Raw genomic sequence first — 57,671 nt, 5'->3', positions numbered from 1 at the left:
CAATCCGCGCCGGGCTCGAGGAGGTCGTCGCCCTGGCGGCCCGCGCCGCCGACGACCTCCTGCCCCGCGAGCAGCTCTTCCTCGCCCCCGTCTCACTGCGGCAGACCTCGGTGGAGGCGTACTCCGGTGCCGCCGTCGCCGCGGACCGGGAGGGTCTGCGGCTGTACACCCACATCGCGGAGACGGCCGAGGAGGTCGACCGGTGCGTCGCCGAGCACGGCGTGCGGCCGGTGGAGCTCCTCCACCGGGTCGGGTTCCTCCGGCCGGGGACCGTCCTCGTCCACTGCCTCCACCTCACCGACGCGGAGATCGAGCTCCTCGCCGCCACCGGCACCCAGGTGGCGTACTGCCCCACCAACCACCTGCGCTTCGCCAAGGGCTTCGCCCGCGTCGTCGACCTCCTCGAGGCAGGCGTGCTCGTGGGGCTCGGGGTCGACGGCATGGAGAGCGTCCTGCACGAGATGCGCCAGGCGGTCTACGCGCAGGGACAGGCCCAGCAGGACACCGCGGCCCTCGGCTCCGACGCCGCCTTCGCCATGGCCACGACCCAGGGCGCGCGCGCCCTGGACGTCCCGGGGGTGAGCGGACGGATCTCCGACGCCCCCGACCTGGTTCGCCTCGACACCTCACGAAGCGCGACCCAGCCCCTGGTCGACCCGGTGTGGACGCTCGTCCACCGCGCGGGCCCCCAGGACGTCACGGACGTCGTCATCGACGGCCGGACCGTCGTCCGCGACCGCACCCTGGTCACCATCGACGAGGACGCGCTCGTCGACCAGGCCACCCTCCACACCCGCCGGCTCGCCGAGCGAGCCGGCTCCCTGGTGACCGACGACTGGAAGCTCCACCCGACCGCCCTGGCACCCGCCGGGCACGACTGAAAGGGACATGCAATGACGCACCCACTACCGCGCAGTCTCCGCGCCACCCCCACCCGCCGGCGTGCCGTGCGCTCGGGCATCGCCGTCCTCGCCGCGACGACCCTCGTCGCCTGCTCCGGCGGCAGCGCCGAGGAGGGGGAGGAACCGGGAGAGGAGCCCGCCGAGAGCCAGACCCTCACCCTGTGGGCGAACACCGCCATCGCCGGTGACTCCGACTCCCCGCTCCAGGAGGCCGCCCGTGCCTTCGGCGAGGCGAACGACGTCACCGTCGAGATCCAGGGGATCGCCACCACCGAGCTCGTGCCGAACCTCACCACGGCCGTCACCGGCGGCGGGGGGCCCGACGTCGCGATCGTCGACTCCTCCTCCATCCCGCAGCTTGCGGCGTCGGAGGTGCTCACCGACATCAGCTCGCAGGCCGAGGCGGTCTCCGGGGACTTCCACGAGGGCGCCTGGCAGTACTCCCAGTACGACGGCAAGCAGTACGGCGTGCCCTTCGACTCCTCGAACACGGCGCTCTTCTACAACGTCGCCATGCTCGAGGACGCCGGGGTCGAGGTGCCGACGACGTGGGAGGAGCTGCGCGAGGCCGCGCTCGAGCTCACGGACGGCGAGGTGTACGGCTACATGCTCGGCGCGGCCGGGTACGGCTCGTTCTCCTTCTGGCCGTGGCTGTGGCAGAACGGCGGGCAGATCGCCAGCGAGGACGTCAGCTCGATCGAGTTCAACAGCCCCGAGGGCCACGAGGCCTTCGAGTTCTACGCCAACCTCTACCTCGAGGACGAGGTCGTCCCGCCGGACTTCCTCACCGTGACCTCCAGCTGGGACGAGTACATCGCCCCCTTCGTCCAGGAGCGGGTCGCGATGATGGCGGTCGGTCCGTGGGTCATCGAGTCGATCCGCGAGGGCAACCCCGAGCTCGACTTCGCCGTCGCGCCGCTGCCGGAGGGCGAGGAGGCCGCGACGATCCTCGGCGGGGCAAGCCTCGGTGTGGCCGCCAGCGCGGAGAACCCCGAGCTCGCCTGGGAGTTCATCGAGTGGTTCACCGCGGCCGACCAGATGCACTACACCCAGGACATGGGCCGCATCCCCGGCCGGGTCGACGTCATCGAGTCCGACTGGGCCCAGGAGGACCCGATCCGTCAGGTCTTCATCGAGCAGATGCCCGACGCGCGGGCCCGCCCGGCGCACCCCCTGTGGGGTGACGTCGAGTGGGGCATCTTCGCCACCGCGTGGGACTCGGTGATCCAGGGACAGAAGACGCCCGCCGAGGCGCTCGACGACGCTGCCGAAGAGGCCGAAGCAACCCTCACCGAGAACTAGCTGGTTCGTGGTCCTGGCCGCCCTCCCCGGGCGGCCAGGACCGCGATCGAGAGCAAGGACGTCAATGCCAACTCTGACCGCGGACCCGTTACGCACCGTCTCGCCGGACGCGGACCGGCAACGCAGCCGCCGCCGGCGACGCAAGGCCGTCGAGCCGCTCCTCTACCTGGCGCCGGCCTTCATCGTGCTGGCACTCATCATCGGCTACCCCCTGCTCGACGTGGTGCGGACGAGCTTCATGAGCTCCTCCCTCATCCGCCCGGGGCAGGACCGGTTCACCGGGCTCGACAACTTCGCCACCCTCTTCAGCGACCCCACGTTCTGGACGGTGACCGCACGCACCGCGGTCTGGGCGGTCTCGGCGTGGCTGCTCCAGATCACCCTCGGGCTCGGGATCGCCCACGTCCTGGCGAAGAAAATCTTTGCCCGCGGCTTCGTCCGCACGACGATGATCCTGCCCTGGGTGGTGCCCGGCGTCCTCGCCGCCCTCATCTGGCGTTTCATGCTCGACCCGGTCCAGGGGCCGGTCAACGAGCTGCTCAAGGCCACCGGGCTGCTCGACAACCCGCCCCTGTGGCTGGCGAACACCTCCACGGTGCTGCCGGTGCTCATCCTCATCGGGGCGTGGAAGTGGACACCCTTCACGGTCGTCATCCTCCTCGCCGGCCTGCAGCAGATCCCGCACGAGCAGCACGAGGCGGCGATGATGGACGGCGCCAGCCCGTGGCAGCGGCTGTGGCACGTGACGATCCCGGGGCTGCGCACGTCCCTCGCGCTGTGCTCGCTCACCGCGATCTCCGGTGCGATCAACAACTTCAACGGCATCTGGCTCTTCACCCAGGGCGGGCCCGCCGGGGCGTCGGAGATCCTCACGACCTACGCCTACCGGACGGCGTTCGTCGGCTTCGACTTCGGTGCCGCGGGTGCCATCTCCATGGTGATCTTCGCCGTCATGATGGTGCTGGCGACCGTGTACTTCTACGTCGTCGAGGGGCGGAAGCGATGAGGAAGAGCAAGACGTACGCGAGCGGCAAGGCCCATGTCATGGCCGCCTTCCTCATGGTGGTCACGGTGCTGCCCATCGTGTGGATGGTCCTGTCCTCCTTCAAGACGACGCCGGAGCTCACCGGGGTCGACCAGCGCCTGCTCCCCTCGGGGCTGTACCTCGGGCACTACGAGAAGGTCGCGGAGACGAACTTCCTCACCTACTTCCTCAACTCGGTCATGGTGGCGGCGGGGACGACAACGATCGCGCTCGTCGTCGCCGTCCTGGCCGGCTACGGGTTCTCGCGCTTCACCTTCGTCGGCAACCGCGGGATGCTCCTCATCGTCATCGCGTGCCAGATGTTTCCCGCGGTGCTGCTCGCCATGCCGCTGTACAAGACCGTGCGCACCCTCGGTCTGCTCGACTCCCTCATCGGGCTGACGCTCGTCTACGTCTCCTTCACCCTGCCGCTGTGCATCTGGCTCATGCGCAACTACTTCATGGGGATCCCGGTGGAGATGGAGGAGGCCGCCATGATCGACGGCTGCAGCCGGTTCACCGCCCTGTGGCGGGTGCTGCTGCCGCCCGCCCTGCCGGGCGTCATGGCCGCGGCGGTGTTCTGCCTCATCCAGGTGTGGGAGGAGTTCCTCTACGCGAACACCTTCATCGACTCGGACCGCAAGCGCACCCTGTCGGTGGGCCTGCACTCCCTCATGGGGGAGTTCACCACGGACTGGGGGCAGCTCCTCGCCGCGGGCGTGCTCATGCTCATCCCGATCGTCCTCGTCTTCGCCTACCTGCAGCGCTACGTCACCCACATCGCGTCGGGCGGGGTGAAGGGCTGAATGGGTCTCACGGTCCTGCGCCGCGCCCGGCTGGTCGACGGCGCCGCCCTGGTCGACGTCCACGTCTCGGACGGCGTCGTGACAGCGGTCGAGCCGGCGGCCGAGGGGTCGGGTCTCGACCTGGAGGGCCGGCTGCTGCTGCCGGCACTCGTCGAGCCGCACGCCCACCTCGACAAGGTGTTCACCCTCGACCGGGCCGCGAACCCGGAGGGGACGCTGGCCGGCGCGATGACCGGCTACGCCGACGTCGTCCGTCACTTCACGGTCGAGGACATCGCCGCCCGGGCCCACCGGGCGCTGCGGGTGCTCGTCTCCCGCGGCGTGACGGCGGTCCGGACGCACGTCGGCTGCGGCCGGCTGCTCGGGACCCGGGGGGTCGAGGCACTCGTGCAGGTGCGCGCGGAGCTCGACGGTCTGCTGGACCTCCAGGTGGTCGCGCACGTGGGCGGGCCGGAGGAGGGGGTGCGGTGGGCGGAGCACGTGGGGATCCTGCGTCGCGCGCTCGAGCTCGGTGCCGACGCCGTCGGCGGGAGCCCGGCGGCCGAGCAGGACCCCGTCGCCGCGCTGGACGCGTGCTTCGCCGTGGCGGCCGAGGCCGGGGTGCCGGTCGACTTCCACGTCGACGAGACCACCGACCCCCGCGTGCGCACCCTGGAGCACCTCGTCCGCCTCGCCGAGACGGCCGCGATCCCGGTGGTGGCCAGCCACTGCGTCTCCCTCGGCGCGATGAGCCCGCCGGAGGCGGCCGACCTCGCGGCCCGCGCCGCCGCGGCCGGCGTCGCCGTGGTCACCCTGCCGGCGACGAACCTCTACCTCCAGGGCCGGGGGAGCCACCCCGTCGCCCGGGGGATCACGGCCCTGGACGCGCTCACCGACGCGGGCGTGGCCGTGGCCGCCGGTGGGGACAACGTCTGCGACCCGTTCAACCCGGTGGGCAGGCTCGACCCGCTCGAGACCGCGGCGCTCGCCGTCGTCGCGGGCCACCGCACCCCTGAGGAGGCTCGCGAGATGGTGACGACGACGGCGCGTGGCGTCCTCGGGCTCCCACCCGCCGGCCCGTGGGTGGGGGCGCGCGCGGACCTCGTCGCGGTGCGGGCGGACAGCTGGGGCGAGGCCCTCGCGCTCGCCCCCGAGGAGCGCCTCGTCCTGCGCGGGGGCACGGTCGTGAGCGAGACGACGGTCAGCCGGTCCGGGCCGGTCCACGAGGGGCGGCCGGGCGAGTGACGACGACGGCGCGGCCCGGCTCGCTGTGGCGGGTCCCCGGCATCCGGGCGATGTTCCTCGCCAACATCGCGGGGTTCCTCAGCTTCTTCCTCACCCTCGGGGCGCTTCCGGCGTGGGCGGCGGCCAACGGGCACCCGCGCACGGTGGTCGGCACCGTCTCGACCGCCATGCTGCTCGCCACCCTCGCCACCCAGGCGAGCGCACCGGCACTCATGCGTGCCGTGCGGACCCGGACGCTCGTCATCGCCGGGCTGCTCCTCCTCGGCGTTCCCTCGCCGCTCTACCTGGTGGCCACCGAGCTCTGGTCGCTCTACGGGCTGTCGGTCGTCCGCGGGGTCGGCTTCGGGCTGCTCACCGTCATCGGTGCGGTGGTGATCCCGCAGGCCGCCCCGCGCGAACGGCAGGGTGAGGCCATCGGCATCTACGGCCTGGCCGCCGCGGTGCCGAACATGTTCGCGGTGTCGCTCGGGGCGGCGCTGACCCTGTCGGGCAGCTTCGTCTGGGTGGCAGGGCTCGCGGCCGTGCCGGTCCTCGCCCTCCTCGGGTGCGGCGGTGTGACGGCAGGGCGGCAGCAGACCGAGCCCGGGCTGCTCCGCCGGCTGCCGGGGGTGGTGCGGCGGCTGCTGCTGCCGTCGACGCTGCTCTTCCTCGTCACGCTGTCCGGCGGCGGCCTCGTCACCGTGCTGCCGCTCGAGCTGCCCGAGGGGAGCGTCGCCGCGCTGACCCTGCTGCTCTTCGGGGCGACCGGGACGGTCGCGCGCTGGAGGGTGGGCAGGGTGACGGACCGGATCGGACACCGTGTGGTGGAACCCGTGCTCACGACCCTCGGTGTCCTCGGCCTCGGCCTCCTGGCGGTCGGTCTCCACACGGGCAGCACGGCAGCTCTCATGGTGGGGGCCGCCCTGTTCGGCGTCGCGTTCGGGGCGCTGCAGAGCGTCACCCTCGACGTGTCGATGCGGCGCGCACCGGGGGACCCCGCCACGGTGAGCGCCGTGTGGAACGCGGCCTTCGACGGTGGGACGGCGGTGGGCGCGGCCGTCATCGGCTACCTCGCAGGGACGGCCCTCGGGGCGGCCTGGGCGATGGGTCTGGGTGCGCTCGGGCTCGCCGTCGTGCTTGCCGTGGTGATCAGCCGGCTCCGTGCGCGTGGTGAGGATGCGCCGTCCGCTCTCGCCCGGCGCACGACGTGACGTCCGGGGTGCTCCTCGCCGCGGGGGCGGGACGACGCTACGGGCTGCCGAAAATCCTCGTCCCCGGCTGGCTCGTGGGCGCCGTGACGACGCTCCGTGACGGTGGCTGTGACGACGTCGTCGTGGTCACCGGGGCTGCCCGGCCCGCCCTGCCGACCGGCTGCCGGGAGGTCCACTGCCCGACGTGGGAACTCGGTATGGGTGCGTCACTCCGGGCTGGCCTGGAGGCGACCGCGACCGCGGACCGGGTGGTCATTCACCTCGTCGACCTCCCGGACGTCGGCGCCGACGTCGTCCGGCGGGTGCTCGGGCGGTCCACAGAGGGTCCGGCGCGGGCGGTCTACGGAGGTCGTCCCGGACATCCCGTCGCGCTGCCACACCACCACGTGGCGCTCCTGCTCGCGGAGCTCGAGCCCGCGACCGGGGCGGCCGGCTTCCTCCGGAGGCAGGACGTGGTGGAGGTCGAGTGCGGGGATCTCGTCACGGGGGAGGACGTGGACAGCCGCCCGGACGGGGGACCCGTCGGACACGGGCGGTAGGTGTCACCCGCGAGGGGGACGATCCCCCCGCGGTCAGGGTGCCGACCGTGACCGGCACGAGGACGATGAGCGCGCCGCCGAGCTGGGAGGAGGGGCGGCACCCTGACAGGTACGGTGGCGGGAGCTCAGGACCCGTCACCTGTCGATCGGACAACAGATGCCCGCCCCGTCGTCTGCCATCGCGCCCGTACTCGGCCACGTCGGGCTCTGGCGCGCCGGACGGCTCCTCACGCCGGAGCTGGCGGCCGCCGCGGAGCGGCTCGGGTTCGGGGCGGTCTGGATCGGCGGCTCGCCTCCCGCCGACCTCGCGATCGCGGAGCAGCTCCTCGACGCGACCGAGGGCATCACGATCGCGACCGGCATCGTCAACATCTGGACGGCGCCGGCGGCCGAGGTCGCCGCGTCGTTCCACCGACTCGAGCAGACCCATCCCGGCCGGTTCGTGCTCGGTGTCGGGATCGGTCACCCGGAGGCGATCGGTGAGCAGTACCGCAGGCCGTACTCGGCGCTGGTCTCCTACCTCGACACCCTGGACGCCGAGGGCGTACCGGCGCACTGCCGGGTGATCTCGGCGCTCGGCCCGCGCACCCTCAAGCTCGCGACCGAGCGCGCGGCCGGTACCCACCCGTACCTCACCACGCCCCAGCACACGCGCTTCGCCCGCGACGTCGTCGGCCCCGGAACGCTCATCGCACCCGAGCAGCGTCTCGTGCCGACCACCGACACCGCGGCCGCCCGGGAGGCGGGCCGTGAGTTCCTCGAGGGCTACCTGCGACTCTCGAACTACCGCCGCACGCTCGAGACCCACGGCTTCACCGCCGCCGACCTCGACGACGGCGCCACCGACGCCGCCGTCGACGCGCTCACTCCCCACGGCACCCCCGCCGAGCTGGCCGCCGTCGTGCGAGGGCACCTCGACGCCGGAGCCGACCACGTCTGTGTCCAGGTGCTGCCCGGCCGGCAGGACCCGCTGCCCGCGCTGGAGTCGCTCGCGGCTCAACTCGGGCTGCGCTGACCCAGCTACGGCCGGCTGAGCGCCTCCGCGATCGGCGTGTCGCCGTCGGCGAACTCGATCATCCGCCTGACGGTCGCGGGCTCGTCGAGGGCGGCCGCGACGACGCGGGCGACGTTCGCGCGCGAGGTCTCGTGCGCGCCGTCGTCGCCGGGCGTGACGAGGTCGATCGCGCCGCTGGGCTCCTCCAGGGTGAGGGTGCCCGGCGCGACGATCGTCCAGTCGAGACCGGAGGCGCGCAGGTGGTCGTCCGCGTCGGCCTTCGCCTGGGCGTAGGGGTAGAAGGAGTGGTCCTCGGGCACGCCGTGGTCCTGCCCGGCGCCGACGTAGGACACCATGACGAAGCGGCGGACCCCCGCCTGCTCGGCGGCGTCGATGGTCCGGACGGCCGCGTCACGGTCCACGGCCCACGTCCGCTCCGGGCTCCCGCCGCCCGCACCGGCGCTCCAGACGACCACGTCGCTGCCACCGACCAGCTCGGCGAGCTCGTCGACCGACATCGTCTCGACGTCGGCGACGACGGTGCCCGCGCCCGTCTGCGCGACCTCGTCGGTGTGGTCGGGGTTGCGGAACACGCTGGTCACGGTGTCCCCGCGCTCGACGAGGAGAGGCGCCAGCAGGAGCGCGACCTTGCCGTGGCCGCCGATGATGGTCACGTTCGACATGTGCTTCTCCCGTCGTAGGGGTGGATGGTCCGCCCTCGACGCTAGGTGCCGGCCCCCGGCCGCGCACACCGGCGCGGTCGGCCGAGAGCGTGGCGGTGCGGGACGGGCGTGGTGGTGCCCCACGCGGCGACGTGCCCGGTGCTTTGAGGTCCACGACTCCTCCGGGAGGTCGAGAGGCGCGGCGAAGTCCGGAAGGGACGCGGCGGACGGGTGGTGCCTCCGCGGTGCCGCCCCGGTGTTCGTCCCGCTACCGGCGTCAGCTCAGCGGCGTGAGCTCGGAGAAGAGGTCCCCAGCCTCCGCGAGCTCGCCGACGGCACGCGATGACGAGTCGACCGGTGCTCGTGCCCACGAGGTCATCGTTCTCGTGGACGCCGCCAGTGTCCAGGGCGCCCGCGGACGTCGTCGGCGGAGGTGCGGGCCCTCAGGCGTCGCCGAGCACGTCGGGTGACAGCAGCGACGCCCCGACCACGCCGCTCATGAGCATCGGGTCGATGCGCTCGCCGCGCCGCAGCACGCTGACCGCGCCGGTCGGCTCGAAGATCACGGCCGCGACCTCGCCCGGGTGGCGGATCCCCGCCATCCGCAGGCGTGACTGGAGCTCGCCCGGCTGCACGTGGCAGCGCCGCATGTGCTGCTCGATGACCTGGCTGCCGGCCATGAGCAGGACCGGGTGGCTGGCCACTGCGAGCGCACCCCAGCGCAGCCGTCGCACCACCCCGACGACACCCTGCAGCGCGAGCAGCGTGGCCAGCGCGACGACGCCGGCCGCCAGCCGGGGCGTCTCGCCGAGGGCGGCACGGCCGATGACCGAACCGAACGCGATGACAGCGACGAGGTCGAAGCTCGACATCCCCGACAGCACCCGCGGCCCCAGGACACGGACGAAGATGAGCATCGCCAGGTACATGCCGATCGTGGCCAGCACGACGGCAAGGGCTTCGGTCGGGGAGATCCACAGGAGCTCGCGCATGACACCCGTCTACCACAGCGGAGGAGGCGGCGAGTGGTGCGGAAGCAGGGCGGGTGGGATGCAGGCGCACCGTCCCCCGCATAGGTTCGAGAACCGGGCGCAGCGTCAGCCGAACGCGGGCCGCGGCACCCCGTCACCGTCACGACCAGGACTGAGGCACATGACCACCATCCCCACGGCCACCCGCCAGATCGTCCTCGCCTCCCGGCCGCACGGCGCGCCGACGGCCGAGAACTTCCGCATCGAGACCGTCGAGCTGCCCGCGCCGGCAGCGGGGCAGGTCCTCGTGCGGAACACGGTCATGTCCGTCGACCCGTACATGCGGGGGCGGATGAACGACACGAAGTCCTATGTCGCCCCCTTCCAGATCGACGCCCCGCTCGACGGCGGTGCCGTGGGTGCGGTCGTCGCCTCCCGGTCCGACGCGGTCCCGGTGGGCGCGCACGTGCTGCACGGCCTGGGGTGGCGTGAGCACGCCGTCCTGCCCGCCGAGAACGTCACCGTCATCGACACCGACGCGGCCCCCGCCTCGGCCTACCTCGGCGTGCTGGGCATGACGGGCCTGACGGCCTACGTCGGGCTGACCGCGGTGGCCGAGCTGCGCGCGGGGGAGACCGTCTTCGTCTCCGGTGCGGCCGGCGCCGTCGGTCAGGTGGTGGGGCAGGTGGCCAAGGCGCTCGGTGCTGGGCGCGTCGTCGGCTCGGCCGGCTCCGCGGCGAAGGTCGAGCGCCTGCGCGAGCTCGGGTACGACGGTGCCTTCAACTACAGGGAGACGTCCGTGCGTAAGGGCCTGAGCGAGCTGGTGCCGGACGGTATCGACGTGTACTTCGACAACGTCGGTGGGGACCACCTGGAGGCCGCGATCGGCCACCTCAACCGCTTCGGTCGCGTGGCGATGTGCGGCGCCGTCTCGCAGTACAACAAGACCGAGCCGACGCCCGGCCCGCGCAACCTCGCCCTGGCCATCGGCAAGGGACTGACCCTGCGCGGCTTCCTCGTCGGGCACTTCCCCGACCTGGCCGAGGAGTACCGGACGAGGGCCACGGCCTGGCTCGCCGACGGCCGGCTGCAGGGCGACGAGACCTTCCGGGAGGGGCTCGACGGCGCACCGCAGGCCTTCATCGACCTCCTCGAGGGCGCCAACACCGGCAAGATGCTCGTCCGGCTCTGACGCAGACCGTCTGTGCGTGCCACGACCGGAGGAGGGGTGGCGGATGAGCTGGGTGGCCCGACGAGCGTGCCGTCGGCCCAGGACGTCACGGCAGCGCCGCGATGGGACCATTCGTCGATGACCACATCTGAGCCGGACCGTTCCCCTCGTCGCGTCGTCCTCATCGGCAGCGGCGACCTCGGCATCCGCGTCGGCACCGCACTCGCCGGCGCCGGGGACGACGTCACCGGTGTCCGGCGCACCATCGCTGCGCTGCCCGAGCAGATCAGGGGCGTGGGCGTCGACCTTGCCGTCGACGACGTCCCGGACCTACCGGCCGACCTGCTCGTCATCGCCCTGGCACCCGACCAGCGCGACGAGGAGGGCTACCGGCGGACCTACCTGGAGGCGATGCGCCGCGGGGTCGACGCCGTCCTGCGGAGCAGTACCCCCGGCCGATCGGTCCTCGTCTCGTCGACGGGCGTCTACGGCGACCTGCAGGGCGACCTCGACGAGGAGACCGTGCCCGAGCCGGACAGCACCCGTGCGGAGATCCTCCTCGAGGCCGAGCGACGCTTCCACGACGCGCTGCCCTCGGGGGTGGTGCTGCGGCTCAGCGGCCTCTACGGCCCCCCCGGGGGCCGGCTGGTCGACCAGGTCCGTCGCGGGGAGAACCCAGACCCCGGCCGATGGACCAACCGGATGCACCGCGACGACGCCGCGGCGGCCATCGTGCACCTCCTCACCCGGCCCGCCGCACCCGAGCGGCTGTACATCGGCACCGACGACGAGCCGAGCCCAGCGGGTGCGGTGCGCGACTTCGTCGCCGACGAGCTGGGTCTGGAACGACCTGCGCCGACCGGCACGACCGAGCCGAGCGGGCGACGGATGCTCAACGCGCGCCTGCGGGGGAGCGGCTTCCAGCTGCGGTATCCCACGTTCCGTGAGGGCTACCGCGCGCTCCTTCGCGAGGAGCCGCGCCGGCGCTGACGGAGCGGACGCTCTGCCTCCTCGACTTCCCCGTACGATGTGCTCACCACGACCCACCACAAGGCGGGGCGTGGCGCGATGAGCGACGGGATCGCGAGATGCGGCCAGCAGACGACGACGCGGCCACCGCCTCGAGCTCCAGCAGGTTTCTCCCGCTGGCAAAGGCGGCGCTGTTCGCCGCGGCCAAGGGCGGGGTCGAGGTCGCGCTGTCGGCCGTGCTGCCGGGTGTCGGGACCGTCATCGCCAAGGCGCTGGAGCCGGTGTTCGCGCGGCTCGAGGCAAGACTGGGCTTCGACCCGACGGCGTCCGAGGCGAACGCGCAGCAGGCGGCCCGCGTCCTCGAGCAGGACGGTGCGCTGCAGGTGCTGGTCGAGCAGAGCCTGGCCCCCGCCCTTGCACCGTTGCTCGACGGGCAGGCGCAGCTGAGCGAGGGTGTCCAACGGATCCTGCTGGTCCTCCAGGGCAACGACGACGCCGTCGCGGCGCTCGCCGCTGAGTTGCAGGTGACCACCGAGACGCTCACCCGTGGGGTGGACCTGTCCGAGCGGAGCCACGAGCGACTGGCCGGTGACATCGCCACCCGTGTCATCGTCGAGCTCGACCGGCGCGGTGAGGCCGACGCCGCGCGCAGGCAGGAGCGCAACCGCCGTTTCCGGGAGCACGTCTCGCGGACCCAGGCGCGCGCCGTCGAGCTGCTCACCGAGCAGCGGTTCGACCGTGCCTCGGACGAGTTGCGCGCGGGCCTGGAGCTGCTGGAGGCGCTCATCGAGGAGGACCCCGGCGACACGCAGCTGACCGTCCAGCTCGGGTACTTCTTCAAGTCCTTGGCCCAGGACTTCATCCGGCAGGGCGACCCCGCGACGGGCGAGGAGTACAACGACCGGGCGCTGGAGATCTTCGGGTTCGTCGCCTACCAGCTTCCCCACGAGGCGAAAAGCGTGCGGGAGTACACGGACGCGGTCAACGGTCTCGGCAACATCCACTATGCGCGGGGCCGGTACCGCGTCGCCGCCGACTACCACCGCCTGGCGACGACGATCGACCCGTTCTACACCTATGCCTGGCACGACCTGTTCGCCGCGCTGTACGAGCAGGCGCGATCCGGTGAGGAGGTCGACGCCGCCGGCATGCGGCACGCCCTGGACATGACCCGGCGCACCGGCGCAGGGCAACCGGGGCTGAGCTCCTCGTACCTGGACGACCTTGCCCGGCGGGTGGACGTGCTCGTCGGGCCCGTGGCGCCGCGAGCACGACCACCGACCGACGCCGCCGACGAGAGCGGGGACGAGGGACCGGACGTCGTGCTCCTGAGTGCCCGTCGTGCCGTCGAACGCTCCCCGGACGACGCCGACACGCGCCTGCGTGCCGCCCGGGTTCTCCTCGAGCGCGGACGCGCGGAGGAGGCGCTGGAGTCCTACGAAGCGGCGGCGCAGCTGAGGCCCGAGTCGTTCGAGGCGGCGGCCGGCCGCGGTGCCACATTGGTGGGACTGGGCCGGGCCACCGAGGGGCTCGCCGAGCTCGACCGGGCACTGATGCTACGGCCACGCGATGCGGAGGCGCTCTACAACCGCGCCTGCGCCAGGTCAGTGCTGGGTGACCTCGCCGGTGCGTTGCGGGATCTGGCGGAGGCGGTGATCGGTGCTCGGGGGTTCGCGGCGGTCGCGGTCACTGACCCCGATCTCGCGGCCCTCCGGGAGCACCCGGACTTCCGCCGCCGTTTCCGTGAGGTGACCGACCATCCCGGCTGACGGTCGCGGCGTGGGATGGGGAGACGGCGTCGGAGAGGCTCGCCATCGGTCGGCCGCACCTCCTCGCGCCGCATTAGCTTCCCCCTGGTCTTCCGGGAGGGCTCGACGGACACGGAAAGTCGGACCAGGACCACCGCCAGGCGGTGCAGAGCTTCTCTCGACGGCCCGTCAGAAGGGTGGGTCGGAGTCCCAGAGTGGTGGGGCGGTGGCGTAGGTGGATGGACGGATCGGGAGGGATTCTCGGCGGGTGGCCACGGTGGGTGCGGGCAGTTTCGACGGTGGCGGTGGCCGCTGGATGTTCCATGGTGCGGGTGGTGGCTGGGGCAGCGGTTCCTGGGTGCAGGGTCCGGTCTCCGGCTCGACGTCCGATCGGGCGTCGAGCCCGTCGCCGGGGGTCTCGGGTGTCGGTTGCGGTGGCCCGGCCGGTCCTGCTGGGAGTTGCGGGAGTGCCGGCGGGTGTGGGAGCCGGGTGTGGGTGGGGTGGCGCGTCGGGTGGTGCCGATGTGGGTGCCGTCGGGCAGGTGGAAGTCGAAGCCGTCGGGGAGCACGGTGATCTGCACGTTGTGTTCGTGGATGAGGTGGTGGTGGAAGGTGCAGTCGGTGATTCCTTCGTCGATGGAGGTGACCCCGCCGCGGGAGAACCAGGTGATGTGGTGGATTTCGCACCAGGAGGCGCGCAGTGTGCAGCCGGGCCACTGGCAGTGGCGGTCGCGGGTGGTGATGGCCCGGCGCAGCTCCTTGGTGTAGGTGCGCTGGGTGCGTCCGACGTCGAGTGGGACGCCGTCGGCGCTCATCACCATTCGGGTGACCTCGCTGTCGCACATGATCCGCTCGAGCTCCCGGAGCGGCACGAGGGTGCCGTCCTCGAGCTCGGCGGGTGGTACGTCCGGCAGTGGTGGGCGGTCGGTGGGGCAGGACTCGTAGCGCCGCCGCCAGGCCAGCACACCGGTCCAGGTCTCCTCGGTGACCAGGAGGGCAAGGTGGGGGCGGACCTGGGCTCCGTTGAGGTCCGAGCCGACCTGCAGGGTGCGCCCGGCCATGGTGGACAGGGCGTCGGCCATGCGTTGCTCGCGGGTGCGGTCGTCCGCGGCCGCGGGCCGGCCGGTGATGGCGTCGAGCGCGGTGCGCAGCTCCTGTCCGGCGACGGGGTCGAGGAAGAACTCACCCTTGACGCCGCCGGCGTGGTTGCGCATGGACAGCGACCGGCGTCGCCTCACGGCGTCGAACCCTTCCTGCGCGGCCTGGGCGTCGAACTGAGCGGCCCAGGCCCGGGCCTGCTTGCCCAGCTCGGGGGCGGTGAGCTTGTCGCGTGCCGCGTGCTTGACCAGCTCGTCCAGGGCACCGGCGTCGATGGCGCCCTGCACCTGCGGTGAGGCGCCGCGGCGCACCCGGTCCAGGGTCTTGGCGTGCTCGAGGTTGAGCTCGCCGCTGTCCACGGCCTGCGCGACGGCGGGCATCTGTGCCAGCCCCTCAGCCAGCTGCAGCTCGCCCAGGGCCGGGCCGCGACCGGCCCCGGTCTCCCGGGAGCGGTAGTCGGCGAAGTCGCGGTCGCGCACCGAGCCCCAGTGCCCGTCGGCGCGCTGGGCCAGCAGCACCTGGCCGCGGTAGACGGTCAGCTCATGGATGACCGCGTCCAGCCCGGCGACCACCTCCTCGCGCACCTCACGCGCCCACCCGCCGGCACCGGTCCCGGGCGTGGACTCCCTCAGCGCCAGCACGCTGCGGCGGACCTCACCGAGGAGACTGCTCGCGCGGGAGGGGGACTGCGGTGTCATGACCCCTCCCTCCTGGTCGAACGCTTGTACTAAGCGTAGCGAACGGGACCGACATCCCGCGGGGCCCTGTGGACAGCTACCCCGGCAAGGCCCCCGACACCGACTCCAGCACAGCAGGCAGCACCGTCAGCAGCACCGGCGACGCCGTGAAGACGTCACCGTCGCGTTCCACGATCCCCACGTCCTCCAGGACGAGGAGGTCGGCCCGGACGTTCTGTCGCAGCGGCTCGAACTCGTCCGGCTCCGCCACCGTCTCGGGCAGGTGCAGGCCACCGGGGCCGCAGACCGTCATCAGCGCGATGGCGGTGAAGGGTGGGGCCAGTGCGGTGGACCCCTCGTCGGTCTCCTCGAGGAATGCACCGAGCGTCGTCGCGTGGAGGACGCGGCCCGCGCTGGTGCGCTCCTCCGGTGGTGCGTCCGGCCACGCCCACGGGGCCACCATCGCTGCCGGGCGGATCTCCCCTCCCGAGACCTCGAGGTAGCCGCCTCCCGCCAGCCCCGCCACCAGGACGCTGACGGGCATGGCATCCCACGTCGTCGCGATGTCGTCGGTCGCGTGCCCGAACTGCTCCATCAGGGACACGGTGGCCTCGCCGCCCAGCCCTTCGTCCTCGGTGAACGGGTGCGCCTCGCCGATGTGCCGGAGCACGCGGTCCGCTCGCTGCATGAGCGTCGCGTCGACGAAGTAGGCGTGCTCGTCCACCGTGGCCAGGTGCGCCTCGAGTGCGTCGTCGTCGGCGGGGGTGCCGAGGAAAGCGGGGAAGGCCCCCTCGAGCTCGTCGTCGTCGATCCAGTCCTCGTCGGCCCACTCCTCGTCGTCGAGGTCGTCGCGCCACTCGCCGTCGCTGATCTCCACCCGCACGTCATGGGGCAGGTTGTTGTAGAACGTCATGAAGGCGTCGAGCGCGGCGGGGTCGGTGACGTCCACGCCCTGACTCACGGCGTAGCCGATGATGTTGTCACTCATCGACGGCTCTCCGGTCGCCCTCGCGCGCGGCGCCCGCTGGCGATGGTTCACCGGCTTACGCGGACGGCGCTTCTTCTTCGGCATGGTCATCCTCCCTGCGTCTCAGTTTTGCAGTGCACCAGGACGCGCCGGGTGGCGTATCCACAGGCACGCCGAGCCGAGTCGGAACACTCAGTGGCCTGCGAGGAACGCCGCCACCCGGTCCTTCGGGCGACCGATGATCGCGCGGTCGCCGCGCACGAGGACGGGACGCTGCATGAGCCGCGGGTGCGCGACGAGCAGGTCGGCCACCTGCTCCGGCGTCGTGTAGTCCGTGGCGGACAGGCCCTGCTCGGTGAAGAACGCGTCCTTACGAACGAGCGCGGCGGGCGGGTCCTCGAGCTTGGCGATGAGGTCGAGCAGCTGCGTGCGCTCCAGCGGCGTCCTGAGGTACTGCACGACCTCCGCGTCGACACCAGCTTCCGTGACGACGTCGACGGCGTGACGAGACGTCGAGCACCGCGGGTTGTGGAGGACGGTCAGCTCGGCCATGGCACCGAGACTACGCACCGACGATCAACGGAGTCAGCACCAGCTCACTGGGGACCGCCTGAACGCTGCACAGCAGAAGCCCTTGTGGACTCTTGCGGCCCGTCTGCCCGGCGAGGATGCTCATTGACGTGAGACCCATCGAGTTCGAGATCGAGCGCACGATACGGGCGCCGATCGAGCGGGTGTTCGCCCGCCTGGTCGACATCGAGGGGCACAACGACTGGCTGGCCGGCACGGGAAGCATGCTGAAGCGCACCCGGCAGACCACTCCCGGCGAGCCCCGGGTCGGGACGACGTTCGTCGACGAGACGAGCCAGGGCACCGTGCTGGGCGAGATCGTGGAGATGGAGGCGCCGCACACCGTCGTCTTCCACTGGTGGGACAAGTCGAGGTCGGGCCGGCTCAAGTTCGAGGGCTGGCCGAGCTACCGCCTCGAGCCCATCGGGGACGACGAGACGCTGGTCCGCCATCGCGGCAAGCTGGAGTCCTACGGCGTGTGGCGCCTGGGCACACCCGTCTGGCGGCGGTTCGCCGTCAAGGAACGCACCACCACGGTCGACGCTCTCAAGGCCTCCTTCGAGCAGGCTCCCCACCCCTAGTCGTGAGCTCCTCGTCGGCCGGCGGGCAGGACGCCGTCGGCATGGCCTCTCGTGCCGACGTCACCGGTGCTGTGGGAAGGTCGGGGCCATGACGCACAGGATCGTGGTGGTCGGCGCCGACGCTGCCGGGATGTCGGCGGCGCACCAGGCACTGCGGGCAGCGCGGCGGGCCGGCCGGGACGTGTCGGTGGTGGCCTTCGAGGCGACGTCGCACACCTCGTACAGCGCGTGCGGGCTGCCCTACTGGGCGGCCGGGCACGTGGACTCGCAGGACGCCCTCGTCGCACGGACTCCCGAGCAACACCGTGCAGCCGGCATCGACCTGCGGATGGGGACCCGGGTGACCGCCGTCGACCTCGATGCGCGGACCGTGACGGCGGAGGGCCCCGACGGCGTCGAGGAGCTCGGCTACGACGACCTCGTCATCGCCACGGGCGCTGCACCGGTCGTGCCGGAGTGGGCCCGGGGACAGGACGGCACCCCGCTGCCGGGGACCGGGCCGGTGTCCACGCTCGACGACGGGTGCAGGTGGGTGGACCGCTTGGCGACGGGCGCTGACGTGGTCGTGGCCGGCGGCGGCTACATCGGCCTGGAGATGGTCGAGGCGGCGCTGGCGCGCGGGCACCGGTGCACGCTCCTGACCCGGGGCCGGTTCATGCACACGCTCGACCCCGAGATGGCGCAGCGGATCGTCGATGCCATGCGCGCGGCAGGGGTCGACGTCCGTGAGGGAGCCGAGGTCGTCGGACTGGACGTCGAGGCCGGACGTGTCACCGGAGCGCGGACCGCCGACGGGCGGCACGTGTCGGGTGACCTGGTGGTGCTCGCGTTGGGCCTCTCGCCCCGTACCGAGCTGGTCTCCGGGCAGCTGGCACTGGGCCGGCACCGTGGTTTGCTGCCGGACGCCCGCGGCCGGGTCGATGCCGCGCGTGGTGTGTGGGCCGCCGGCGACTGCTGCGAGGTGCACCACCGCCTGCTGGACGAGCCGCGCTTCCTGCCGCTCGGCACGCACGCCAACAAGCTCGGTCGCGCGCTGGGGGACAACCTCGGCGACCCGGACAGCCGGCTCACCTTCGACGGCGCCCTCGGCACCGCGATCACCCGCTTCGTCGGGGGTGACCAGTACCTCGAGATCGCGATGACCGGCCTCACCGAGGAGGTCGCGGTCGAGGCGGGGCTGGACGTGCTCGCCGCCACCCTCGAGGGCACCACGGCCTCGGGCTACATGCCCGAGGCCGAGCCGGTCGCCATCAAGGTCGTCGCCGAACGCGGCACACGGCGCTTGCTCGGCGTGCAGATCGTGGGAGGCCACGGTGCGGGCAAGCGCATCGACGCGGCCGCCGCCACGCTCTGGTTCGGTGGGACCGTCGACGACCTCGCGTGGATGGACCTCGCCTACGCGCCCCCGTTCGCCACCGCGTGGGAGGTCCTCTCGGTCGCCGCCCGGCGCGTCGCCGAGCGCCGGTGAGACGCTGGGCTCGACCGGCAGTGGTCGCGGCAGCCGGGAGTCGGAGTCACAGGGGCAGCTGTCGCCCCAGGGCGACGACGACCTCCTCGTCGGTGAACCCCAGGCCCCGGGCGCGGGCGACGAACTCCTCCGCCATGCCCGCGAGCAGCTGACGCCGGTCCGTGGCCGGTGTGCGTCCGCTCGCGGCCACGCGGGTCCCTCCGCCGCGTCGGGAGGTGAGCAGCCCGTCCTGCTCGAGCTCGCGGTACGTGCGCGCGACCGTCCCGACGGCGACCCCCAGGTCACCGGCGAGCTGGCGCAGGGGAGGGAGGCGGTCGCCCGGGCCGAGCCGGCCCGCCGCGATGAGGTCCGCCAGCTGGCGCCGCAGCTGCGCGTACGGCGGGGTGGGGTCGTCCGGGTCGAGGGCGAGGACAAGGGTCACCGTGACCCCGCCGGCAGCGCGGGTGAGGAGGCCCGGAGCGCTCCGGGGGCGACGACGCGCCCCAGGAACCAGCCGAGCAGGACGAGGGCAACGGGCACGGTCGCCACGAGCGCCCAGCCGACGGGGTCCATCCAGGGGCGTTGGCAGTCCATCCGGAGCAACGCCGTACCGGCGAAGAAGGCGATGCCCAGGTGGCTGGCGGCCACTGCTGCGCCGGCCGCGGCCAGGATGCGCGTCGATGACCGGCGGCGAAGGACGTCGTCCCCCACGTCGTCGGGGGCGAAACCGCGGGGCCGACGGGCGACGGCCACGAGTGCCGCCACGGTGGCCAGCCCGATGACCAGGAGCAGCAGCGTGAGTGGGACGGAGTAGAAGCTGCCCGGGTACGGGCCGGCGCCGCTGCTGGTGTCGCCACAGTGCGCGGCGATCTGCCGGCCGGTGCGTCCCATGTCGTCGGGGGAGGCTGTCGCCGTGGTCAGCCCCAGGGTGGCGAGGTGCACCACCGCGATCACGGCGACGGCGGTGGTCAGGGTGCGCGGCAGGTAGTCGGCCACCCGCCGGGGTGCGAGCGAGGCTGTCCGGGCGCCGGTCGGCCGCTGCGGTCGCACCACGGTCTCGGCGAGTCCCACCCCCGCGACGACGAACAGACCGAGCACCGCGGGCACCAGCATCGTGCCCCGGCCGAGGTCGAGACCGGCGTCGACCAGCCACGCCGCCACGACGCCGACGACGAGGGCCGCACCCCACGTCACGCGCACCCACCACCACTCGTGGCGCGTGTCGACGCGCCCGCGGGTGAAGGACTGTGCGGCGAGCGCCACCACCGTGAGCAGCAGCGGTCCACCGACCAGGACGAGAAGGACGGGCAGCGCCATGGGGACCCCACATCGTTTGTGTCACACAGTTGTGACAAGACGAGGGTGGCCCATGTCGTCTCTTGTGTCAAGTACATGGTACAAGCGGCATCCGGTGGCGACCGGGCGGCCCCTCGATCGGTCCGTCACCGGGAGAGCGTCCTTGATCGCTCCCGCGTCACTGTCGAGGAGCGACCGCTCGCGCTCCGACGTGTCGGGCACGGTGGCCGACCGAGGAACAGCGCGCTCGGGCGTGCCGGACCCGGCGACGAACCCGGTGGTTTCACCGGCGCGATCGAGGGCGGTCGCGGAGGAGTCTCGGTGGCGTACCAACCACCCAGGGAGAGCGACCCACCGATGATGCGCGACACGCCCCGCACGTTCGTCGGGACCACCAGCTTCCGGGTGGGCGGGATGACCGGCCAGGACTCCGCCGACGCGATGGCCGCCGTCATCGCCGGCCTGCCCGGAATCGCCGGCGTCTCCTTCGACCCGGGCGCCGGGAGCGTCGTCATCACCACCGACCGTCCCCTCGAGCGAGGCGACGTCGCCGCCGCACTCGAGGGAGCCGGCCTCACCCTGCACGACTAGCACCGAGGACACCGCCATGTACACCTGGCTCGACCTGCACCACCAGGACGCCCGCGAGCTCATGGAGCGCGCCGGGACCGACCGCGCCCGCCGGGTTGCCGCCCGTCGCCCCCGCACCTCGTCCATCTACCGCCCGACCCGCCGAGAGGAACACCGATGAGCACCCTGACAAGGCCCGACGTCGTCCGCACAGCCGTGGCCGTCGAGGCCCGCGCCGTCGTCAAGACCTACGGGCACGGCGCGACCGAGGTCCGCGCCCTCGACGCCGCTGACGTCACCATCCCCGCAGGCCGGTTCACCGCCGTCATGGGACCGTCCGGTTCCGGAAAGTCCACCCTGATGCACGCTCTCGCCGGGCTCGACACCATCGACTCCGGCCAGGTCCTCCTCGGCGGCACCGACCTCACCACGCTCAGCGAGGAGCAGCGCACCGTGCTGCGTCGGGAGCGGATCGGCTTCGTGTTCCAGGCCTTCAACCTGGTCCCGTCCCTGACCGCCGCGGAGAACATCGCCCTGCCCCTCACGCTCGCCGGCCGGAAGCCGGACCCGGAGTGGATGGCCAAGCTGGTCGACGTCGTCGGGCTCGCCGACCGCCTCACCCACCGGCCCGCCGAGCTCTCCGGCGGGCAGCAGCAGCGCGTCGCCGTCGCCCGGGCGCTGATCGCCAGGCCGGACATCGTCTTCGCGGACGAGCCCACCGGTAACCTCGACTCGAGGGCAGGCGAGGCGGTGCTCGGCTTCCTGGGCTACGCCGCCCGGGACCTCAGGCAGACGGTCGTCATGGTCACCCACGACCCCTCCGCCGCCGCCCACGCCGACCGCGTCGTCTTCCTCGCCGACGGCCGCATCGTCGAGGAGCTCAGCGAGCCGACCACCGCCGCCGTCCTCGCCACGATGGCGCGCCTGACCACCGGGGAGGTCTGACCGACATGTGGCACCTGACCCTTGCCCAGATCCGCGCCCACCGCTCCCGGTTCGCGCTCACGCTCATCGCCGTCGTCCTCGGCGTCACCTTCGTCGCCGGCAGCCTCGTGCTGACCGACACCTCCCAGAAGCTCTTCGAGGACCAGTTCCGCACCGCCTCGGCGGGTGTCGACCTCACCGTCCGGGACGCCGCAGCCTTCGACTCCGCGATGGGCGTCGAGGTCGAGCGCGACCCGCTGCCGGGCGACCTGGTCGAGCGCGTCCGTGCTGTCGACGGGGTGGCCGAGGCCGCTGCCTCCGCTGCCGGGAGGGGCCTGCTGGAGCTCGACGGTGAGCCGCTCGTCCCGGCCGGGTCCTCGCTCCTGTCCTCCTGGTCACCGGCGCCGTTCGGTGCCTTCGAGATTCGCGACGGTCGCGAGCCGACGGCGGACGGAGAGGTCGTCCTCGATGTCGCCACCGCCGAGACCTATGGCATCGGCATCGGCGACGAGGTCACCGTCAAGGCCGACACCACCGGGACCTTCACCGTGGTCGGCCTCGCGGGGTTCGGCAGCGAGGACGGGCTGGCCGACACCACCATGGCGCTCGTCCCCCTGCCCACCGCCCAGCGGCTGCTGGACCTGGGCGACCAGGTCACCCAGGTCCAGGCCGTCGCGGCCGACGGGGTGACGCCCACCGAGCTGCAGAGCGTGGTGGGGGAGGAGCTCGGAGCCGAGTACGACGTCGCCACGTCCCAGGACACGGTGGCCGCCGGCGCAGCGGCCGCCGCGTCGAAGCTGTCGATGATCCGCGTGATGCTCCTGTCGATGGCGGGGGCTGCGCTGCTGGTCGGCGGTTTCCTCATCGCCAACACCTTCGCGATCGTCATCTCCCAGCGCTCGCGCGAGCTGGCCCTGCTGCGGGCCGCCGGCGCCACCGCCCGGCAGCTGCGCCGCTCCGTCCTGGGGGAGGCAGCCGTGGTCGGTGCCGTCGGTGCTCTGCTCGGCACCGGGGTCGGGGTCATCGCCGGGTACGGCCTGCGCGGCGTGGCCCGGACCTTCGGGGTCGCCCTGCCCGACGGCGGCCTGGTCGTCTCGCCACGGACCCTGCTGGTCTCCCTCGGTATCGGCGTGGTCGTGACCGTGCTGTCCGCGGCCGGGCCGGCCCGCAAGGCCGCCCGGGTCGCTCCGGTGGAGGCCATGCGGGAGATCGGCGCCGTCCCGCCGTCCCGCCGCCGCACCGTGCTGGGCTGGCTCGCGGCCGTGGTCGCCGTCGGCGCCGTCGGGTCCGCCGTCGTCGGTGCGGATGTGCTGGTCGTGGCGACCGGTGCGGTGGCCGCGCTCGTCGCGCTGACGCTCCTGGGGCCGGTGCTGGCGCCCCGGCTGGTCCGGCTGCTCGGTCGCCCGCTCGACGCGGCCGGCATGACCGGCCGCCTGGCCCGGGAGTCCGCCGCCCGTGCCCCGCGCCGCACCGCGGCGACGATGACGGCGCTGGCGATCGGGCTGACGCTCATCACTTTCATGACGATCCTCGGCCAGTCCGTGAAGGCCATGACGGCCACCAGCTACCAGGAGGTCATCACCGCCGACCTCGTGGTCGAGAGCGCTCGCGCCGAGATGCTGGGCGGGCTGTCGCACGACGTCCACCACGCCGTCGAGGACGTGCCGGAGGTCGCCGTCGTCTCCCGGGTGCGGTACGGCCACTGGAAGGACGCCGGCGCCACGAGCGCCCTGACGGCCATCGACCCGGCCACCATCGGGCAGGTCGCCGACCTTGACATGGTCACTGGGTCGCTCGACGCCCTCACCGACGGCGGCATCGTCGTCGGTGCGGAGAAGGCCGCCGAGCGCGGGATCGGTGTCGGTGACACCCTCACCGCGACCTTCTCCCGGACCGGCGACCAGGACCTCGAGGTCGTCGGGCTGGTCGATGACGGGGACGTCCAGGCGTTGGCCACCGGGTACCTCATCTCGATGGACACCTACGCCGAGCACTTCACCGAGGACGTCGACGCCTCCCTCCTCGTCGGGCTGGCGGAGGGCGTGGACGCCGCGACCGGTGAGGCGGCCGTGGCGGAGGCGGTCGCGGAGTTCCAGACCGCTGCCGTGCGCGACCTGTCCGCCGCCGTCGCGGCCCGGGCGGGCGCGGTCGACCAGGTCCTCGGGATGGTCACGGTCCTGCTGCTGCTCGCCGTCGCGATCGCGCTCCTCGGCATCACCAACACCCTGGCGCTCTCGATCGTCGAGCGGACCCGGGAGATCGGGCTGCTGCGCGCGGTCGGCATGACCCGCGCGCAGGTGCGCTGGATGGTCCGCTGGGAGGCCGCGCTCGTGGCGGCACTGGCCGTCCTCGTCGGCGTCGGGCTCGGCGCGGGCCTCGGGGCCGCGACAGTCCGAGCGCTGTCCGGGGCCGAGCCGGTGCCGGTGGAGCTGCCGGTGGACCGGCTGCTGCTGATGGTCGCGCTGACCACGGTGGCCGGGCTGCTCGCGGGGATGCTGCCCGCGCGACGGGCCGCGCGGCTCGACGTGCTGCAGGCGGTGGCGGCCCGGTAGGGCAGTGCGGACGGCCGGGCGCCCAGCACGGCGCCCGGCCGTCCGCGCGCGTCCGCCACTCGTTCTTGCCGGGGTCGTACCCGGTGGTTTCACCGGCGCAAACGCGCGAGCGGCCGCGGCACGCTGCGTTCCACCAACCAGACAAGGAGCCCGTCATGACCAGCACCCCTGCTCGACCCGACACCCCGCCGGCAGCGGTCCGCCAGAGCCCGGTGGCGCCCACCCGGCGGACCGCTCCCGGCGGTGCCCGGCGCCGCCGCGCCGCCCTCGCCCTCCTCGTGTCGGCGCAGTTCGTCGTCATGCTCGACACCTCGATCGTCAACGTCGCCCTCCCCTCGATCCAGGACGAGCTCGGCCTGAGCCCGGCCGGCCTGTCCTGGGTGGTCAACGCATACGTCCTGGCGTTCGGGAGTCTGCTGCTGCTCGCCGGGCGGGCGGCCGACGTCGTCGGACGGCGCCGGATGTTCGTCGTCGGGGCGGCCGTCTTCACACTCGGCACCCTCCTGGCCGGCACCGCCGGGAACGAGGGTGTGCTCGTCACGGCGCGCGTGGTCCAGGGAGCTGGAGCCGCTGCCCTCAGCCCCGCCGCCATGTCCCTCCTGCTGGCCATGTCCCCGGGGCCCGCACGCGCCCGGGCGATGAGCGCCTGGGGTGCCGCGTCCACTCTCGGTGGCGCCACCGGCGTGCTGGCCGGCGGGCTGCTGACCGGGACGCTGGGCTGGACGTGGGTGTTCTTCGCGACCGTGCCGGTCTCCCTCGCCATGATCGGCGGGGCCCGTCGTCTGCTCGACGACGCGGGTGCCCGCCACCGCCGGCGCTTCGACGCGCTCGGCGCGGCCACGATCACCGCGGCCGTGCTCGTCCTCATCCACGCCGCGCTGGCCGTCCCGGAGCACGGGTGGGCCTCACCGTCCGTGCTCGGCGGCGCGGCCCTCGCCGGGCTGCTCCTCATCGCGTTCACCCGGGTGGAGCGCCGGGTCGCCGACCCGCTGGTCCCGCTGGACCTGTTCCGGGCCCGACGGGTCGGTGCGGGCGTCGCCCTGGCCGTGCTGGGCGGCGCGGCGCGTGCCTCCACGTTCGTGCTCATCGCGCTCTACCTCCAGCAGGCCCTGCACATGGCGCCGCAGACGGCCGGGTTGGCGATGGTGCCCACGTCGCTCGCCGGGTTCGTCGCCTCGGTGAGTCTCCTTCCGCGCGTGCTGCGGAGGTTCGGGCCGGAGCGCAGCATGGTGATCGGTCTGGTGGTCCTCGCGACGGGCCACCTGTGGATCGCCCGCGGCCCGTCCTCCGCGCTGTACCTTCTCGACGTCCTGCCCGGCCTGCTGCTCGTCGCCGTGGGCGTGGCGCTGAGCTTCACCCCCACGACCATGGTCGTCGTCGGCGCCATCCCGGCAGAACGGGCGGGACTGGCGTCGGGGTTGGCGAGCTCGAGCACGCAGGTCGGCGCTGCCGTCGGCGTTGCGGCGTTCACCGCCGTCGCCGCAGCCGTGAGCGGGGGCGCGGGCCACGTGGTGTCACACGACGGGTTCGCGGCAGCGTTCGTCGCGGCCGCCGTCGTCGCGGTCGCCACGGCTGCCCTGGGCGCGTGGACCCTCGTGCGACAGGGGTAAGAGGCACGACGCCGCCCGGGTGGTCACCACCGGGCCGGGCCTGGCGACGGCTGCGCAGCGAACGACCCCTGGTGAGGGCACCGGCGCCGTAGAGTACCGCCGTGATCGTCGCCCGGGACGCCGAGCGGGCCGCACTGCGAGCGGTGCTCGAGGCAGCGTGCCGCGGGGACGGCGGTGCCCTGGTGCTGACCGGTGAGCCGGGCGCCGGGAAGTCGGTGTTGCTCGCCGACGCCGTGGCGGCAGCTCCGCCCATGCGAGTGCTCCGCGTGCGGGGCGTCGAGTCCGAGTCACCGCTGGCGTTCGCCGCCCTCCACCGCCTGCTCCGCCCGCTGACGAGCCAGATCGAGACACTGCCGGCCCGGCAGGCGGCAGCACTGCGGGCGGCCCTCGGGCACGCCGACGACGCCGACGGCGGGGTGGACAGGTACCTCGTCTACCTCGCCGTCCTCACGCTGATCTCCGACGCCGCGGCCGCGTCCCCGACCGTCGTCGCGGTCGACGACGCACACTGGCTCGACGACGCCTCGCGGGAGGCCCTGCTGTTCGTCGCCCGGCGCACCGAGGGCGAGCACCTCGCCGTCGTGCTCGCGGTCCGCGACGACTCACCCGTCGACCCCGACCTGCCCACCCTGCCGGTCGGTGACCTGGACCCGGTCGGGACGCGCCTGCTGCTGACCGAGGCTGTCGGAGGGGACGTGCCGAGCGTTGTTGCGGCGGCACTGCACGCCCGAACGGGAGGCAACCCCCTCGCGCTTGCGGAGCTGGCCGGCGTCCTGCACCGCGACGTCCTGCTCGGCAGCATGCCGCTGCCGTCCGTGCTGCCGCTGACCGGAGGCGTCGAGGCGGCCTTCCTCGATCGCTACCGCAACCTGGGCGCGGCGGCACAGACCGTCGTGCTCGTCGCCGCGGCTGACGACACCGGGGAGCTGACGGTCGTGGAGACCGCCGCCCGCCGGCTCGGTTCCGGTGACCAGGCACTCGACGAGGCCGAGCGCTCCGGCCTGCTCGCCCGGCACGGCGGGCACGTGGAGCTGCGCCACCCGCTGGTCCGCTCCGCCGTCTACGGCGGAGCGACGACACCGCAGCGCCGGCAGGTGCACGCCGCACTGGCGCAGGCGTTGCTCGGGACGGCCTCCGTCGACCGTCGGGCGTGGCACCTGGCCGCAGCGGCCGACCAGCCCGACGAGACGATCGTCGGCGAGCTGGAAGCAGCGGCGCAGCGCTCGGCAGCCGTGGGCGGCCATGAGGCCGCGGCGGCGGCGTGGGAGCGGGCCGCGGAGCTCACGGTCGACGCGGACCACCGGGCCCGGTGCCTGCACAGCGCGGCAGCGGCGGCGTGGACTGCCGGCCGACCGGACCGGGCGGCCACTCTCGCGGACGCGGCACTCCTGTCCGCGGTCGACCCGGTCGTGCGCGCCGACGCCGCGTTGCTCCGCGCACGTGTCGAGTGGAACGCCGGTTCGGCGCAGCTCGCGCACCGGCGGCTGCTGCAGGAGGCCACCGCCGTATCGCCCCACGACCAGTCTAGGGCGAGGGAGATGGCGATGTTCGCCGCCTCCCTCGCCGCCACCGTGCCCGTCGAGGCGAACACCGACCCACTCTCGCTCGTCGGGACGCCGAGCACCGACCGGGAGCACTGCGTCGCAGACGTCCTTCGCGCGTTCGTCCACATCGCCCGGCACGAGTGGGCGGAGGCAGTGGTCGCGGTCCGGAGCGCGGAGTCGCACACCGACGACGCCGATCCGGGCCTGGACGGTCTGCAGGCGAACCTCGCGCTGGCGGCCATGCACGTCGGTCTCGACGACGTCGCCCTGCGCCTGCACGAACGGCTGCTCGGCAACGCGCGGGACGCGGGGTCTCTCGTCCTCGTCCTGTACGCGCTCACCCGCCGTGGCGGGCTCGACACCGTCCTGGGACGCTGGGACCAGCTCGCCGCAGGCGCGCAGGAGGCCCTCGGCCTCGCGGAGACCACGGGGCGACCCGACCTGACCGCGATGCCGCGTGCCTGGCTGGTGCTCGTCGCGGCGATGCGTGGGGAGCAGGACGCACCGGTGCACCTGGCGACGCTGGAGCGCACCGTCGCCGCGGGCCTCACGGGGACGACGTCGGCGTCGGTCGAGGACCAGCTCCGGTGGTCCCGCGCCCTCCTCGCAGACTCACCTGCCGATGCCCTGCACCACTACGAGGAGATGTCGCACGGGTTCGCCGAGCGGATGATCGCGGTCGACCGCATCGAGGTCGCCGTCCTCGCGGGTCGCCGCGACCTCGCCGAGCGCTGGCTGGACGAGATCGCCCACTTCGCCGAGGGCACCGGCTCCGCGTGGGCAGCGGCGGTCGCCGAGCACGGAACCGCGGTGCTCGCCGAAGGAGAGGACGTCGGCGTGCACCTGAGGCGGGCGCTCGAGCTGCACGTAGGCTCCGCGCGACGGGTCGACGAAGCGCGTACCCAGCTGGCCTACGGGGAGTGGCTGCGGCGCGAACGCCGCAGGGTGCACGCGCGCCCTCACCTGCGCACCGCGTTGAGGATCTTCGAGGACATCGGTGCCCGCCGATGGGCAGAGCGCGCGGCCCAGGAGCTGCGGGCCTCCGGTGAGCGGGCCAGGCGCCGGGACCCGGCACCGTCGGCGGCGCCATCGCTGACGCCCACGGAGAGCCAGGTGGCGGATCTCGTCGCTCGCGGCCTCGCGACACGGGAGGTCGCGGCGCAGCTCTACGTCAGCCCCCGCACGGTCGACTTCCACCTGCGCAACATCTTCGCCAAGCTCGGCGTGACCTCGCGGGCCGAGCTGGCGCACGTGCGGCTGGGATGAGAGCCGGGGACGCCCTCCATGCCCGGACGCAGCGGCGGGTCTCAGGAGCGCATCTCGGCCGGCGGCAGCCCCACCCGCACCGGCCCCGGCGTGGTGAGCGCGTCGACGGGCACGCCCTGCTGCGTCACCACGAGGATCCCCTCGTCGGCCAGCGCGCTCGCCACCGCACGGGCCACGGGCGTCAGCGCCTGACGCCGTTCCGGATCGACCGCTCCGGCCGCCTCGGATGGGCACAGCGTCTTGTCCGGCCCGCGCTCCTCGGCGATCCGCAGCAGCTCGGCGCGGAGCCGGTCCTGCAGCTCCTCGGTCGCCCCGAACGTCGCGACGGCGTCGTCCAGGCGCCGCAGGAAGCGGGCGAACCCGCGCCCGGCGCGGCCGTGCCGCCGGGAGGAGGTGATGACCCGGGTGCGGTCGGTGCTGGTCCACGGCAGCCCCGCCACGTCCCGCACGGCGTGCGCGAGCTGCACGTCCTCTCCGTCGTCGAGGTCGGCGAAGCCACCGGCGTCGTCGTAGGCGCTCAGCCGTACCCCGAGGTTGGCGCCGTGAATGCCCAGGTGCCCCTCGGCGAGGTGGTGCTGGGCGTGCCAGAGCCGGGCGGACTCGGAGCCGTCGTCGCGCGGCTCGACGGTGCCGAGCACCAGGTCCAGACCGCGGTCGGCGAGCGCCCGCTGCCCGGTGAGCCAGGTGGACGGCACGCGGGAGTCCGCGTCGGTGCTCCCCAGCCAGACGGTCGCGGGGGACAGGCCGCCTAGGACGTGGTGGGCGCGACCGGCGTCGACGCCGTCGCCACGTGCGCCGCCCAGGCTGTCGGCGTCGCTGTCCACGGTGACCCAGTGGACGCCCGGGTGGTTCCGGACAACCTCCGCCACCTCCTCGGCGGTGCGGTCCGTGCACCGGTGCAGGACGACCGCCACGACCACCGGGATGCCGATCTCACCGGCCGCGGCGCCGATGCTGCTCAGGCAGCCGGCGATCTCGTGCTCCTCGTCCCTCGCGGGCGCGACGACGAGAAGGCCCGAGAGGGCGGGGCGGTCCTCGGTCACGTCGCGGGGGAGCACGACGGCATCCTCACACCGCACCACGTGGTGAGCACGACGTCGTCCTCGACCAGGTGGCTGTGTCGCCGCAGACCCGCCGCGCTCAGCACCTCCTCGAGCACGCCGTGCACGTCGTCGCCGAGCAACGGCCAGCCGACGATCTCGTGGCGCCAGTGGCAGGCGAGCACGGTCGCTCGCGGCGCGCCGGAGACCAGCTCCGCGACCCGCCCGGCCAGGGCCCGCAGCCGGGCGGGGGAGAGGAAGTAGCCGACCTCGGAGAGCACGACGAGGTCCACGTCGCCGGGCATGTGCTCCTCGAGCAGCGCCCACTCCTCCGGCAGCGAGGCCCGCACCGTGCGCAGCCCGTCGGAGCCGTTGACGCGAGCCAGCGCGGCACTCGACTCGTCCACCGCCACGACCGTCCCGCACCGCGTGAGCAGGTCCTCGGCCAGCGCACCGACGGAGCAGCCGACCTCCACGCCGACGGCGTACCGCTCGTGGGGCAGCGCCGCCAGGGTGAGGGCGCGCTTGCGGTGTTCGTACCAGCTGGTGCGCACCTGCCACGGGTCCGCCTGGTCGGTGTGCAGCGGGTCGAAGGGGCTGGCCTCACCGGGCTCGGCGACCAGCAGCGTCTCCCACGGGCGGGCGAAGTGCGCCAGGACCTCGGCCGGCAGCAGCACCTCGTCCCCGGGCAGGTCGGAGAGCGGCGCGACCTGGGAGTGGTGGACTGCGAGGGCGCGTGCCTTGCGGTCGCGCTCCTCGGGGCCGAGATCCGCCCGTCGCACCGAGGCCCACGGCAGGACGTCGGGACCCTGCCAGTGCCACAGCCACACCGGGTACTCGAGCAGCCGGGTGTCGGTGCGCCACGCGGCGGCCGCCGCGGCCCGGGCGGCGGCCTCGTGGTCGGGGTGCTTGTCGTGGCGGTACGGCGCGACCAGCACGCTCTCGCCGGGCCGCACGAGCCGGACCAGCGCGGCGGTGAGCTCGTCCTGCTCGCCGGTGAGACCGCCGTCGGGCAGGCCGAGCAGGTGGAGGCGAGCGTGCGGGGCGAGCAGGCCGACGGCGTGCTCGGCCTCGCGTCGACGTGTCCGTGCGAGGTCGGCCGGGGTGTGGGTGGGGGAGTCCGGGTGGGAGGCGTCGCCGTCGGTGGCCACGACGATGTCGACGGCGACGTCGGTGGGCAAGCCGGCGAGCAGCCCGCCGAGGCCGAGGGTCTCGTCGTCGGGGTGCGCGGCGACCACGACGAGGTGGGCGATCTCGGTGAGGTCGAACGGCGCCGTGTCCTGCCACCGCGGGTCCTCGGCCCACCTGCTCTCGTCGGTCACCGGCTCGCCGAAGGGCGTCAGCTCCACGGCACCGGCATTCCGTCGACGAGGGCCTGCCCGACGACGGCGGCGTCCCGCTCGGCCTTGTGCTGCCGCAGGTAGAGCTGCAGGTCCGCCACCCGTGCGGCGTGCTGCTCCTCGCCCGCCAGTGGCCCGGGGCCGAGGGCGTGGGCGGCCAGCGCGAGCACGGCCTCGCAGGCGTCGTGGACGACGTGCCGGACGCGGACGCACCGCGCCCAGGCGTGCTCACCCTGCACGAGGCCGGCGTCGACGGCGGTGGCCGCGTCGGTGAGCACGGCGGCGGCAGCGGTGAGGTGCGTGTCGGCCTGGCCGAGGAGTGAGAGGGCGATCTGGTCGGGCGGCCGCTCGGTTGCGGCCTGCCGCATCCGGCGGGCCAGGCCGACTGCCCCGCCGAGCCAGCACGCGGCCACCCCGAGCCCGCCCCAGGCGAACCCGGGCCGCGAGAGGTACCACCCCGGCTCGCCGATGGGCACGGCCGGCACCTCGGTGAGCTGCAGCCCGGTGGACCGGACCGCGGAGAGGCCACGGGCGACCCACGGCTCGTCGACGAGCTCGACGCCGGGGTGGGACAGGTCGATCGCGGCCAGGATGCGACGGTCGTCGTCGACCCAGGCGGTGACCAGCGCGGAGTCGACGTGCTCGGCGAGGGAGCACCACGGCTTGCGCCCGGTGAGGAGCAGTCGGCCGGGTGCGGCTACCCGAGCCTCCAGCCGGGCGCCCGGCCCCTCGGCCGCGTAGACGCCCCAGGTACTGGCGGTGGGCGGCGTCGCGTGCCTCGCCTCGGCGGCCTGGGCGAGGATCGCGACGGCGTCCAGGTGCGGCTCGAGGGAGCGGGCGACGGTGATGTCGACCGCGGCCAGCTCGGCCAGGCCGCGCCAGAGCTCGGCGGTGCGCCCGCTGCCGGGGAGCGGGAGGACGACGGCTGCCTGGTCGGCGAGCGCGAGGGCGGCGACAGGGTCACCCCCGGCGGCGCGGGCGTCGTCGAGCAGTTGGGCGAGCCGGGGGTCGTGCGGTGACTGTGGGGTCCAGGGGGAGAGGCCGATCACCGCCCCATCGTGCCGTCTGCGCCGGGATGGTGCTGGGTGAGGCGCCCGGGACCGGCGGTGCGGGCGAGTGGTCGGCCCGGTGCTGCAGCCGACGAACGAGGACGTAGATCTGGCAACCCGGGCACCATCCGGTGGTCGCCCTGATCACGGCCCCTACTCCGGCGAGCGCGGTCATGGCGTAGCCCACGACGTCCACGTCGACGATCAACGCGACCAGCGCCACGGCGGTGAGCACGAAGCCGATGAACTGAGCGAAGCGCGCCGGGCGAGCATCCTCCAACGCGGTTACGGGCCCGATCCTTGGCCAGATGACACGGGCGAAGAGCTGCGCCCACACGGACCAGTGCATGCTCACGAACGCGGTGAACCCGTACATCGCGACCTGGGAGGCGAGCAGGCCCAGCGCCAGAGGTCGGACGGCGTCGATGGTGAGCAGCACGACGGCGAGAACGGCGGCCGTCGCTGCGGCGGTGAATCGCAGGGCGCGCGGATCGACCTGTCCGCGCAGTGGGCACGAGGTGATGCCGAGGCCGGCCACGATGACGCTCCTGACGGTGCGGACCGCTGGCGACTGGTGGCCCCCGCTCGGCGAGATGCCAGCGTCGCATCGCCGAGCACGCCTACGTCCATGGCTGCGTGATGTCTCAATCTAGCACCGGCGCCGCTCGCCGATCGGAGGTCGTCGACCTGCCTCCGCGATGGCAGGACGACGACGCGTGGGCGCCACCGTCGTCGTCCTCTGCCAGGAGGGTATGGCGGCACGGAAGGGCCAGACTGGAGGCCATGACGCACACGTGGGTGCCGCCGTCGTCGGGCCAAGGAACGACATGAAGCTGTCCGTCGAGGAGGCGCGCACCCGGCTGGCCGCGTACGACCACGGCGTCCTCGGGTCGGTCCACCCCGATCGGGGTGTGGACGCCGTGCCGGTTGCCTTCGCGGTCGACGAGGACGGCTTCGTCGGCGTGCCGGTCGACACCGTGAAAGCGAAGGTCGCGTTCCGGCTGCAGCGCGAACGCAACCTGGAGGCGGACCCGCGCGCTGTCCTGCTGGTCCACCACTGGGACCGCGACGACTGGTCGCAGCTCTGGTGGGTCCGGGCCGAGCTGACCTGGGAGCGAGACGCAACCCCGGGCCGGCAAGCGGCGCTCGCAGCACGCCTTGCTGGGCGCTACCCGCAGTACCGGGACCACCCCTTCGCCCGGGTGCTCGTGCTGCGGATCGTCGGGGTGACGGGGTGGGTGGCGGGGGAGTGAGCCTGCCGGAAAGGCCGTTGGGCGGCCGCCCCGGCCGAGTTGGCGGGTCCTGAGAGCCGGAGCAAGCAGGCGGGTCTTGACTTCGCGGGCACCGGCAGTGCAGGCTGTGCCCAAACGTTTAGCCCGAACGTTTTGGCACCGACCTCGAGCGACACTCAAAGGAGACCCGGCGATGATGCCAAGGCAGCGAAAGAACCCCTACCTCGCACTCCCTGCGGCAGGCGTCGCCCTGGCGCTCGGCCTGAGCGCGTGCGGTGCCGGCGACGCCTCGGCGCCCGCCGGTGAGGGCCTGACCGTGCTGGTGGAAGGCGGTGGGCGAGCGGTCCTCACCCCCATCGCGGAGGCGTTCGAGGCGGAGACCGGCACGTCGGTCACCTTCGTCGAGCTTCCCTACGAGTCCCTCTTCGATCGGCTGAACACCGAGCTCTCCGCAGGAAACGTCAGCTTCGACGTGGCAGCGCTCGACGCCATCTGGCTCAGCGCCTTCGGTCCTGGGATGGAACCGCTCGACGACATGTTCACGGACTCGGTGCAGGGCGACCTGTTCCCCGCTCTGATCGAGGAGGCACAGGTCGGCGGGCACTTCGTCGGCATGCCCGCGTGGACGAACGCCCAGATCCTCTACTACCGCACGGATCTCTTCTCCGATCCCGAGCAGCAGGAGGCCTTCAGCGCCGAGTACGGCCGCGAGCTCGCTCCGCCCACCACGTGGGAGGAGTACATGGAGGTTGCCGAGTTCTTCACCCAGGACACGGACGGTGACGGAACCACCGACCTGTACGGCGCCGACGTCAAGGGTGCGGTGGAGACCGAGTGGCTCTCCCTGGTGCTCCAGGCGGGCGCGGAGAACATGGTCCTCGACGCCGACGGGAACGTCATCGTCAACGACGCCGACCACAAGGCCGCGCTCGACGCCTACATCGCCCCGGTCGAGGCCGACATCGCGCCGGCGGGTGCCTCTCAGGTCGACTGGGCCACGGCACAGAACTCCTTCAACCAGGGCCAGCTCGCCATGACCCGGTTCTGGGCGCACGCGTACGCGCAGATCCCGGAGGACTCGCCCGTGCACGGCAACGTCGGGGTGACCACCATGCCGGCCGGACCCGGGGGTGAAGCGGCGGTCCCCGGTGCCTGGTATCTCTCGGTGCCGGAGGCAACGGCGAACCAGGAGCAGGCCAAGGAGTTCGTCCAGTTCGTGTTCGATCATAACGAGCTCGGTCTGGACACCGATCTCGGGCTTGCCGCCACGGTGTCCGCTCTCGAGTCCGGTGACGCATCCGAGCGGCCGAACCTGGCCGCGCTGATCGCCGCCCTCGACGCGCCTGGCACCACCCCTCGACCCGCCACGGAGCGCTGGCAGGAGATCGTCGACGCCGTCCTCATCCCGATGCTCCAGGAGGCGACGACGGGCGGCGCCGACACGCAGGCGCTGCTCGACCGCGCGGCGGAGCAGATCGAGGCCATCGTCAACTGACGGGTCGCCTGCTGGAGTCCCGGGGCCTCACGCCCCGTGCCTTCAGCAGGCACCGGAATCCGACGATCACTCACGGAAAGGACCCCTGTGCGAGCATCGGATCGTCGCTTTGCGTTGGCGCTCATCGCGCCCGCGACTCTCTTCCTCGTCGTCTTCGTCGCATGGCCGCTCGCCCGGCTGGTGTACGACAGCTTCTTCCAGATCTCCCCGATCGCGGGTGGGGCACGCGAGTTCATCGGCCTGGACAACTACGCGCAGATCTTCGCGAGCCCCACGTTCCAGGGTGCGGCCGGGCGAACCGTGGCGTACACGGCCATCGTCATCACCTTCGAGTTCGTGCTGGGGTTCGCGGTCGCCCTGCTCTTCACGGCGCTCGGGAGGAAGTCGGCGATCTTCCGCACGATCTTCCTCTACCCGCTGATGATCGCGCCCGTGGTCGCCGGTCTGCTCTGGCGGTTCCTGCTCATCGACAATCTCGGCATCGTCAACCACGTCCTGCACCGCGTGGGACTGCTCGACTCGCCGGGAGACATCGGGTGGCTGTCCGACCCGAGCATCGTGCTGTGGGCCGTGGCGATCCCGGACATCTGGCTGACCACGTCCTTCATGACCCTCATCATCTTCGCCGGGCTGCAGAACATCCCCGGCGACGTGCTCGAGGCGGCGCGCCTCGACGGTGCAGCGTTCCCCACCGTGCTCGTCCGGATCATCATCCCGCTGCTGCGGCCCGTCATCGCCGTCGCACTGATCGTGCGTGGGATCGACGCCGCCAAGGCGTTCGACATCATCCTCATCCAGACCGGAGGCGGCCCGCAGAACGCCTCCCAGACGCTGTCCCTCCTCATCCACCAGACGATGGTCCGATTCGGCGACCCTGGGCAGGCATCTGCGATGGGAACCGTGTACCTCCTGGCGATGATGATCGTCGCCGGGCTGGCCGTCTGGTTCATCTGGCGACCCGGAGCTAAGTCATGAACGGCCTGACCGTCCGCCGTCCCGCGACCAAGACCCTACTGTGGGTCCTGCTGGTTGTCGCCGTCGTGCTGTACGCGGCGCCGTTCCTCTACCTGTTGCTGACCAGCTTCAAGACGCCCTTCGAGACACTGGCAGTCCCGCCGCGGGTCCTGCCGTCCCGGTGGACGGCCGAGAACTACGTGACGGCGTTGGAGCGCACAGGCGTCATCGCGTCCTTCGTCAACAGCACGACGACGGCGATCATCTCCACCCTGATGTCGCTCGTGCTTGCGACGCCCGCCGCCTACGCCATCACCCGGTTCCGGACCCGCAGCGGCCAGCTGCTGACGATGACGGCGCTGATCACCCGGATGGTGCCACCCGTGGCCGTCGGCGTGCCGATGATGTCGATCGTCGCGTCGATGCGCTTGACCGACACTCCGACGGGGCTGGCGATCGCCCACACGACGATCTCGCTGCCGCTGTCCATCCTGCTCATGGCGAGCTTCTTCGAAGCCGTTCCCGTCGAGATCGAGGAGGCCGCGAAGATGGACGGCTGCGGTCGGCTGCGTGCCCTGTGGTCGGTGGTCATGCCGGTCGTCTCGGGTGGGGTGGCGGTCACCGCGATCTTTGCGTTCCTCGCCTCGTGGAACGAGTTCCTCTTCGCCACCCTGCTCACGTCGGTGCGGGCGCAGACCACGCCCATCATGATCGCGAACTTCCAGACCCAGTTCGGGCTCGACTGGGGCCCGATGACAGCGCTGGCGACCCTCTACTCGGTGCCCGTCATCGTGCTCACCATGATCCTGCAGCGTCACATCGTGGCCGGTCTGACCCTCGGCGCCGTCAAGGGTTGAGAACGCCTAGAAAAGGGAAGGAGAACCATGCCGAGCGACAACCACTACGACGTGACGACGTGGCCCGTCGGGGACCCGCACGAGGACATCGGCGAGGTCATCAACGCCATCATCGCCGACATCAAGGACCGGCAGGCTGCCACCGACGTGAACGAGGGTGGAAAGCCCGGTGCGGTCATCTACATCCCACCGGGTGACTATCGCCTCCGGACCCAGGTCGTCATCGACATCAGCTACCTCAGGATCCAGGGTTCGGGACACGGCTTCACGTCCTCGAGCATCCGGTTCAACGTTCCCGAGGAGGAGTGGCCGGACCTGCACGAGCTGTGGCCCGGAGGCAGTCGCGTCCTCGTCGACATTCCCCTCGCGGACGGGGACGGGGAGTCCGCGGGGGCCGCTTTCCACGTCGAGCGGAGCGGGAGCCCGCGCCTGAGCTCGGTGGAGTTCGTCGATTTCTGCATCGACGGTCTGCATTTCGCCGCGGATGGCTCCGGCCTGCACCCGGAGAACACCTACGTCAACGGCAAGACGGGTATCCACGTCGCAAGTGCCAACGACTCGTTCCGTGTCACGGGCATGGGCTTCGTCTATCTCGAGCACGCCCTGACGATCTACCACGCGGACGCCCTGTCCGTGCACGGCAATTTCATCGCTGAGTGCGGGAGCTGCGTGGAGCTGCGTGGGTGGGGGCAGGCGTCAAAGGTCACCGACAACTTGATCGGTGCGGGATTCAAGGGGCACTCGATCTACGCCGAGAACCATGGCGGCCTCCTCATCACCGCGAACAACGTCTTTCCGCGCGGTGCGAGCAGCGTGCACCTCGACGGCGTCACGCGTTCGAGTGTCACCAACAACCGCTTGCACTCGTTCTATCCTGGAATGATGGTTCTCTCGTCGAATAGTTCCGAGAACCTCATCGCGACGAATCACTTCTTGCGTGATCACGAGCCGTGGACTCCGTTCCTCGAAGTCGACAACGGGCTGGACGATCTCCACGGGCTTCTCCATGTGAGCGGCAGCAATAACTCGGTCATCGGCAACCACTTCTCCGAGGTCATCGACTCCCACCGCATCCGGCCGACAGGGGCGACCCCGGTCGTCGTCCGCCTGGCAGCGGGCGGCGGCAACTACATCTCGAGCAATCACGTGGTGGCGATGGACGTTGACACCACGTCGAGTGACTCCTGCTTCTCGGCTCAGGTGGATGCGCTCCTGACGACCGAGGCCTCGGACGCCCTTACGGTGACAACCGTCGTGGTCGGCCCGGAGTCGTCGCGGAACACCATCCTCGACTCTGGGACCGACGATCAGGTTGTCGCGGACAGGACCGTCAATGCGGTCAGGCCGACGCCCGCGGTCGGCATGTAGCGGCGCATGACTCCGCCGGCCCGGCATCCCGCTCCGGCCGGCGGTCCGGGATCGCGACTCATCGAGGACGACGCCGCACACAGGCGAAGAGAGCTGGAGAATGAAGAAGCAACGAGTGACGATACGACAGGTCGCAGCAGAGGCTGGGGTGTCGATCACGACCGTCTCCCACGTCCTCAACGACGTGCCCGGAGTGCGGGTCAACCCAGCGACGCGCCAGCGCATCAAGGAGACATCGGCCCGGCTGGGGTACGTCCCGAACCAGCTCGCGCAGTCGTTGCGCACCCAGCGGTCGAACACCATCGGGCTGATCGGCGACGAGATCGTCACGACGCCGTTCGCCGGAAAGCTCATCCTCGGCGCCCAGGAGGTGGCGCTGTCGCGCGACGCGGTGGTGTTCGTCGTGTCGACGGGATACCAGCGTGACGTCGAGGACCGCGAGATCGAGGAGCTCCTCCGTCGTCAGGTCGACGGAGTGCTCTACGCCTCGATGTTCCACCGCGAGGTCCAGCTGCCCCCGCAGCTCGCGTCGGTCCCCACGGTGCTGCTGAACGCGGAGAGTGCCACTGCGGGCGTGCCCTGGGTAGCGCCGGACGAGGTGGCCGGCGGGCACGACGCCGCAGAAGTCCTCCTGAGCGCCGGCCACCGGCGCCTAGGGTTCATCAACAACGTCGATGACATTCCCGCCTCCTCGGGCCGCCTCGAGGGGTTCCGGGCGCGCGTCGCGGAGTACGGCATGGCCGCTGACGACGTGGCCGTCGTGGCCGCTGAGACCGATCCCGCCGGGGGGTATCAGGCGGCCAAGGAGCTCCTCACCCGTGAACAGCCGCCCACGGCCATCTTCTGCTTCAACGACCGCCTCGCGATGGGCGCCTACCGGGCCGCCGCCGAGCTGGGGCTGCGCATCCCGCAGGACGTCTCTGTCGTCGGGTTCGACAACCAGGAGTTCGTCGCCGACGGCGTCTTCCCCGGCCTGACCACCGTCGAGCTCCCGCACTACGACATGGGCGTATGGGCCGCCGAACAGCTCTTCAGGCAGATCGACGGCGCAACCGGCGACGCGCCGACGGCGCGTCTACGCGGCCCCGTCATCCACCGCGAGTCCGTCGCGGCACCCGTCGACGCGCCGCCGCTCCCTCTCTAGCACCGACCCGAAAGGCCGCAATTTCATGTCGAACGTCCTGTCCGATGCCTGGACCTGGGACATGTGGTTCGCCGATGACGGCGAGCAGTACCACGCCTTCTACTTGAAGGCATCCCGCGCGTTGGGGAACCCCGATCGCCGCCACTTCTACGTCACCGTCGGCCACGCGGTCTCCGACGACCTGCACACCTGGCACGAGGTGGCCGATGCGCTGATCGCGTCGGACCAGCCCGCCTTCGACGACTACACCACGTGGACCGGGTCCATCGTCAGGGACACGGACGGCACCTGGCGCATGTTCTACACCGGGACCACGCGGGCCGAGAACGCGACCGTCCAGCGCGTGGGTGTCGCGACGTCACCAGACCTCTACACCTGGACCAAGCAAGGCAGCGACGCCCTGTGCGAGGCGGACGCACGGTGGTACGAGAAGTTCGACGGGCTGAGCTGGCCCGACGAGGCGTGGCGCGATCCGTGGGTGTTCGCCCACGGGGGGCAGTGGCACATGCTTATCACCGCCCGCTCCAACGGCGGCGCCCTCGACGATCGCGGCGTGATCGGCCACGCGACGTCGCCCGATCTCCACACGTGGACGGTGCAGCCGCCACGCTCGCAACCGGGCGCCGGGTTCGGCCACCTCGAGGTGCCGCAGGTTGCGACGGTCGACGGGCGTCACGTCCTCATCTTCTCCTCCCTGCACGGGGAGCTGACCGCTGCCCGGCGCGACGCCGGTGAACGCGGCGGCGTGTGGTCGGTCCCGATCGATTCCCCGGTCGGCCCCTACGACATCGCCGGAGCCACGCGGCTGACGGACGAGTCGCTCTACGCCGGCCGACTGCTCCGCGACCGCGACGGCTCCTGGTGGCTCTTCGCGTTCAACCATGTCGACGACGCGGGGGAGTTCATCGGCTCGCTGTCCGACCCGCTGCCCGTGGGCTGGGACCGCACCGGGCGGCTGCGGGTCACCGACGGCCGTTTCGGCGATCTCCGGTAGGGGAGGGCAGCCGTGGGAAGGCTCCTCATGATCGGTGAGGCACTGGTTGACATCGTCGAGAGCCCGGACGGTACGCGCACGCAGCACCCGGGTGGCAGCCCGGCCAACGTCGCCCTGACGGCGGCACGCCTCGGCAGTCGGGCAGAGCTGCTCACGTGGCTCGGCGACGACGAGCTGGGTCGAACCGTCACCGACCACCTGGCCGGGTCCGGCGTCGTCGTGCTCCCGCAGTCCTTGGGCGCGGCACGTACCCCGACCGCTCGTGCTCGGATCGATCACGACGGCGCAGCCACCTACGAGTTCGACCTAGCCTGGCAGCTCGCCCCCGTCGACATCGAGGACTCCTTCGCGGTCGTCCACACAGGATCCATCGCTGCCGTCGCGGCGACGGACCCTCCCGGCGCGCTCGGGACCCTGCTCGCTGAGGCCCGCGAGGTAGCGACGATCACCTACGACCCGAACCTCCGGCCCACGGTCATGGGACCCGCCGGGGCGGTCCGCGCCGACGTCGAGGCGCTCGTCGCTGCATCCGACGTCGTCAAGGTCTCCGACGAGGACCTCGCGTGGCTCCACCCCGGTGAGGACCCCGCGGAGGTCGTCGCTGACTGGGTCGCCGAGCACGGCCTCGCGCTGGGGATCGTCACGCGCGGCGCGGCCGGTCCACTCGCGCTGCTGCCCGGAGGGCAGCGTGTCGAGGTGGCAGCGCCGCGCGTCGCCGTCGTCGACACGGTCGGAGCCGGTGACTCCTTCATGGGCGCGCTCATTCACGATCTCGACGTTCGCGGACTCACTGGAGCGCGCAACCGCAGGCGGCTGCACGCAGTCTCAGTGCACGAGGCCACGGAGATCCTCGCCTTTGCGGCACAGGTCGCCGCCGTCACGGTGAGCCGGGCCGGCGCCAACCCGCCCAGCTCGGCGGAGGTGCGCGGCTCCCTCACCTGAGGCCCATAGTCAACACTGCGAGCGAGGCTCGCACCGCGGGTACTGCGGCGGTGATCTTTGCGGAACGACGGCTGGGTCTCCTCATCTTTTCCGTCCCTCAGGCGCCCGTCGTCCGAAACATGCTCCGGCAAGACGTCACCCGGCGATGCCGGTTCGCCTCCTTCTTCCCTGCTGATTCGCTCAAAAAGACGACAGGCCGCGCCGTAGAATTGAGTGCTCCGCGCTCACCGTCGTGCGCCGGAGCAACGACGCTTCCAGCCCCGAAGGGATCTTCGATGTCCGACGATGAGACGCGCACCGCTCAGATTGCCGACGAGAGTGTGCACGACAACGAGGTGGCGGCAGCCGAGGACGAGGTCTTGGAACTCGACTCTGAGGAGTCGAATATCGATCGCAATGCGGTACGGCGCGAACTAGCGCGAGTGAAGGACTTCGTGCAGCAACTCTCGCTCGAAGATATCCGTGACGGAGAGTGGTTTGCGCGGCTCCTGACCTTCTCGCTCGGGAAGTACGTGCGGGAGGTCGACGCCGCGTACTTCCGCGCGAAATATCCGGACTTGCCTCCTGACGCCGTGGTTGAGGCCCGGATCCGAATGGCGGCGCGCTACTCCAGCATCGAGGGAAGTCTCAGCGCAGCCGCGTACACCGGAGCGGTCGCCGCAACGATCGGCAGCGGCGGCGGGGCCTCACCGCTCACTCTGCCAGCCGGTGGCGCCAGCTTTGTTGCGGACCTGGTCTTCACCACCCAGATTCAATTGAGGCTGGCTTACGACATCTCGGTCCTCTACGGCGTGCAGCTCGACATGGACGATCCCGAGGACCTGTGGAAGCTCATCAGAGTCGCTTTCGTAGTTAAGGCGGGCGAAGCCGGCCGAGGCGCCTTCGCAAAGGGCGTCCCGGTGTTCGTTCGCCCCGTTCTGAAGAAGATCTTCCGTGGCGGTACTCTTTCGGCCGTCAAGAGCCTTCCGGTGGTGGGGAAGTACTTGCTTCAGCGAAACATTATAAAGTTCGGGATTCCAGCGGTCGGTGTGCCCGTATCTGCTGGAGTGAACTACTGGTCCACCAAGGTCGCCGGTGCGCACGCCAGGGCGGTTTTCCGCGAAGAGGCGCGTATCGCCGAGGCAGCACGCCGCATGACTGAACGCACGGCACACCACACCGAACTGCTGTGGACGATGTGGCTGGTGATCGTGGCAGATGGCGTGATTCACGAGAGCGAGAGCCTGCTGCTTGCCCACGTCACAAAGATGGTGGGCGAACGGGGCAGTGCTCTGCCGGCACTTGCCGAGCTGAGAGCAACCATCGACATCGATGAGGAGGAGGTCTGGTCGCTGCTCGCTACGGCTCCGCATAGTCTCCGCGAAATCTACGACGCCGGCGTCGTGACGGCGGCGATTGACGGCAAGATCCACGGTAGTGAGCTCGCGATACTGAAGAAGCTGGCCGAACACTGCTCGGCAGACTTCCACGAGGAATCGATTCGAGCGGCCGCGCGCTCTTAGCACTAACCGAAAGGCAAGGCATTCCCCCCCCTGCGTTGAGCTGACTTCCGGACGAATTCTGCATCCGTGCAATCCCGAGCCCGGTGAAGACGTTGTATCGGTAGTCGCCGTGACTGGCGTGCGATGCTGGCCGTTGAGCGGGGCCAGGCGAGTGCGGTCTCAACGGCGGGGCAGTGTGGCCGCTCTTCCCGCCCAGTGAAGCAAACCCCCGCAGAGGGTCGTCGAACTGCCGAAGTCACGGCTGACCGAGAAGAACTCGATAATCGTGTTCTGGTCTCCTTACGCCGTCGCGACCGCCGCGGTTCGGAAGACATCCATCGGCAACGGCCGGTGCAGGTGCCAGGTGATGGCAATGGGGCGCTCGCCGGTGTGGCTGACGTAGTCAGCGGCGCCCAAGAAGAGGTAGGGCGCGGTGCCCAGGGCGTCCTTCTTGTGCTCGCGGGTGAAGAGCAGCACGTGGCTGCCGCGCTCGCGGTGGTGGAGGTAGCGCTGGCCGGTCGGTGAGGCGACCGTGGTGCGCGACTGGGACTCCCAGTGGAACAGCTCGGGGCTGATCGCGTAGTCATTGTACATGGTGGTGGGGGAGTAGTCGCGCTCGGACTTGCGCAGGGTCACGAGGAAGACGTCGGCCTGCCACGGCTCGGAGAAGAGGACGCCCTCCCGGACGCTGTCTGCTCGCCGATCCGGCCCGGCGTGGTCGAGCGCGGCCACGATCTCATCGCGGCTGTAGCGCGCGTGGCTCTTGAGCCCCAGCTCTGCGAGCGGGCCGGCTACCTCCCCGGGCAGGTGCCGGATGCCGGCGCGGCCGAGCTCGACGATCTCGCTGAGCTCACGTCGCGCCGCCGGTTCGCCGTGCAGTGCACTGAGGCCGGCGGTGTAGAGGGTGTCCGGTGCTGCGGGGTCGGCCGGGAAGTCGCCGCGGTCGGGCCAGATGCTGAAGAAGAGCATCCGTGCGTACCGTCGGTCGCGCTCACTCAGGTCCGTGTACGACGGCGGATCATCGCTGAGGAGGCGCAGATAGGTGTCGGCTCGGTCAGGGTCGTCGACGTGGGCAAGGGCGGCGGCGCGGCGCACCACCGCCTCGTGCCGCGGACCGCGCGCTGGCACGGCGAGGCCGGCGTCCCGACGCAGCTGGATCCAGCCCTTGCCGGGCTTGAGGACGTCGGCGAGCTCGACGCCGCTCTCGTGGAGGAACGTGGCCAACGAGACGTCGTCGCCCGTCGTTCCCGCTAGGGCCTTGAGCTCATTGACCAGCGTCCGCCAGCGGTGCTGTGTCTGGGACTTGATGTTCTCGAGGATGGTCTCGCGGCTCTGGCGGTCCAGCACGATCTGGCAGCCGGAGGGGAGGAACGGGAAGCCGTGCTCGATCTGGTCGCGCAGCCCGCGGCGGGTGGTGCCGGTCAGCGCCCGGAAGCGGCGATCGAAGCGGAACTCCTTGCGCTGATGGCCCACGAAGTCGAGCGCGGTGAGCACGGCCTTGTCCGGTGCGGCACGCAGCCCCCGGCCCAGCTGCTGCAGGAAAATGGTGGCGCTCTCGGTGGGCCGCAGGAAGAGCACGGTGTCCACCTCGGGCAGGTCGATCCCCTCGTTGTAGAGGTCGGCGGTGAACAGGACGTTGACTCCGCGTGCCCGGAGGTCGCGCAGTGCCCGGGCGCGGTCCTCGGCCGAGCTGTCACCCCAGATGGCGCGCGCCGGGATCCCGGCGGCGGTGAACTTCTCCGCCATGTACCGGGCGTGACGAACGCCCACGCAGAAACCGAGGGCACGCATTGCCGACAGGTCGGTGACCTTGCCCTTCAGCTCCTTGAGGATGATGAGGGTCCGGGCATCGTTGCCGGTGTAGACGTTCTCCAGCTCGGCGTGGTCGTAGCCGCCGCGCCGCCAGCTGACCGAGCTGAGGTCCACGTTGTCCGCGATCCCGAAGTAGTGGAACGGGCTCAGTAGCTCGGCCTCCAGGGCGTCCCACAGGCGGATCTCGGCCGCGGTGTGCCCGTCGAAGAACTCCTCGGCCACGTCGATGCCGTCGGCGCGCTCGGGGGTGGCGGTGAGGCCGACCAGCTCGCGGGGCGTGAAGTGGGACAGGAGCCGGCGGTAGGTGGCGGAGTGGGCGTGGTGGAACTCGTCGACGACGACGACGTCGAAGGCCTCGGGCGGCAGGTCGCCAGTGGAGCGGGTGAATGACTGGATGGTCGCGAAGACGTGCTGCCAGTGCTCTGGTCGGTAGCCCTGTCCCCACAGCTCCCCGAACGAGCCGTCTCCGAGGACCTCGCGGTAGGTGCGCAGCGCCTGCTGCAGGATCTCGATCCGGTGGGCGATGAACAGCAGCCTCGGCCGGTGACCGTCGGCCGCCAGGTTGCGGTAGTCGAGGGCCGCCACCACCGTCTTGCCAGTACCCGTGGCCGCGACGACGAGGTTGCGGTGGCGGTCATGGACGGTGCGCTCCACCTCCAGCTGCTCAAGGATCTCCTGCTGGTGCGGGTAGGGCCGCACCTGCAGACCGGAGAGGTTGAGCGATGTCCCGTGGGTTGTGCGACCGCTGGCTTCGGCGAGCGCGGCATCGAGCCGCTCGGCGTCCTGCGCGGGCCGGTAGTCGACGTAGGAGGGGTCGTTCCAGTAGGTCTCGAAGGTCGCGTCGAACTTGTGCAGCAGCGAGGGGGTGGCGACGGCCGACAGGCGCACGTTCCACTCCACGCCGTCGAGCAGCGCCGCCGTCGAGAGGTTCGACGAGCCCACGTAGGCGGTGTCGAACCCGGTGGCGCGACGAAACAGCCACGACTTCGCGTGGAGGCGGGTGCGGTTGAGCTCGTACTGCACCTTGACGTGCGCGCCGATCTCGTCGACCAGCCAGTCCAGTGCCTTCCGTTCGGTGGCGCCGACGTAGGTGGTGGTGATGACCCGCAGCCGGCCGCCGCGCTCGGTGAATGCCCGCAGCGGCTCCTCGAGGATCCGTAGGCCGGTCCACCGGACGAAGGCGCACAGCAGATCGACGTGCTCGGCCGAGCCAAACTCGGAGCGGAGCTCGGCGCCCAGGCTCGGGTCACCCTTGGCGTTGGTGAGCAGCGCGGCATCCGCCAGCGGTGTGCGGGGACGGTCGACGTTGCGAGCAGGAGTCGGCCCGCCGTGGATTGCGTACAGCTGTCGCGCCGGAGGAAGGACCGTGGCTGCGGCGGACTCGATCTGGGTGAGGAGGCCGTTGACGAGCGCCAGCCGCCGCTCGGGGTCCTTCGTCGCGGACAGCACCCGCTGCAGCTCGCTCGCAAGGTGGCGGGACAGCACCTCCGGTGCGTCGGCGGTGTCGACGTGCTGCTCCAGGACCTGCTGCTGCGGCGTGAGCCCGGTCAGGTGCTCGGCGAGCGCCTGAGTAACGAGCGTTTCGTAGAGACCTTCGTGCACCGTGATCCTGCGTCCGTGGAGGCGGGCGGGAAGTCGCGCCCTCGGGTCAGCTTACGGAGGGTGAGGCTCGACGAGAGGGCTTTTGAGATGTTGCCCCCCTCCTAAATCGAGGCGCTCGGATGATGCTTGGTATTCACCGTGAGAGCGCCGGCAGGCCCAACGAGAGACGTGGTCGATGTCCGAGCCGCGACCCCCAACGGGTACAGCGTGGAAAACGCACCCCGCAGATCGAGCGTGGCGAGTACTTGGGCACGGCCACTTCGCCGTCCGCGCCAATGCGCCATGCTCACTTCTCTGTCTCTACTCCGGCGAAACCGAGCTAGAAAGTGCCGCAAGCTACCCTGCTTCTTGCGCTCTGCGAGTGCGCGCCATCGGAAAGCAATACCTTGTGGGGTGATACTGATGTCCCGTCACAACGGCTTCCGTACCGGGCGAGGTTCTTGAGCGTCTAATGCCGCCAACCATGTACTGAGGGGGGCGAGTGCCGGCGGGGATGGCGCGAGAGGCGGCCGATACGGCGCGAGGACCGGGGATACGTGCAGGAGTCGTCGGGTATGGGGCGGGCGCAGCCGGATAGGCCAGCGCGGCCGGATATGGCGTGAGATGAACTGGCTGGGGAGTGGACACTCTCGGACTGCTCGACCTGGTGATCGGTGATTGCCGACTTGAGCAACGGCTTACTCGCCACTCATCGGAGTATCGGTCCGTCGTAACGTCGAGGCACCCGAGTGACGTTCCGACGAGCATCTCGGCGTTCACGGTCATGCCCGTCTCGAGTCGTCGTCGGCGGAGCCCTCCGACCTCGAGCTCGACGTAGGCGCCTCCTCGGGCTCCCCGCGTGGGGGTGGTAAGGGTTCCATGGGATGTGTGGTCGCAATTATGGCTGGAACTGCGCGGTTGCGTTCCCGCGCGCGCCGCGACCTCGTTAGAAGATCGTTGCCCAACTGTTGGAAGTACTGGAACGGTACGCCGGTGCCAAGATTCTCGCCGTCCCACGCCCTGACGTGCTCGAGGTATTTCCTTACCTCGAGAGAGCCGTGTGCGCGCAAGATGGCATATCCGAGGGTAGTGCCGTGGATATCTTCGATTGTCAGGACTTTTCGAGCGTAATTGTGGCCGATGCTGTTGAAAAGATCCAGCATGCGCACTAATGTCGCTTCGCCGATTGTGCCAAGCCACTGGTCGTTCACTTTAGGAAACTCGAATCGTTCGTAGTCGAGATCCATGAATAGTTTCACGACTCGTTCGTCTGAATAGAAGTCAGCCGTGTAGGCGCGGACGAGTTCCGCCCGCCGTATGGACTTCTCTCGTCGTGCAGTCGTGACGTAGGTAACCAGTGCTACGAGCAGTGCCAGTGCGGTGGCGGCGCCTCCGACGCTCTCCCAGTCAATTGGCTCGAGAATCTCGCCGATGTTCACGGGGATTCCCTGCCAAATGTTGGGTGCATCGGTGGCTCGCGCAAAGTTGTCGTCCGCTCTCGTATATTCGCTCGCGTTTACCTTCTGCAGTTCTTCATGTGCCGATGTTTGCAAGGGCAGTCCCAGATTCCATCTGTCGCCAGAGTTTGCACGTCATGCCCTCGCGGTCAAAGTACAGCAACCGCTCTGTCGTGACTAGAGGAAGCTCGCCTCCGTGGACCGACCTTTAACGATGAATAAGCTCCCTACGGGCGTGTCCTGCGATCCAACTGAGTGGCGGGTGGCCTGCCTAGACATCGGCACCTCACCCAGGCATTACTCACACGTCATCCGCCGCTGTACAGCAACGCCTGTACGTCGGGCGCTTGAGAGAATTGGCCTGCAGTGCGTGAGGCTCCGTAGATACCGTGACGCGATGAGTGCCTACCAGCGCTACCCGCACATCCACGGCGACCTCGTGACCTTCATTGCCGACGACGACGTCTGGCTCGCCCCGACAGCCGGTGGCCGTGCGTGGCGGCTCACCACCGACCGCGCTCCCGCGACGCAGCCCCGGTTCTCGCCGGACGGCGCCCACCTTGCGTACGTCTCGAACCGGGACGGACACCCCGAGGTGTCCGTCGTGGACCTCGACACCGGCGACGCGCGGCGCCTCACCTGGTGGGGCGCCTTCCGCACGCTCGTGCTCGGCTGGACGGCCGACGGCCGCGTGCTCGCGGCCACCCATGCCGGGGAGGCGAACCTGCGTCACCTGGTCGTCAAGGCGGTCGCCCTCGACGGCGCGGTCGAGCGGCTCGACCTCGGCCCGGCCTCGGGCGTCGCCATCACGGACGGCGGCAGGGTTGCACTGAGCACCCCGGGTAGCCGCCCGCCCGCGCAGTGGAAGCGCTACCGAGGCGGCACCGCGTCCCGACTGTGGCTGCGCCTCGACGGCGCCTGGCAGCAGCTCCTCGAGGACGAGCCCGCCGGTCTGGTCGACCCGATGTGGCTGGGGGACCGGCTCGCGTTCGTCTCCGACCGCGCGGCCCGCTTTCCCGACCGCGCCGACGAGCAGGCCAACCTGTGGCTGTGGGACACCCCCGGCAGTGGCGAGCCGCGCCAGCTCACCCACCAAGGCCCGGCCGAGGGCTACGTCCGTGACGCGACGACTGATGGCATCCGCGTCGTCTGGCACAGCAAGGGACGGCTGTGGCTGCTCGAGGACGTCGAGTCCGAGGCCCGCCCGCTGGAGGTCACGGTGCCGGTGGGTGCGCCGTCGTCGTTCGCTGCGAAGCCCACCGAGAACCTCGAGCGCATCCTCCCCGACCACGGCGGCGACGCCAGCCTCGTGAGCTGGCGGGGCAACGCGTTCTGGCTCAGCCACCGTGAAGGGCCGGCGCGGGCGCTGGTCGCCGACTCCGGCGTCCGCGTCCGCGAGCCCGCCCTCCTCGGACGGACCGGCCAGGCGGTCCTGGTGACCGACGCGGATGGGGAGGACGCCCTTGAGATCCACTCCCTCACCTCGGCATCCGAACTGCGCCGACTGGCATCCGGCGCACTCGGCCGCGTGCTCCACCTCGCGAGCGACCCCGCCGGGACGCGCGTCGCGACGATCTCGCACGACGGCGCCATCCGGCTCGTCGACGTCGAGAGCGGGCAGGTCACCGTCCTCGGCACGTCGACCGACGGGGAGGCCAAGCACCCGAGCTTCTCCCCGGACGGCCGCTACCTCCTGTGGTCCCAGCCCACCGGGCTCGAGGGCGACCTGCACCAGCTGCGCATCGCGGACCTCGCCGGCGACGCCGCACCGGTCGCGCTCACCTCCGGCAAGTACCACGACCACTCGCCGGCGTTCAGTGCCGACGGCAAGTTCGTCGTCTTCCTCTCCGACCGGACCTTCGACCCGAGCTACGACACCCACGAGTTCGGGCTGTCCTTCAGCGGCTCCACCCGGCCGTGGCTCATCCCGCTCTCCGCCCGCGAGCCGGCCCCGTTCGGCCCGAGCGCCGACGGCTGGCGGATCAGCAAGGCCCCCGAGGAGCCGAAGCCGGGCAGCGAGCCGGCCCTCGTGACGTGCCCCGACCTCGATGCCGAGGGCGCCGAGGAGCGGATCGTGCCGTTCGGCGTGCCGTCGGGGGACTACCGCGACCTGCGCGCCGCCAAGAGCGGGGTGCTGTGGGTGAAGAAGGCGGGGGAGACCGGCGAGCTCGGCAGCCGCCGGGCGGGGGTGCTCGGCGAGCCCGCCACTGACTCCCTGGAGTACTGGTCCTTCGCCGAGCGCAAGGCGAGCACCGTGGCGGACAAGGTGGACAGCTACGCGGTCTCGGGTGACGGCGAGCGTGTGGTGCTGCGGCACAAGGACACCGTCACCGTCCAGGCGGCAGACAAGAAGCCGCCGGAGGACGACGACGCCGCCGTGGTCACCGTCGACCTCGCCCGGCTCCGGTTCGACGTGGACCCGGGCGCCGAGTGGCGGCAGATGTTCGAGGAGAACGCCCGCCTCATGCGCGACCACTTCTGGCGCGAGGACATGGACGGCGTGGACTGGGCCGCCGTGACCGAGCGGTGGCGCCCCGTGCTCCGCAGCCTGCGGACCCACGACGACCTCATCGACCTGCTCTGGGAGGTGAACGGGGAGCTCAACACCTCCCACGCCTACGCCATCCCAGCGACGCCGCCCGGTGACCAGGAGCGGCGCCTGGGTCTGCTCGGTGCCGATCTCGTGCGCGCCGCGGACGGTTGGCGTATCGAGCGGATCCTGCCGGGGGAGTCCTCGGACCCCGACGCCCGCTCACCGCTGCGGGCGGCGGGGGTGGACGCGCAGGTGGGTGACGTCGTCGTCGCCGTCGACGGCGTTGCGCTCGACGGCGGGTCCGGGCCCGGTCCGCACCTGGTCGGGGCGGCGGACAAGCCCGTGGAGCTCACACTCCGGCGGGGCGGCGAGGACCGGCGGGTGGTCGTCGTGCCGCTCGCCTCGGAGGAGACGCTGCGCTACCAGGACTGGGTGCGTTCGCGCCGGGAGTACGTGCGCGAGCACAGCGGTGGACGGCTGGGCTACGTGCACGTGCCGGACATGGTGGCCAGTGGATGGGCGCAGCTGCACCGCGACCTTCGGCACGCCTCCCGGGCCGAGGGGCTGATCGTGGACGTGCGGTACAACCGCGGCGGGCACACCTCTCAGCTGGTACTGGCCCGGCTGGTGGCGAAGGTGCTCGGGTGGGACAAGGGCCGGCACTACGCCTCGCCGATCCCGTACCCGACGCAGGCGCCGCGCGGCCCGGTGGTGCTCGTCGCCAACGAGAACAGCGGCTCGGACGGCGACATCATCGCCGCCGCCGCGCAGGAGGTGGGCCTGGGGCCGGTCGTGGGGACGCGGACCTGGGGCGGTGTCGTGGGGATCGACGGGCGGTTCGCGCTGGTGGACGGGACCGAGGTCACCCAGCCGCGGTACGCGTTCGCGTTCAACGGCAAGGGGTGGGGCGTGGAGAACCACGGCGTGGACCCGGACATCGAGGTGGTCCACTCCCCGGCGGACTTCTTCGCCGCGGAGGACAAGCAGCTCGACCGGGCGATCGCGGAGGCGTTCGGTGCGCTGGACGGACGGCCTGCGGCTGAGGCGCCGGGGCTGCCTGCACCCAAGGTATGGGGAGCGATGTAGTTCAGACTATGGCCCGGATGGGCGATGAGGACGCTCTGACACCCGGCCGAGCCAAGACCGTTGCCACGCGCAAGCCTCCGGCTGCTTCGAGCGCCCTTCCCGCGGGCGCGTCACTGGCCGAGGTCTGCTTCGTGCGCTGCTCCTGCCCGCACCAGCTGCGCGCGGTGGTCGCCGCGGAGTGAACCGACCTCGTCGGCGAGGCCGTCCTACTCGAGCTGGATCGGGCACGCATGAAGTCGGCGGGGCACCAGTGCGCGATGAGCCCGACAATCCGAACGCCCCGACTCGGAGCCGTTCCGGCACACGCGGGCCCGATGCCAATCTCCGCGTTCAGCCGCGTGCTCCCGGGGCGGATCGACCGAGGGCGCCTGATGGTAGACGGCTCTCCCAGAGCCGGTGCCCCGGACCGGTGACCGCGGGGGAGACCGGGCCCGTGCCTCGCTGGTTGTCCATGCCCGACTTCGCCCCGCGGACGATAGTGCCGGGCACTTCGGACCGCCGACTACGCCCAAGCTGGGACCAGTTGCCTGCTCATCCGGAACCCGGAGGCGATCGGTGAGCATTACCACACGCAGAACTCCGCGCCGGTCCTGGGGCGCCTCGACACGGGAGCCCGACCTGTCCGTGTCCAGGTGCTGCCCGGCTCTAAGCACCGCTGCCGGCACTGGAAGCACTCGCGGCCGAACCCGGGGTGGGCTGACGCTATTGCTACAGGCGCAGAGTCTCCAATCGCCGCGCCATCCGTGAGACGAGTAGATACACCTGGTAGAACCCACAAAACCGGCGCCACCCTCGACTATGCTCGGTCAGACCCAGCTAGATCGGGTTTCACCGACCGGAGGGCCACGTCCCCATGTCCGAACCATGGTTGTCAGCCGACGACGTCGCCGCCCACTTGGGCGTCACGAAGGACACGGTATATACGTGGATCTCCGACAAGGCGATGCCCGCTCACAAAGTCGGCCGCCTCTGGAAGTTCCAGGCCAGCGAAGTAGACGCATGGGTGCGCACCGGTGGGGCGACGGTCCCAGACGAGTCGAGTCCGGCCGAGTGACCCTGCAGTTGAGTAGTGCTGTCGGACGGCCCAGATACCTTGATCGACTTTGGTCATGACGAGATGGAGGTGCACATGATCGTGGACTCGTCAAGCGACTCACGGTACGCGCTGTCGTTCAGCACGGGTGCCCTCCTCGCGCGGGAGGCTGCGTTGCTCGCACCCATCTTCGTCGAGTGCCTGAATTGGGAGAAGGTCCGTGACCGAGCGGTGGAAGACAACCTTCTACAAGCGCGAACCCACCGCACGGGTGTACGTCTTGTCCGCGAAACGGTAAAGCGGCTCTCTGTGCTCACACGTCGCGAGGTCGAGCTGCTGAACGAGCTGACGGCCCCTGAGCGTGGCCACCTCATGTGGGTTGCCGCTTGTCGGCGTTACGGCCTCATCGGAGAGTTCGCCGAGGACGTCGTCCGCGAGCGGTTTCTCGTCCTCTCCGCGACGCTGCAATACGAGGACTTCGACAGTTTCGTCCGGAGCAAGGCCCTCTGGCATGACGAGTTGACCACGATCAAGGACTCGACGATGCAAAAGCTTCGCTCGAACGTATTCAAAATGCTGGTGGAGGCGGAGTTGTTGTCTGCGAGCGGCCACATCATCCCCGCCGTCCTGTCAGAGCGACTCATTGCCTTGCTCAGCGAGCGTGCCCCCAGCGACGTGCGCTTCTTCCCAACGAGGAGTGCTGCCTGATGCAGACAGCCGATTTGAACAAGCAGGAGGCACATCTGCTCGCCGTCCTCAGCGGCAAGCGTTTCCTCCGGATGGAGGGCCTCAGCAACGAGGTCCCGTTCTTCATTTACCCATACCCACCCGAGGCATCCCTCGCGGTGGCGCAGGCGAAGAAGCGCATCAAGAGCAAGCTCGCGACCAAGCACGGCATCACCGTGCGCGAGGTCAACCTCTACGACCTGGCCGTCGAGATCCTCAAGGAGCGTGGCGTCTGGGAGCGGGTCCTCCAGGCCGAACCAGACCAGGACAAGGACGACTTTCGCGAGATGCTCCAAGGGATGCTGGACCCGCAGCTCCACATCGCGCCGGCGATCCGCGCCAAGATCGAGGACGGCGAGTTCGACATCTTCTTCCTCACTGGTATCGGTGAGATCTTCCCGTACATCCGGTCCCACAACGTGCTCAACAACCTTCAGAGCGTCGTGACCGGCAAGCCCATGCTCATGTTCTTCCCCGGCCGCTACGAGCAGTCCGACACCCTCGGATCGTCACTCGTGCTCTTCGGGCGCTTGAAGGACGACCAGTACTACCGAGCCAAGAACATCTTGGAACAGGAAGCGTGACCCGATGCAGCTGAACGAAATCTTCGCCAAGGACGTCCAGCGCCCAATCGAGGGCGTCATCAAGGCGGACGACGTCGCACACCTGGGCACCGAGGTTGAGGAGTACGTTCTCACCAACGAGGCCGCCAAGGGCCTCGAGCTTCTTCTCGAGGCCTATACGAACTACACCAACGCCAACGGTGTCTGGATCTCGGGCTTCTTCGGCTCCGGTAAGTCGCACCTGCTCAAGATGCTCGCGCATCTCCTCGGGGACGTCGAGGGTCAGGAGTTCGACCGTGCACAGGTCTCCGAGAGCTTCCGGTCCAAGGCGACGGGTGCATTCCTCCCCGCCCTGCTGACCAAGGCTGAGCGCATCCCAGCCAAGAGCCTCCTGTTTAACATCGACCAGAAGGCAACGCTCATCACCAAGGACCAGACCGATGCCCTGCTCAAGGTCTTCGTGAAGGTCTTCGACGAGAGCCGGGGGTACTACGGCAACCAGGGCCATGTCGCGCGCTTTGAGCGGGACCTCGATACGAGGGGTCAGTACGACGCGTTCAAGGTGGCGTTTGAGCGCATCGCCGGTATCCCGTGGTCGCAGGGTCGGGAGCAGAGTGCCCTCGAGGGGGCGAACATCGACGCCGCGTTCGCTGAGGTCAACGGTGAGGCGACCACTGGCATTATCAAGCAGTACCAGGCGTCGTATGCCGTCTCGATCGAAGACTTCGCGGACGAGGTCAAAGCATGGCTCGACAAGCAGCCCGACGGCTACCGCCTCAACTTCTATGTCGATGAGGTCGGCCAGTTCATTGGTTCCAACACGCATCTGATGCTCAACCTCCAGACCATTGCTGAGAGCCTCAACACCAAGTGCGGCGGGCGCGCCTGGGTGATGGTCACTTCGCAGGAGGACATGGACAAGGTCGTCGGCGACCGCACCAGGCAGCAAGGGAACGACTTCTCCAAGATTCAGGCGCGCTTCAAGACCCGCGTGAAGCTCACCAGCGCGGATGTCGAGGAAGTCATCCGCAAGCGCCTGCTGGAGAAGAGTGGCACCGGCGAGACTGCACTCCAGGCGATCTACGGCGTCGAGTCGGCCAACTTCAAGACGCTCTTCGACTTCGTCGACGGCGCGAAGACCTACCGCAACTACACCGACGAGGCACACTTCGTCGGCACCTACCCGTTCGTCAGCTACCAGTTCCCGCTGTTTCAGGCGGCGATCGAGGGCATCTCTGACCACAACGTCTTCGAGGGACGCAACAGCTCGGTCGGCGAGCGGTCGATGCTCGGCGTCGTCCAGCAGGTTGCAAAGGACATCGGCGACGTCGAGGTCGGCACGTTGGCCAGCTTCGACCACATGTTCGCCGGCATCCGCGCCTCCCTGAAGTCCGCCGCGCAGCGTTCCATCGACGTCGCCGAGCGCAACCTGGACAACCAGCTAGCCATCCGGCTCCTCAAGGCACTGTTCCTCGTGAAGTACGTCGACAGCTTCCAGGCCACCCCGCGCAACCTGACCGTGCTCGTCTACGACCGCTTCGGCCTCGACTTGCCCGCACTCGCCGAGGACGTCAAAGAGGCGCTTGCCGAGCTCGAGCGGCAGACCTACATCCAGCGCAACGGCAACGTCTACGAATACCTGACCAACGAAGAGCAAGTGATCGAGGAGGAGATCAAGAACGTCGACATCGACGCCTCCGAGGTCAGCGCCCAGCTCTTCAAGATCCTGTCCGGCGACGTGATCAAGACGAACAGGATCAGGTACGCCAAGAACGGCCAGGACTTCCCGTTCGGCTTCAAGCTCGATGACCAGGTCCACGGCCCGCAGAAGGAACTCTCGGTCCACTTCATCACACCGGAGTACCCGTACGAGCCGGAGCAGATCCGAATGCACAGCGCGGGCAAGGACGAACTCCGGGTCATCCTCGTCCCGGACGAGCGTCTGCTTTCGGACCTTCGTCTGCTGCTCAAGACCGACAAGTACACCAAGCGGAAGCGGACCACATCGCTTCCGGCGATCGAGGAGCAGATCCTCCAGTCGAAGGCCACGCTGAACCGTGAGCGCGAGAAGGAACTGGTGCAGCGGATCCGGAGCGCGGTGGGCAAGGCCTCCCTCGTCATCAACGCCGCCGATGTTCCCGCGTCCTCGCAGGATGCAGTAGGACGCGTGACCGAAGGGTTCCAGGAACTCATCAGTCGCACCTACACGCAGCTCAAGCTCCTAGGTCGCGTCACCTACAGCGAGCAGCAGGTCGCGGGTGCCGCCAATCCAGACAGCGGCCTGTTCGACGCCGACGCTCTGCTCAAGATCAACCAGCCCGCCGAGGAGGTCCTATCGTCGATCCTCCGCAAGGACGCTCAGGGCGAGCAGGTGACGATGAAGACCATCGTCGACACCTTCCAGGCGAAGCCCTACGGCTGGAATCTCGGGTCGATCGAGGTCATCGTGGCCTCGCTGATCGGTGCCTCGAAGATCACCGTGACCGTCGATGGCAACGTCCTCAAGCGCAGCGAGGTCGCAAACGCGCTGCGCAACACGCAGAAGCACGGTCACGAGATCCTCGCGCCACAGAAGAGCTTCGACGAGCGCAAGGTCGCCAACTTCCGCAAGTTCTGCACGGACTTCTTCGACGAGGGCAACGCCCCCAAGGATCCGCTAGAGCTTGCTCGCCACGGGGCAGACAAGCTGAAGGGCAAGCTCGATGAGCTGAAGGCGACGATCAGTGGTTCGAAGTACCCGTTCGTCGAGCAGCTCAGCGGCCCCATCAGCCTCCTCGAACAGGTCGTGGGCAAGCCCGACGACTGGTACCTCAGCGGCTTCACCCTCGGTGACGACCTGCTTGAAGCCAAGGAGAACCTGATCGACCCCATCCAGTCGTTCCTGCACGGAGCGCAGAGGTCGATCTACGACGAGGCGGCGACGCTCCTTTCGACGCACAGCAGCAACCTCAGCTACCTGCCGCAGGGCAGCGACGAGCCCATCAAAACTGCTCTCGCCGACCCCAACGCGTTCCGGGGCAACAAGATGGCCCAGCTCAAGCAGGCAACCGATCACCTTCGCGGCCAGATCGACGGCATCGTTGCCACGAACCGAGCGACGGTGACGGCAGCCATCGACGGCCGCAAGACCGAACTGCTCGGCGGCACCTACTACGCCAACGCAACGCAAGAGGCGCAGCAGCGGGTGAAGCAACGCATCGACCAGACCCTCTCTCGGGTCGCCACCGAGACCCAGGTAGCGCTCATCCTTCAGATCGGCGCGAACTTCGAGGCCAGTGACTACCCGTCGTTGGTCGACCTGCTCGCTGCATCCCCCGCGCAGCCCGACCCGGAACCGGCGCCCAAAAAACAGACCGTGTCCGTGAAGACGATCGCGGTTCCGGGCGCTTCAGGCGTTCTCGAGTCTGAGGCGGACGTCGACACGTACATCGCCGCGCTGCGAAGCGCGCTCATCCAGACCCTCAACGACGGAAAGCGAATCACCCTCTGATGGAAACCGCACCGCTGAAGAACTTCGCGACTTGGGCTCGCAAGGAGCTGATCCGCGAGGTCACCGCGCGCATCGCTGCGGTGCTAGCGCCCGGATCGTCGGAGCGAGTGGAGCAGGCGAAGGCGGTTGCCGCGTTGGAGAAGGCAGTCACGTCCGCAGGCGGCGGAGACAAGGGCCGCGCCGCGGTCGCGGACAGAGTCGCCTACACCTGGTTCAACCGGATCATCGCCCTCCGCTTCATTGACGCCAACGGCTACACCGGGATCGGCGTTGTCTCGCCTCAGGCAGGAGTGGATGTGGGCCAGCCCGAGATCCTCGCCGACGCCAAGCGAGGAGTGATTGACACCGACATTGTTAGCAACGCGATTCTGAAGACCGTTGTCGCCTTGCTCGACGGGACTCGTGCCAGTGGTGATCCGCAAGGCGAGGCGTATGCGCTGCTGTTGGAGGCGTACTGCAACCACTGGCACAAGTCAATGCCGTTCATGTTCGAACGCGAGGGTGACTTCACCGAGTTGCTTGTCCCGGCGAACTTGCTCGCCGATGACTCGGTGCTCAACCGCGCGGTCAAGGTGCTCAGCGAGGACGTCTGCCGGGACGTCGAGGTCATCGGCTGGCTCTACCAGTTCTACATCTCGGAGCGGAAGGACGAGGTCTTCGCAGGGTTTCAGAGGAAGAAGCGTGCAGGTGCCGACGAGATCCCCGCTGCCACCCAGCTCTTCACCCCCCACTGGATCGTCCGCTATCTCGTCGAGAACTCTCTTGGGCGCCTCTGGATGCTTAACCACCCGAACTCGGGGCTGGCCAGCCAGATGGACTACTACTTCGCACCGGGCGACGAGGAGATCGACTTCCTCACGATCGCCAAACCTGAAGAGCTGAAGATCATC

46 protein-coding genes and 1 pseudogene (2 of these 47 cut by a window edge) are annotated in these 57,671 nt (G+C 70.6%); 34 read left to right on the top strand and 13 right to left on the bottom strand.

All coding sequences use genetic code 11. The features are described 5' to 3' along the window. The 8 genes from VR894_RS11640 to VR894_RS11605 form a co-directional block, all read left to right on the top strand. On the top strand, positions 1-881 hold the 3' portion of the coding sequence (locus tag VR894_RS11640) for an amidohydrolase family protein (RefSeq protein WP_324651735.1). It extends 445 nt beyond the left edge of the window; only the last 881 of its 1,326 coding nucleotides appear in the window; its start codon lies off the left edge, out of view; it ends in the stop codon at positions 879-881. A 12-nt stretch (positions 882-893) separates the two neighbouring features. Then, complete coding sequence (locus VR894_RS11635) at positions 894-2,204, top strand: sugar ABC transporter substrate-binding protein (protein ID WP_324651734.1); 1,311 nt, start codon at positions 894-896, stop codon at positions 2,202-2,204. Positions 2,205-2,268: 64 nt separating this feature from the next. After that, entirely contained in the window at positions 2,269-3,210 is a 942-nt protein-coding gene (locus tag VR894_RS11630; protein ID WP_324651733.1) for a sugar ABC transporter permease, read from the top strand. Further along, the gene (locus VR894_RS11625) at positions 3,207-4,034 is read left to right on the top strand and encodes a carbohydrate ABC transporter permease (RefSeq protein WP_324651731.1); all 828 of its coding nucleotides are present in this window, start codon (positions 3,207-3,209) and stop codon (positions 4,032-4,034) included. The genes VR894_RS11630 and VR894_RS11625 overlap by 4 nt, the downstream gene beginning before the upstream one ends. Continuing rightward, positions 4,035-5,258, top strand: coding sequence for an amidohydrolase family protein (locus VR894_RS11620; protein ID WP_324651729.1), 1,224 nt, complete (start codon positions 4,035-4,037; stop codon positions 5,256-5,258). Beyond that, the gene (locus VR894_RS11615) at positions 5,255-6,448 is read left to right on the top strand and encodes an MFS transporter (protein WP_324651727.1); all 1,194 of its coding nucleotides are present in this window, start codon (positions 5,255-5,257) and stop codon (positions 6,446-6,448) included. Before VR894_RS11620 ends, VR894_RS11615 begins: the two co-directional genes overlap by 4 nt. After that, a complete protein-coding gene (locus tag VR894_RS11610) occupies positions 6,445-6,987 on the top strand; it encodes a nucleotidyltransferase family protein (RefSeq protein ID WP_324651726.1) in 543 nt (180 codons plus the stop codon). Before VR894_RS11615 ends, VR894_RS11610 begins: the two co-directional genes overlap by 4 nt. 157 nt (positions 6,988-7,144) lie before the next feature. Beyond that, a complete protein-coding gene (locus VR894_RS11605; protein ID WP_324651724.1) occupies positions 7,145-8,002 on the top strand; it encodes a TIGR03620 family F420-dependent LLM class oxidoreductase in 858 nt (285 codons plus the stop codon). A 5-nt stretch (positions 8,003-8,007) separates the two neighbouring features. Here VR894_RS11605 and VR894_RS11600 read toward each other — a convergent pair whose 3' ends face one another. Together VR894_RS11600 and VR894_RS11595 are read right to left on the bottom strand one after the other, a co-directional pair. Continuing rightward, positions 8,008-8,664 (bottom strand): SDR family oxidoreductase, encoded by a 657-nt coding sequence (locus VR894_RS11600; RefSeq protein WP_324651722.1) that lies wholly within the window; start codon positions 8,662-8,664, stop codon positions 8,008-8,010. A gap of 422 nt (positions 8,665-9,086) precedes the next feature. Next, positions 9,087-9,635, bottom strand: coding sequence for a DUF421 domain-containing protein (locus VR894_RS11595; protein WP_324651721.1), 549 nt, complete (start codon positions 9,633-9,635; stop codon positions 9,087-9,089). 160 nt (positions 9,636-9,795) lie between these two features. Between VR894_RS11595 and VR894_RS11590 the strand changes: the two genes are divergently transcribed. The 3 genes from VR894_RS11590 (at position 9,796) to VR894_RS11580 (ending at position 13,523) form a co-directional block, all read left to right on the top strand. Continuing rightward, positions 9,796-10,806 carry an NADP-dependent oxidoreductase gene (locus VR894_RS11590; protein ID WP_324651719.1) on the top strand — a complete coding sequence of 337 codons (1,011 nt, stop codon included), beginning with the start codon at positions 9,796-9,798 and terminating at the stop codon, positions 10,804-10,806. A 117-nt stretch (positions 10,807-10,923) separates the two neighbouring features. After that, a complete protein-coding gene (locus VR894_RS11585) occupies positions 10,924-11,775 on the top strand; it encodes an SDR family NAD(P)-dependent oxidoreductase (protein WP_324651717.1) in 852 nt (283 codons plus the stop codon). 98 nt (positions 11,776-11,873) lie between these two features. Continuing rightward, positions 11,874-13,523 (top strand): TPR end-of-group domain-containing protein, encoded by a 1,650-nt coding sequence (locus tag VR894_RS11580; protein WP_324651715.1) that lies wholly within the window; start codon positions 11,874-11,876, stop codon positions 13,521-13,523. Between the two features lie 719 nt (positions 13,524-14,242). On the opposite strand, the pseudogene VR894_RS11575 reads toward VR894_RS11580, so the two are convergent. The 3 genes and pseudogenes from VR894_RS11575 to VR894_RS11565 all read right to left on the bottom strand — a co-directional run. After that, a pseudogene (locus VR894_RS11575) lies at positions 14,243-15,298 on the bottom strand (DUF222 domain-containing protein); the annotation flags it as partial. A 76-nt stretch (positions 15,299-15,374) separates the two neighbouring features. Continuing rightward, positions 15,375-16,265 (bottom strand): hypothetical protein, encoded by an 891-nt coding sequence (locus VR894_RS11570; RefSeq protein WP_324651713.1) that lies wholly within the window; start codon positions 16,263-16,265, stop codon positions 15,375-15,377. Between the two features lie 171 nt (positions 16,266-16,436). Continuing rightward, positions 16,437-16,796, bottom strand: coding sequence for an ArsC/Spx/MgsR family protein (locus tag VR894_RS11565; protein ID WP_324651711.1), 360 nt, complete (start codon positions 16,794-16,796; stop codon positions 16,437-16,439). A 128-nt stretch (positions 16,797-16,924) separates the two neighbouring features. Between VR894_RS11565 and VR894_RS11560 the strand changes: the two genes are divergently transcribed. Both VR894_RS11560 and VR894_RS11555 read left to right on the top strand, forming a co-directional pair. Continuing rightward, positions 16,925-17,395 (top strand): SRPBCC family protein, encoded by a 471-nt coding sequence (locus VR894_RS11560; protein ID WP_324651709.1) that lies wholly within the window; start codon positions 16,925-16,927, stop codon positions 17,393-17,395. A gap of 88 nt (positions 17,396-17,483) precedes the next feature. Further along, positions 17,484-18,863, top strand: coding sequence for an FAD-dependent oxidoreductase (locus VR894_RS11555; protein WP_324651707.1), 1,380 nt, complete (start codon positions 17,484-17,486; stop codon positions 18,861-18,863). 46 nt (positions 18,864-18,909) lie between these two features. On the opposite strand, the gene VR894_RS11550 is transcribed toward VR894_RS11555, so the two are convergent. Further along, the gene (locus tag VR894_RS11550) at positions 18,910-19,284 is read right to left on the bottom strand and encodes a GntR family transcriptional regulator (RefSeq protein WP_324651705.1); all 375 of its coding nucleotides are present in this window, start codon (positions 19,282-19,284) and stop codon (positions 18,910-18,912) included. Next, entirely contained in the window at positions 19,281-20,159 is an 879-nt protein-coding gene (locus VR894_RS11545; RefSeq protein WP_324651703.1) for a hypothetical protein, read from the bottom strand. The genes VR894_RS11550 and VR894_RS11545 overlap by 4 nt, the downstream gene beginning before the upstream one ends. A gap of 300 nt (positions 20,160-20,459) precedes the next feature. Between VR894_RS11545 and VR894_RS11540 the strand changes: the two genes are divergently transcribed. From VR894_RS11540 to VR894_RS11515, 6 genes are all read left to right on the top strand, one after another. Then, positions 20,460-20,729 (top strand): heavy metal-associated domain-containing protein, encoded by a 270-nt coding sequence (locus VR894_RS11540; RefSeq protein WP_324651701.1) that lies wholly within the window; start codon positions 20,460-20,462, stop codon positions 20,727-20,729. A gap of 16 nt (positions 20,730-20,745) precedes the next feature. Beyond that, positions 20,746-20,889, top strand: a complete 144-nt coding sequence (locus VR894_RS11535) for a hypothetical protein (RefSeq protein ID WP_324651699.1) — start codon at positions 20,746-20,748, stop codon at positions 20,887-20,889. Beyond that, complete coding sequence (locus VR894_RS11530; protein ID WP_324651697.1) at positions 20,886-21,653, top strand: ABC transporter ATP-binding protein; 768 nt, start codon at positions 20,886-20,888, stop codon at positions 21,651-21,653. Before VR894_RS11535 ends, VR894_RS11530 begins: the two co-directional genes overlap by 4 nt. Positions 21,654-21,658: 5 nt before the next feature. Beyond that, positions 21,659-24,184 (top strand): ABC transporter permease, encoded by a 2,526-nt coding sequence (locus VR894_RS11525; RefSeq protein ID WP_324651695.1) that lies wholly within the window; start codon positions 21,659-21,661, stop codon positions 24,182-24,184. Positions 24,185-24,339: 155 nt separating this feature from the next. Next, the gene (locus VR894_RS11520; protein WP_324651693.1) at positions 24,340-25,794 is read left to right on the top strand and encodes an MFS transporter; all 1,455 of its coding nucleotides are present in this window, start codon (positions 24,340-24,342) and stop codon (positions 25,792-25,794) included. Positions 25,795-25,895: 101 nt separating this feature from the next. Further along, a complete protein-coding gene (locus VR894_RS11515; protein WP_324651692.1) occupies positions 25,896-28,604 on the top strand; it encodes a helix-turn-helix transcriptional regulator in 2,709 nt (902 codons plus the stop codon). A 41-nt stretch (positions 28,605-28,645) separates the two neighbouring features. Here the strand turns inward: VR894_RS11515 and VR894_RS11510 are convergent, their stop codons facing one another. Genes VR894_RS11510 through VR894_RS11495 form a run of 4 tightly spaced genes read right to left on the bottom strand, consistent with a single transcriptional unit; the run spans position 28,646 to position 32,571 of the window. Beyond that, positions 28,646-29,662 carry a DUF3253 domain-containing protein gene (locus tag VR894_RS11510; RefSeq protein WP_324651691.1) on the bottom strand — a complete coding sequence of 339 codons (1,017 nt, stop codon included), beginning with the start codon at positions 29,660-29,662 and terminating at the stop codon, positions 28,646-28,648. After that, positions 29,644-30,993: a bifunctional PIG-L family deacetylase/class I SAM-dependent methyltransferase gene (locus VR894_RS11505; protein ID WP_324651689.1), complete on the bottom strand. Its 1,350-nt coding sequence runs from the start codon at positions 30,991-30,993 to the stop codon at positions 29,644-29,646. Before VR894_RS11505 ends, VR894_RS11510 begins: the two co-directional genes overlap by 19 nt. Further along, positions 30,984-32,033: an acyl-CoA dehydrogenase gene (locus tag VR894_RS11500; protein WP_324651687.1), complete on the bottom strand. Its 1,050-nt coding sequence runs from the start codon at positions 32,031-32,033 to the stop codon at positions 30,984-30,986. The genes VR894_RS11505 and VR894_RS11500 overlap by 10 nt, the downstream gene beginning before the upstream one ends. Next, positions 31,945-32,571: a DUF4395 domain-containing protein gene (locus VR894_RS11495; RefSeq protein WP_324651686.1), complete on the bottom strand. Its 627-nt coding sequence runs from the start codon at positions 32,569-32,571 to the stop codon at positions 31,945-31,947. Before VR894_RS11495 ends, VR894_RS11500 begins: the two co-directional genes overlap by 89 nt. A 289-nt stretch (positions 32,572-32,860) precedes the next feature. On the opposite strand from VR894_RS11495, the gene VR894_RS11490 reads away from it, so the two are divergent. The 9 genes from VR894_RS11490 to VR894_RS11450 all read left to right on the top strand — a co-directional run bounded on the left by VR894_RS11490 (position 32,861) and on the right by VR894_RS11450 (position 42,521). Beyond that, complete coding sequence (locus tag VR894_RS11490; RefSeq protein WP_324651684.1) at positions 32,861-33,286, top strand: pyridoxamine 5'-phosphate oxidase family protein; 426 nt, start codon at positions 32,861-32,863, stop codon at positions 33,284-33,286. Positions 33,287-33,461: 175 nt separating this feature from the next. Further along, the gene (locus VR894_RS11485; protein WP_324651682.1) at positions 33,462-34,760 is read left to right on the top strand and encodes a sugar ABC transporter substrate-binding protein; all 1,299 of its coding nucleotides are present in this window, start codon (positions 33,462-33,464) and stop codon (positions 34,758-34,760) included. Positions 34,761-34,847: 87 nt separating this feature from the next. Beyond that, positions 34,848-35,735 carry a sugar ABC transporter permease gene (locus tag VR894_RS11480; RefSeq protein WP_324651680.1) on the top strand — a complete coding sequence of 296 codons (888 nt, stop codon included), beginning with the start codon at positions 34,848-34,850 and terminating at the stop codon, positions 35,733-35,735. Next, entirely contained in the window at positions 35,732-36,571 is an 840-nt protein-coding gene (locus VR894_RS11475) for a carbohydrate ABC transporter permease (protein ID WP_324651678.1), read from the top strand. The genes VR894_RS11480 and VR894_RS11475 overlap by 4 nt, the downstream gene beginning before the upstream one ends. A 27-nt stretch (positions 36,572-36,598) precedes the next feature. Further along, positions 36,599-37,939 carry a NosD domain-containing protein gene (locus VR894_RS11470; protein ID WP_324651676.1) on the top strand — a complete coding sequence of 447 codons (1,341 nt, stop codon included), beginning with the start codon at positions 36,599-36,601 and terminating at the stop codon, positions 37,937-37,939. A 100-nt stretch (positions 37,940-38,039) separates the two neighbouring features. After that, entirely contained in the window at positions 38,040-39,083 is a 1,044-nt protein-coding gene (locus tag VR894_RS11465) for a LacI family DNA-binding transcriptional regulator (RefSeq protein ID WP_324651675.1), read from the top strand. Positions 39,084-39,108: 25 nt separating this feature from the next. After that, positions 39,109-40,077: a glycosyl hydrolase family 32 gene (locus VR894_RS11460; protein ID WP_324651674.1), complete on the top strand. Its 969-nt coding sequence runs from the start codon at positions 39,109-39,111 to the stop codon at positions 40,075-40,077. Positions 40,078-40,089: 12 nt separating this feature from the next. After that, positions 40,090-41,019: a carbohydrate kinase gene (locus VR894_RS11455; protein ID WP_324651672.1), complete on the top strand. Its 930-nt coding sequence runs from the start codon at positions 40,090-40,092 to the stop codon at positions 41,017-41,019. A 275-nt stretch (positions 41,020-41,294) separates the two neighbouring features. Further along, a complete protein-coding gene (locus VR894_RS11450; RefSeq protein ID WP_324651671.1) occupies positions 41,295-42,521 on the top strand; it encodes a hypothetical protein in 1,227 nt (408 codons plus the stop codon). A 279-nt stretch (positions 42,522-42,800) separates the two neighbouring features. Here VR894_RS11450 and VR894_RS11445 read toward each other — a convergent pair whose 3' ends face one another. Then, the gene (locus VR894_RS11445) at positions 42,801-45,914 is read right to left on the bottom strand and encodes a DUF3427 domain-containing protein (protein ID WP_324651670.1); all 3,114 of its coding nucleotides are present in this window, start codon (positions 45,912-45,914) and stop codon (positions 42,801-42,803) included. A 761-nt stretch (positions 45,915-46,675) separates the two neighbouring features. Continuing rightward, a complete protein-coding gene (locus tag VR894_RS11440) occupies positions 46,676-47,332 on the bottom strand; it encodes a hypothetical protein (RefSeq protein WP_324651668.1) in 657 nt (218 codons plus the stop codon). Positions 47,333-47,747: 415 nt separating this feature from the next. On the opposite strand from VR894_RS11440, the gene VR894_RS11435 reads away from it, so the two are divergent. The 6 genes from VR894_RS11435 to pglX form a co-directional block, all read left to right on the top strand. Then, positions 47,748-50,969 carry a S41 family peptidase gene (locus VR894_RS11435; protein WP_324651667.1) on the top strand — a complete coding sequence of 1,074 codons (3,222 nt, stop codon included), beginning with the start codon at positions 47,748-47,750 and terminating at the stop codon, positions 50,967-50,969. An 853-nt stretch (positions 50,970-51,822) separates the two neighbouring features. Beyond that, complete coding sequence (locus VR894_RS11430; RefSeq protein ID WP_324651666.1) at positions 51,823-52,023, top strand: helix-turn-helix domain-containing protein; 201 nt, start codon at positions 51,823-51,825, stop codon at positions 52,021-52,023. A gap of 75 nt (positions 52,024-52,098) precedes the next feature. Beyond that, positions 52,099-52,710 (top strand): DUF1819 family protein, encoded by a 612-nt coding sequence (locus VR894_RS11425; RefSeq protein WP_324651665.1) that lies wholly within the window; start codon positions 52,099-52,101, stop codon positions 52,708-52,710. Further along, positions 52,710-53,312 (top strand): DUF1788 domain-containing protein, encoded by a 603-nt coding sequence (locus VR894_RS11420; protein WP_324651664.1) that lies wholly within the window; start codon positions 52,710-52,712, stop codon positions 53,310-53,312. Before VR894_RS11425 ends, VR894_RS11420 begins: the two co-directional genes overlap by 1 nt. A 4-nt stretch (positions 53,313-53,316) precedes the next feature. Then, on the top strand, positions 53,317-56,781 hold the full coding sequence (gene brxC, locus VR894_RS11415) for a BREX system P-loop protein BrxC (RefSeq protein ID WP_324651662.1): 3,465 nt from the start codon (positions 53,317-53,319) through the stop codon (positions 56,779-56,781). Continuing rightward, on the top strand, positions 56,781-57,671 hold the 5' portion of the coding sequence (gene pglX / locus VR894_RS11410) for a BREX-1 system adenine-specific DNA-methyltransferase PglX (protein WP_324651661.1). The gene runs 2,592 nt beyond the window's last position; the window shows 891 of its 3,483 coding nt (coding positions 1-891); it begins with the start codon at positions 56,781-56,783; its stop codon lies beyond the right edge, outside the window. The genes brxC and pglX overlap by 1 nt, the downstream gene beginning before the upstream one ends.

Source organism: Georgenia sp. H159 (assembly GCF_035607575.1).
In the GTDB taxonomy this organism is placed as follows: Bacteria; Actinomycetota; Actinomycetes; order Actinomycetales; family Actinomycetaceae; genus Oceanitalea.
This window is presented reverse-complemented; position numbering and strand designations above follow the sequence as displayed.

Excerpts from the sequence above, each read along its gene's own strand:
- VR894_RS11595 (WP_324651721.1), bottom strand. The coding sequence starts at position 9,635 with ATGCGCGAGCTCCTGTGGATCTCCCCGACCGAAGCCCTTGCCGTCGTG.
- VR894_RS11545 (WP_324651703.1), bottom strand. The coding sequence starts at position 20,159 with ATGGCGCTGCCCGTCCTTCTCGTCCTGGTCGGTGGACCGCTGCTGCTC.
- VR894_RS11520 (WP_324651693.1), top strand. The coding sequence starts at position 24,340 with ATGACCAGCACCCCTGCTCGACCCGACACCCCGCCGGCAGCGGTCCGC.
- VR894_RS11570 (WP_324651713.1), bottom strand. The coding sequence starts at position 16,265 with ATGAGTGACAACATCATCGGCTACGCCGTGAGTCAGGGCGTGGACGTC.
- VR894_RS11470 (WP_324651676.1), top strand. The coding sequence starts at position 36,599 with ATGCCGAGCGACAACCACTACGACGTGACGACGTGGCCCGTCGGGGAC.
- VR894_RS11420 (WP_324651664.1), top strand. The coding sequence starts at position 52,710 with ATGCAGACAGCCGATTTGAACAAGCAGGAGGCACATCTGCTCGCCGTC.
- VR894_RS11450 (WP_324651671.1), top strand. The coding sequence starts at position 41,295 with ATGTCCGACGATGAGACGCGCACCGCTCAGATTGCCGACGAGAGTGTG.
- VR894_RS11600 (WP_324651722.1), bottom strand. The coding sequence starts at position 8,664 with ATGTCGAACGTGACCATCATCGGCGGCCACGGCAAGGTCGCGCTCCTG.
- VR894_RS11430 (WP_324651666.1), top strand. The coding sequence starts at position 51,823 with ATGTCCGAACCATGGTTGTCAGCCGACGACGTCGCCGCCCACTTGGGC.
- VR894_RS11625 (WP_324651731.1), top strand. The coding sequence starts at position 3,207 with ATGAGGAAGAGCAAGACGTACGCGAGCGGCAAGGCCCATGTCATGGCC.
- VR894_RS11490 (WP_324651684.1), top strand. The coding sequence starts at position 32,861 with ATGAAGCTGTCCGTCGAGGAGGCGCGCACCCGGCTGGCCGCGTACGAC.
- VR894_RS11590 (WP_324651719.1), top strand. The coding sequence starts at position 9,796 with ATGACCACCATCCCCACGGCCACCCGCCAGATCGTCCTCGCCTCCCGG.
- VR894_RS11630 (WP_324651733.1), top strand. The coding sequence starts at position 2,269 with ATGCCAACTCTGACCGCGGACCCGTTACGCACCGTCTCGCCGGACGCG.
- VR894_RS11475 (WP_324651678.1), top strand. The coding sequence starts at position 35,732 with ATGAACGGCCTGACCGTCCGCCGTCCCGCGACCAAGACCCTACTGTGG.
- VR894_RS11635 (WP_324651734.1), top strand. The coding sequence starts at position 894 with ATGACGCACCCACTACCGCGCAGTCTCCGCGCCACCCCCACCCGCCGG.
- VR894_RS11435 (WP_324651667.1), top strand. The coding sequence starts at position 47,748 with ATGAGTGCCTACCAGCGCTACCCGCACATCCACGGCGACCTCGTGACC.
- brxC (WP_324651662.1), top strand. The coding sequence starts at position 53,317 with ATGCAGCTGAACGAAATCTTCGCCAAGGACGTCCAGCGCCCAATCGAG.
- VR894_RS11580 (WP_324651715.1), top strand. The coding sequence starts at position 11,874 with ATGCGGCCAGCAGACGACGACGCGGCCACCGCCTCGAGCTCCAGCAGG.
- VR894_RS11565 (WP_324651711.1), bottom strand. The coding sequence starts at position 16,796 with ATGGCCGAGCTGACCGTCCTCCACAACCCGCGGTGCTCGACGTCTCGT.
- VR894_RS11605 (WP_324651724.1), top strand. The coding sequence starts at position 7,145 with ATGCCCGCCCCGTCGTCTGCCATCGCGCCCGTACTCGGCCACGTCGGG.
- VR894_RS11525 (WP_324651695.1), top strand. The coding sequence starts at position 21,659 with ATGTGGCACCTGACCCTTGCCCAGATCCGCGCCCACCGCTCCCGGTTC.
- VR894_RS11620 (WP_324651729.1), top strand. The coding sequence starts at position 4,035 with ATGGGTCTCACGGTCCTGCGCCGCGCCCGGCTGGTCGACGGCGCCGCC.
- VR894_RS11485 (WP_324651682.1), top strand. The coding sequence starts at position 33,462 with ATGCCAAGGCAGCGAAAGAACCCCTACCTCGCACTCCCTGCGGCAGGC.
- VR894_RS11555 (WP_324651707.1), top strand. The coding sequence starts at position 17,484 with ATGACGCACAGGATCGTGGTGGTCGGCGCCGACGCTGCCGGGATGTCG.
- VR894_RS11425 (WP_324651665.1), top strand. The coding sequence starts at position 52,099 with ATGATCGTGGACTCGTCAAGCGACTCACGGTACGCGCTGTCGTTCAGC.
- VR894_RS11535 (WP_324651699.1), top strand. The coding sequence starts at position 20,746 with ATGTACACCTGGCTCGACCTGCACCACCAGGACGCCCGCGAGCTCATG.
- VR894_RS11585 (WP_324651717.1), top strand. The coding sequence starts at position 10,924 with ATGACCACATCTGAGCCGGACCGTTCCCCTCGTCGCGTCGTCCTCATC.
- VR894_RS11465 (WP_324651675.1), top strand. The coding sequence starts at position 38,040 with ATGAAGAAGCAACGAGTGACGATACGACAGGTCGCAGCAGAGGCTGGG.
- VR894_RS11530 (WP_324651697.1), top strand. The coding sequence starts at position 20,886 with ATGAGCACCCTGACAAGGCCCGACGTCGTCCGCACAGCCGTGGCCGTC.
- VR894_RS11460 (WP_324651674.1), top strand. The coding sequence starts at position 39,109 with ATGTCGAACGTCCTGTCCGATGCCTGGACCTGGGACATGTGGTTCGCC.